Below are 57,671 nucleotides of genomic sequence, written 5' to 3' on the forward strand. Positions count from 1 at the left end.
TTCAACGCCATCGGCACGGCGTTGGCCGGGGCCCCGGCGGTGTAGACGCGGAACGACAGCGGCGCGTCCGGGTCGGCGGGCGCGTCGGGCAGCGGCATCGGCGGCATGCCGGGGAACATCGGCAGTTCCGCGGCGCCGCCGGCGCGCAGCCGTTCCACCCGCTCCACGTCCGGTACGTCGGCCAGCGCGGCCTGCACCGCCTCGACCGGCGCGCCCGGCGCGACCACCAGGGTCAGGGTGCTGCTGCCGGGCAGGGTCCGGGTCAGCGCGGCCGGGGTGTCCAGGGTGAGCAGCTTGCCGTGGTCGACGATGCCGACCCGGTCGCAGAGCTTCTCCGCCTCCTCCATGTCGTGCGTGGTCACCACGACGGTGACACCGGAGCGCTTCAGCTCGGCGATCCGCTCGTGCACGAACAGCCGCGACTGCGGGTCGAGGCCGGCGGAGGGCTCGTCGAGGAAGAGCACCCGGGGGGCGTGCATCAACGCCCGGGCGATCATGGTGCGTTGGGCCAGGCCGCCGGAGAGGAAGTCGGTGCGGGCGGTGGCGAACGCCGTCAGGCCCATCTGCTCCAGCAGCTCGTCGGCCCGCGCCGACCGGCGGGACCGGGACACCCGGTGGTACGCGGAGTGGAACAGCAGGTTCTGCCGGACGGTCAGTGACCGGTCCAGGTTGACCCGCTGCGGCACCACCGCGAGCAACTGCCGGGCCACGGCGGGCGCGCGGGACACGTCCGCGCCGCAGACCAGGGCGCGGCCCGAGGTGGCGCGCACCCGGGTCGTCAGCACCCCGATCGTCGTGGTCTTGCCGGCGCCGTTCGGCCCGAGCAGACCGAAGACCTCGCCGGCGGCGACGGAGAAACTCAGTCCGTCCACCGCCGGCGGCATGTCGGGCCGGTATCTCTTGACCAGCCCGTCGACCACCACTGCCTCGTCCACGTCGTCATGCTCCCGTCCTGGTTCCTGGTAAGACAGTTGTCGGCCCCCGCGATAGGGGGCGTTAGGGGCAGCCCAAGGGGCGGTGTCACAGACCCCGTTCCGCGAGCCAGCCGTCCACGGTCACGGCGAGTTCCGGGCCGCGTTCGCCGACCATGGTGAAGTGGTCGCCGGCCGCGTCCCGCGTCTCGTGCGGGTACGGCCACACCGACCGCCATCCGTCCGGTTCCCCGGTCCACTCCCCCAGCGGCTCGCTGGCCCGCACCAGCAATGTGGCGGCGGACATCGGCGCGGGCCGCCAGTCGAGGAACAGCGGCAGGTAGCCGGCCCAGGCGGTGGCCCGGTGGTCGTCCATCGGGGTGTACGCGCTGTCCCGCTCGACCATCCCGTCGAGCAGCTGCGACGTCCAGCCGCCGAGCACCTCGCTGCCGGGCGGGTAGGTGTCCATCAGCACCACCGCGGCCGGGGCGCGGCCCTGCCGGTCCAGCTCGGCGGCGAGCAGGTTGGCCACCATCGCGCCGCCGGAGTGCCCGGCGAGGACGAACGCGCCGGGGCCGACGGCGCGCAGCACGGTGTCCGCGTGCACCCGCAGCAGCGCGTCGAGGTCGGCGGGCAGTTCCTCGCCGACCCCGAAGCCGGGGTTGGGCAACGCCCACACGTTGCGCCGGCCGCGCATGCCGGCGGCCAGGCGGGCGTACTCGTGCGCCCCGGACAGCAGCGACATCGTGCAGCAGCAGACGACGGGGGTGGCGGGACCCTCGGCGAGACGCAGGATCCCGGCCGGGCGGGTCAGCTCGGCCGGGGAGGTGAAGCTGGGCCGGAACTGGGCCAGCTTGACCAGCAGTTCGGCGTAGCCGGCGGCGTCGGCGCGCGCCTTGGGCTGGCGGAACAGCCCGCCGAGCAGGCCACCGGCCCCCTCCGGGGTGGCGGCGTCGGCGGGCGCGGCGCCGGCCCCGTCGCCGAGGATCAGGCCGAGCAAGTGCCCGGCCAGCGCGTCCGGGGTGGGGTGGTCGAAGAGCAGCGTGGCGGACAGCTCCACGCCGGTCTCCTGGCGCAGCGCGTCGCGCAGCTCGAGCGCGGTCAGCGAGTCGAAGCCCAGTTCCAGGAAGTCGCGGTCCGGCTCGACCGCGCCCGGCCCGGCGTGCCCGAGCACGGTGGCCGCCTGCGCCCGGACCAGGTCCAGCAGGATCGGCAGCCGGTCGCCGGCGGGCACGGCGGCCAACCGGTCCCGCAACGCCCGCGCCGGGTCGGACGGTCCGGCGGCGGGCGCGGCCGCGTCCGTCCCGGCGACGGCGTCGGACACGCCACGCAGCAGCGGGGCCGGCCGCACCGCGGTGAACGCGGGCACGAACGCGGGCCAGTCGATGTCGGCGACGGCGATCTCGTCCCGCCCGCCGTCGGTGCCGAGGTGGGCGTTCCCGCCGACGGTGAGCAGGTCGCCGCCGCCGTCGGTGTCGGGGTCGCCGTTCCGGCCGGCGGCGACGCGGGCCAGCGCGTCGAGCGCGGTCTCCGGGTCCAGCGGGCGGACACCCCGCCGGCGCAGCTGCTCCGGGTCGGCGGTCTCGCCGCTCCACGGCGCCCAGGCCACCGTCGTGGCCGGCCGCCCCCCGGCGCGGCGGCGGGCGGCCAGCGCGGCGAGCCCGGCGCCGGTGGCCGCGGCCACCGCCGCGCCACCGCCGCCCCAGGTGGCGGCCGTGGAGACGAAGACCAGGAACTCGTCGACCGCGTGGCCGGCGCACGCGGCGTCGAGCCGGGCCACCGCGGCCAGCTGCGCGCCGACCCGGTCGGCCACCCGGTGCGGGTCGGCCGCCGCGACCGGCTCGCCGGCCCCGCCGGCGTCGGCCACGTGCAGCACGGTACGCACCGGCGTGCCGGCCGCGGCCAGCCGCTCCAGCGCGGCGGGCAGCGCCTCGACGCCGTCCACGACGGTCACGTCGACCCCGGTCGGCGCGTCGGTGTCGGGCACCGCCGGGCCGACCAGCAGCAGGTGGGTCGCGCCCGCGTCGGCGAGCCGGGGCAGCAGGTGCGCGCGACGCACCGGGGCGTCGCCGTGCACGAGCACCGCGCCGTCCGGCCGCCAGGGCCGCTCGGGAGCGGCCGGGGCGCGTTCCAGGCGACGGGCGCGCAGCCCGCCGGCTCGCACGGCGAGCTGGTCCTCGGCGCCGTCACCGGCGACCACCCGGGCCAGCAGGGCGAGATCGGAGCCTGGGGTGGCCGGGGCCGGGTCGGCGGCGGTCGCCTCGGCGCCGGCGGGCAGGTCGAGCAGGCCGCCCCAGAGGCGGGGGTGTTCCAGCGCCAGCACCCGGCCGAGGCCCCAGACGGTCGCGGCGGCGGGGTCGGGCGCCGGGTCACCGGCGCCGGTGGCGACCGCGCCCCGGGTGACGCACCACAGCGGAGCGGTGACGCCGGCCTCGGTCAGCGCCCGCACCACGGCGATCGTGCCGGCGAGGGCGTCCGTGCCGGGCGCCGTGGACATGGCGCCGTCGCCGGCGGCGCCGGCCGAGGTGACGCCGTCACCGGCAGCGCCGGCCGAGGTGACGCCGTCGCCAGCAACGCCGGCCGAGGCGGCGCCGTCACCGGCAGCGCCGGTCGGAGTGGCCAGGAGGACCACCCGGGTCGGTGTGACCTCGACGAGCCGGTCGCGCAGCGCGGCACCCGGGTCGGCGCCGGCCGGCACCGGCACCGGGTCGAGGCCCTCGGCGCGTACCGCCTCGGTCACCGCCGTCAGCAGGTCGCCGGGTGGGCCGACGACCAGGCACGGCCCGCCCGGGGGGACGCCGGTCGGCGGGTCGGCCGGGGTCCAGCCGATCCGGTAACGCAGTCCGTCGAGGGTGGCCGCGCGACGGCGGCGGTCGCGGTAGCCGGACAGGGCGGGCAGCAGCTCCTCGAGCGCACCGGCGGCGTCGTCGTCGAGCCCGAGCAGGGCGGCCAGCGCGGCCGGGTCACCCCGGTCGGCGGCGGCCCAGAACTCGCCGTCGGCCGGGTCGGCGGGGCGCGGCGCCAGGTCGAACCGGATCGGGTCGGGCCAGAACCGCTCGTGCTGGAACGCGTACGTGGGCAGGTCGACCCGGGTGGCGTCGGTGTCGGCGAACAGCGCCGGCCAGCGTACGCCGGCGCCGCGCAGGTCCACGGCGGCGACCGCGGCGAGCAGGGCGGCCGGCTCGGACATCTCGCGGCGGGCCGCCGGCACGAACGCGGCCGGCTCGACGTCGGGCAGGCACTCGCGGGCCAGGGCGGTGAGCGCCGCGTCCGGGCCGAGGTCCAGGTAGGTGCCGGTCCCGGCGGCGGCCAGGGTGGCCACGGCGGGTTGGAACCGTACGGTGTCCCGGACGTGCTCCACCCAGTAGCAGGGGTCGGTGGCCTGCGCGGCGGTGAGCGGTTCGCCGGTGCGGTCGGAGACGATCGGCACGGTCGGCGGGTGCCAGGTGAGCTTCTCCGCGACCACCCGGAACTCGGCCAGCACGTCGTCCATCCGGGCGGAGTGGAAGGCGTGGCCGACCCGCAACCGGCGGGTCCGCCGGCCGCGCGCGGCGAGCTGTTCGCCGGCGGCGAGTACGGCGTCCTCGTCGCCGGAGAGCACCACCGACTCGGGACCGTTCACCGCGGCCAGGGCCACCCGGTGGTCGAGCAGCGGCGCCACCTCGGCGGCGGACGCGCGGACCGCGAGCATCGCCCCGCCGGCCGGCAGCGCCTGCATGAGCCGGGCCCGGGCGGCGACCAGGGTGGCCGCGTCCGGCAGCGACAGCACGCCGGCGACGTGCGCGGCGGCCAGCTCACCGACCGAGTGGCCGAGCAGGTGGGCCGGGCGTACGCCCCACGCGGTGACCAGCCGGTACGCGGCGACCTGGTAGGCGAAGAGCGCGGGTTGGGTGAACTCGGTGCGGTCGAGCAGCGTCGCCTCGGCGGTGTCCGGGCCGGCGAAGACCACCTCGCGCAGCGGGCGGCTCAGGTGCCGGTCGAGTTCGGCGGCCACCTCGTCGAACGCGGCGGCGAAGGCCGGGAACCGGCGGTGCAGGTCGGCGCCCATCCCGGGTCGCTGGGCGCCCTGGCCGGGGAAGAGGACGGCGAGCTTGCCGGCGGGCCGGGCCACGCCGCGCACCACGCCGGGGGCGGGCCGGTCCTCGGCGACCGCGCGCAGGCCGGCGCGCAGCGCCGCCGCGTCGTCGCCGGTGACCGCGGCCCGGTGTGGCAGCGCCGCCCGGGTGGTGAGCAGCGAGTACGCCACGTCGGCCGGGCGCAGGTCGGGGTGGGCGGCGAGGTGGTCCAGCAGTCGCCGGGCCTGTCCGGCGAGGGCCGGCGCGGAGCGGGCGGACACCAGCCATGGTGCGGGCGGCGCGGTGTGGGCGCCGTCGGGGCGGACCTGGCCGGCGTGGGTGGCGGAGCCTCCCGGTCCGGCGTCGGCCGGTGCCGCCGGCGCGTCCGGGGGCGCCTGTTCCAGGACCGCGTGGGCGTTGGTGCCGCTGACGCCGAACGCGGAGACGCCGGCCCGGCGGGGCCGGTCGGTCGCCGGCCACGGGCGGGCGTCGGTCAGCAGCTCCACCGCGCCGGCGGACCAGTCGACGTGCGGGGTGGGCCGGTCGACGTGCAGGGTGGCCGGGAGCCGGCCGTGCCGCATGGCGAGGACCATCTTGATGATGCCGGCGACGCCGGCGGCGGCCTGGGTGTGGCCGATGTTCGACTTGACCGAGCCGAGCAGCAGCGGCGTGTCCCGGTCCTGCCCGTACGTGGCCAGCAGCGCCTGGGCCTCGATCGGGTCGCCGAGCGTGGTGCCGGTGCCGTGCGCCTCCACCACGTCCACCTCGGCGGCGGTGAGCCCGGCGTTGGCCAGCGCGGCCCGGATGACCCGGCGTTGGGCGGGCCCGTTGGGCGCGGTGAGTCCGCTGCTGGCGCCGTCCTGGTTGACCGCGGTGCCGCGCACCACGGCGAGCACGGGGTGGCCGTGGCGGCGGGCGTCGGAGAGCCGTTCGACCAGCAGCATGCCGACGCCCTCGGACCAGCCGGTGCCGTCGGCGGCGGCGGCGAACGACTTGCACCGCCCGTCGGTGGACAGGCCACGCTGGCGGGAGAACTCGACGAACACGGTCGGGGTGGCCATCACGGACACCCCGCCGGCCAGCGCGAGGGTGCACTCCCCCAGCCGCAGCGCCTGGCAGGCCAGGTGCAGCGCGACCAGGGACGACGAGCAGGCGGTGTCCACGGTGACCGCCGGCCCTTCCAGGCCCAGCGCGTACGCGATCCGGCCGCTGGCCACGGCGGCGGCGCTGCCGGTGCCGAGGTAGCCCTCGACGCCGCCGCCGACGCCGGTGAGCAGCGCGGCGTAGTCGCCCTGGCTGCTGGTGGCCGCGTAGACGCCGGTGGGCGCGCCACGCAGCCCGGTCGGGTCGACGCCGGCGGACTCGAACGCCTCCCACGCGGTCTCCAGCAGCAGCCGCTGCTGCGGGTCCATGGCGAGGGCCTCGCGCGGGCTGATGCCGAAGAACGCCGGGTCGAAGTGGCCGGCATCGGGCAGGAAGCCGCCGTCGCGGACGTAGGAGGTGCCGCGGCTGGTCGGGTCGGTGTCGTAGAGCGCGTCGAGGTCCCAGCCCCGGTCGGCGGGGAACGGGGCCATCGCGTCGCGGCCGGCGTCGACCAGCTCCCAGAGCTGGTCGGGCGAGCGCACGCCGCCGGGGAACCGGCAGCTCATCCCGATGATCGCCACCGGTTCGGTGAGGCGGTCGGTGAGGTGCTGGTTCTGCTGCCGGAGTTTCTGGTTGTCCAGCAGGGACGCGCGCAACGCGCCCACCACCTCGTCCAGCGAGACGCTCATCGGGGCCTCCCTGCCGCCGGCCGGGTCACGAGTCGGATCCTTCGAGGGCCATCCGCACCAGTCCGGCGACGTCGAGGTCGCGGATCTCGGCGGCGGGGGCGTCCGGCGTGGCGTCCGGGGCCGGCGCGGCGGTGTCCTGGCCGAGGCGCAGCAGCGGGTCGAGCAGCCCCGCCTGCCGCAGCCGGTCCAGCGGGATCGCCGCGAGCACCCGGCGCACGGTCTCCTCGTCGGCCGGGTCGCCGGCGGCCGGGTCGCCGCCGTCGGGGAACAGCTCGGCGTCCAGGTGGTCGGCGAGGCCGGCCGGGGTCGGGTAGTCGAAGACCACTGTGGTGGGCAGCTCCCGGCCGGTCGCGGCGGTGAGCAGGTTGCGCAGCTCCACCGCGGTGAGCGAGTCGAAGCCGAGGTCGAGGAAGCCCCGCTCCGGGTCGACCGCGTCGACCGAGGGGTGGCCGAGGACCTTCGCCGCGTCGGTGCGGACCAGGTCCAGCAGCGCGTCGCGCCGGTCGGCGGCGGGCAGCGCGCGCAGCTCGGCGAGCCGGTCCGCGCCCTCCGGGCCGGCGTTCGCGGCCGGTTCCGGTGCGGCGGCGAGCGCCCGCACGGCCGGCAGGTCGGCCAGCAGCGGACTGGGTCGCAGCGCGGTGAACAGCGGGTGGAACGTGGCCCAGTCGACGTCGGCGACCGTGACGCAGGTGTCGCCGGCGGCGAGCGCGTGCCGCAGCCCGGCCATCGCCGGCCCGGGCGGCAGCACCCGCAGGCCGCGTCGGCGCAGCTGTTCCGGCGCGTCGTCGTCGAACATCCCGGACTCGGTCCACGGCCCCCAGGCCACCGAGGTGGCGGGCAGGCCGCGCGCCCGGCGCCGCTGCGCGAGGGCGTCCAGGTGGGCGTTGCCGGCCGCGTACGCGCCCTGGCCGCCGCTGCCCCAGGTGGCGGCGATGGAGGAGAAGAGCACGAACGCGTCCAGCTCGACGCCGTCGAGCAGCTCGTCGAGCAGTTCCGCGCCGGCCAGCTTCGGGCCGATCACGTACGCCAGGTCCTCCAGCGTGGTCTCGGCCAGCGGGACCACCTCGCTGACCCCGGCGGCGTGCACCACCGCGCGCAGCGGCGGCCCGTCCCGGCGCAGCTCGGCCACGAGGTCGGTCATGGCGCTGCGGTCGGCGGCGTCGCACCGGGCGACCCGGCACTCGACGCCGGTCTCGGCCAGCTCGGCCAGGAGCGCGTCGGCGCCGGGGGTGTCCGCGCCGCGCCGGCTGGTCAGCACGATCCGCTCGGCGCCCGCGCCGGCGGCCCAGCGGGCCACGTGCCCGCCGAGCGCGCCGGTGCCGCCGGTGATCAGGACGGTGCCGCGCGGCTGCCACGGCGTGGGCTCGCCGTCGGTCACGGCGGTGTCGAGCCGCCGGGCGTACGCCCCGTCGGCGCGCACCGCCACCTGGTCCTCGGTGGTGGTGGCGAGCAGGGCGGCGGTCCGTCGGGCGGTGTCGTCGTCGACGGTGGCGGGCAGGTCGACCAGGCCGGCCCAGCGGGCGGGCTGTTCCAGCGCGGCGACCCGGCCGAGGCCCCACAGCGCCGCCTGCCGGGGCCGGTCCGGGGTGTCGCCGTCCCCGACGCCGACCGCGCCCCGGGTGGCGCACCAGAGCCGGGCCGGCGCGTCGAGGTCGGTCAGCGCCTGGAGCAGGTGGACGGTGGCGGCCAGCCCGCGCGGTAGCGCCGGGTGGTCGGTGTGCGACGTCTCGTCCAGGCCGAGCAGGGACAGCACGTGCGACGGGCCGTCGCCGGTCGCGGCGGCGACCAGGTCGGCCAGCCGGGTGGCCAGCTCGTCGGGCGCGGCGGCGGTGTCGACCGTCGCGGTGGTGGCCGCCGGGCCGAGCGCGCCGGCCAGGGCGGTCAGGTCCGGGTCGGTGGCCCGGTCGGCGGGCAGCAGCACCAGCCAGCGGCCGGCGGGCGGGGTGCCGGCGCCGACGTCGACCGGTTCCCACCGGACCCGGTAGCGGCTGCCGTCCACCAGGGACCGTTCCCGGCCGCGGCGCCGCCACGCCGAGAGCGCCGGCAGTACGGCGTCGAACGGCTGTTCCGGGGCGACGTCCAGCTCGGTGAGCAGACCGTCCAGGTCCTCGGCGTCGACCGCCGCCCAGAACCGGCGTTCCACGGCGGTGTCGGCGTCGGCCGGCGCGGTCAGCCAGGCCGGCGGCTGCGGCCAGTAGCGCTGCCTGTCGAACACGTGGGTGGGCAGGTCGGCCGGCTGCGGGTCGGCCCCGGCGTAGAGCGCCGGCCAGTCCGGGGCGACGCCGTGCACGTGCAGCGCGGCCACGGCGCGCAGCAGGGTGAGCGGTTCCGGCCGGTCGCGGCGCAGCGTGGGCAGGACCGGCGGGACCGGCCCGGCGTCGGCCAGCACGCTCTGGGCCGCCGGGGTGAGCACCCCGTCCGGGCCCACCTCCAGGTAGGCGGTGCAGCCGTGCGCGCGCAGCGCGGTGACCGCGTCGGCGAAGCGGACCGTGTCGCGGGCGTGCCGGGCCCAGTAGCCGGGCGCGCCGACCGCCGCCACGTCGACCGGCGTGCCGGTGACGGTGGAGACCAGCGGCACGGTCGGCGCGTGGTGCGGCAGCCGGGCGGCGAGCGCGGCCAGCTCGTCGAGCACCGGCTCCATCAGCGGGCTGTGGAAGGCGTGGCTGACGGCGAGCTTGCGGGTGCGTACCCCTCGGGCGGTCCACTCGGCGGCGACCCGGTCGACGGCGTCGGTCTCGCCGGCGACGACCACGGCGGCGGGGCCGTTGACGGCGGCGAGCGCGACCCCGGCGCCGAGCGTGGGGCGGACGGCGTCCTCGCCGGCGGCGACGGCGAGCATGGCCCCGCCGTCGGGCAGCGCCTGCATCAGCCGGCCCCGGGTGGCGACCAGCTCGGCGGCGTCGGCGAGGGTGAGCACCCCGGCGGCGTACGCGGCGGCGAACTCGCCGATGGAGTGCCCGGCGACCGCGTCGGGGCGCAGCCCCCAGGCGGTGAGCAGCCGGAACAGCGCCACCTCCACGGCGAACAGGGCCGGCTGGGTGAACTCGGTGCGGTCCAGCAGCGCCGCCTCGGGGGTGCCGGGTTCGGCGTCGAGCAGCGGGCGCAGCGGCCGGGACAGGTGCGGGTCGAGCGCGGCGCACACCTCGGTCAGCGCGTCCGCGTAGGCCGGGTACGCGGCGGCCAGCTCGCGACCCATGCCGGGCCGCTGCGCGCCCTGCCCGGAGAACAGGTACGCGACCCGGGGCCGGGCGGTCACCGCGCCGGTCACCAGCGCCGGTGAGTCGTCGCCCCGGCGCAGGGCGCGCAGCCCGGCGCGCAGCGTGCGCCGGTCGGTGGCGAGCACCACCGCGCGGTGCTCCAGCGCGGCCCGGGACACCGCGGAGGTCCAGCCGACGTCGACCAGCGGTGGGGCCTGCGGACCGGTGAGCCGGTCGGCCCACGGCTGCGCCTGGGCGGCCAGCGACCCGGCGGTGCGGGCGGAGAGCAGGACCGGCACCACCGGCGGGTACGCCGGTTCGCCGGCCGGGACGGGCGGCTCGGGGGCCTGTTCGAGGATGGTGTGGGCGTTGGTGCCGCTGATGCCGAACGAGGAGACGGCGGCGCGGCGCGGGCGGCCGGTCAGCGGCCACGGCCGGCCCTCGGTGAGCAGGTCGACCGCGCCCGTGCTCCAGTCCACCTGGTCGCTGGGCGCGTCCACGTGCAGCGTCGGCGGCAGGTAGCCGTGGCGCAGCGCGAGGATCATCTTGATCACGCCGGCGACACCGGCGGCGGCCTGGGTGTGGCCGATGTTCGACTTGATCGAGCCGAGCAGCAGCGGCCGGTCCTCGGGGCGGCCCTGCCCGTACGTGGCGAGCAGCGCCTGCGCCTCGATCGGGTCGCCGAGCCGGGTGCCGGTGCCGTGCGCCTCCACCGCGTCGACGTCACCGGCGTCGAGGCGGGCGTTGGCCAGCGCGGCCCGGATGACCCGCTGCTGGGCCGGCCCGTTGGGGGCGGTGAGGCCGTTGGAGGCGCCGTCCTGGTTGACCGCGCTGCCCCGGATCACCGCGAGCACCGGGTGGCCGTTGCGGCGGGCGTCGCTGAGCCGTTCGACCAGCAGCACGCCGACGCCCTCGCCCCAGCTGGTGCCGTCGGCGCCGGCGGCGAACGCCTTGACCCGGCTGTCCGGGGCGAGGCCGCGCTGGCGGCTGAACCCGACGAACACTCCGGGGGTGGCCATCACGGTGACGCCGGCGACGAGCGCCAGGGAGCACTCGGCGGCGCGCAGCGCCTGCCCGGCCCAGTGCAGCGCGACCAGCGACGACGAGCAGGCGGTGTCCACCGACACGGCCGGCCCCTCCAGCCCGAGCGTGTACGACACCCGGCCGGACAGGACGCTGCCGGCGTTGCCGGTCATCAGGTGTCCCTCGGCGCCCTCGGCGGTGAGCATGAGGTTGCGGTAGTCCTGGTAGTTGGTGCCGACGAAGACGCCGGTGGGGCTGCCGCGCAGCGCCTGCGGGTCGATGCCGGCCCGCTCGATCGCCTCCCACGAGGTCTCCAGCAGCAGCCGCTGCTGCGGGTCCATGGCGAGCGCCTCGCGGGGGCTGATGCCGAAGAAGCCGGGGTCGAAGTCGGCCACGTCGGGCAGGAAGCCGCCCTGCCGGGCGTAGCTGGTGCCCTCGACGGCGGGGTCGGCGTCGAAGAGCCGGTCGAGGTCCCAGCCCCGGTCGGTGGGAAAGTCGCCGATGGCGTCGCCGCCGGCGGCGAGCAGTTGCCACAGCCGCTCCGGGTCGTCCGCGCCGCCGGGGAAGCGGCAGCTCATCGCGACGACGGCGAGCGGCTCGTCGGGGGTGGCCACGGCTGCCGGGCCGGTCACCGCCGCGCCGGCGCCGGTGAGCAGTTCGTCGAGGTGCCCGGCGAGCACGGCCGGGTTCGGGTAGTCGAACGCGAGCGTGGCGGGCAGCCGCAGGTCGGTGGCGGTGGCGAGGAGGTTGCGCAGGTCGACGGCGGTCAGCGAGTCCAGGCCGAGGTCGCGGAAGGGCCGGTTGACTCCGACGTCGTCGGCGGAGCCGTAGCCGAGCGCGCCGGCGGCGCACTGGCGGACCAGGTCGCGCAGCGTCTCGGTCCGTTCGGCGGCGGAGCGGCCGGCGAGCTGCCGGGCCAGCGCCGAGCCGGGTTCGTCGGCCGGCTCGGTGGCGGCCGGCGTCTGCGGGGGTCGCAGCGCCTCGTGGACCTCCGGCAGGTCGCCGAGCAGCGGGCTGGGGCGGACGAGCGTGAACGCGGGGGCGAAGCGGGTCCAGTCGACGTCGGCGACCATCGTGGCGGCGTCGTCGCCGCCCAGCGCCCGGGTCAGTGCCGCGACGGCGAGCTCGGGGTCCATGGCCACCATGCCGCCGCGCCGCAGCCGCTGCTGGGCGCGCTCGTTGTCGGCGGGCAGGCCGGCGCCGTCCCAGGCGCCCCAGGCGACGGCGAGCGCCGGGAGGCCGTCGGCCCGCCGCCGGTGGGCGAGCGCGTCGAGGTGGGCGTTGGCCGCGCCGTACGCGCCCTGGCCGGCGTTGCCGGTGGTGCCGGCGACGGAGGAGAAGAGCACGAACGCGTCCAGCTCGTGGTCGCGGGTGAGCGCGTCGAGGTGGTCGGCGGCGGCGCTCTTGGGCGCGGCGACGGTGTGCAGGCGGGCCGGGGTGACGGTGTCCACGATGCCGTCGTCGAGGACGGCGGCGGTGTGCAGCACGGCGCGCAGCGGGGCGTCGTCGGGCAGGTCGGCGAGCAGCGCGGCGAGCTGGTCGCGGTCGGTGACGTCGCAGCGGGCGACGGTGACGCGTACCCCGAGGTCGGTCAGCTCGGCGGTGAGGTCGCCGGCGCCGGGGGCGTCGGGGCCGCGGCGGCTGGCCAGCAGCACGTGCGCGGCGCCGGCGCGGGCGGCCCAGCGGGCCAGGTGCCCGCCGAGGCCGCCGGTGCCGCCGGTGATCAGCACGGTGTCGCGCAGGCGGAGGTCGTGGTCGGCCGGGTGGGTGAGCCGGGTGAGCCGGCGGACGTGCACGCCGGTGTCGCGGACGGCGATCTGGTCCTCGCCGTCGTCGGCGCCGAGCACCGCGCCGAGGAGGGCGGCGGCGCGCGCGTCGAGCCGGTCGGGCAGGTCGACCAGGCCGCGCCAGCGGGCGGGGTGTTCCAGGGCGACGGCCCGGCCGAGGCCCCAGACGGCGGCGGCGGCCGGCTCCGGGGCGGGGTCGGTGTCGCCGGTGGTGACGGCGCGGCGGGTGGCGCACCACAGCGGCGCCTCGACGCCGAGCGCGCCGAGCGCCTGGACCAGGTGGGCGGTGCCGGTGACACCGAGCGTGGTGGCCGGGTGGTCGGGGTGGGGACGTCCGTCGAGGCCGAGCAGGGAGAGCACGGCGGCGGGCCCGCTGTCGGGCAGCGCGGCGCGCAGCCGCTCGGCGAGCGCGGCCGGGTCGTCCGCCGGGTCGACGGGCACGGGTACGGCGTCGGCGCCGACGTTGCCGAGCGCGGCGAGCACGTCGGTGACGAGCGGGGCGTCGGTCAGGTCGGCGGGTACGGGCAGCAGCCAGCTCCCGCCGAGGCGGGTGAGCGGCAGGTCGGGCCGGGGTGTCCAGGTGATCCGGTAGTGCCAGCGGTCGGGGTCGGGTTCGCCGTCGCGGTCGGTGACGAAGCGCGGCGGTGCGGGCCAGTACCGCTGGTGGTCGAAGGCGTAGGTGGGCAGGTCGACGGTGGCCGTCTCGGGCAGGACGCGGGTGAGGTCGACGGGCAGGCCGACGGCGTGGGCGGTGGCCAGGTTGGTCAGCAGCCGGGTCGGGTCGTCGTCACCTCGACGCAGCGTGGACAGCACGTGGCCGGTGGTGGCGGTGTCGTCGAGGATCGCGGTGACCGGCATCGCCAGCACGGGATGCGGACTGATCTCCACGAACGCCGTGTGCCCGGCGCCGATCGCGGTCCGCACCGCCGTGTCGAACCGGACGGTCTGCCGCAGGTTGTCGTACCAGTAGTGGGCGTCCATGGAGACCGGGTCGGCCCAGTCGCCGGTCAGGGTGGACACCATACGGGTATGGCCGGGCTGCGGCGTGATGTCGGCCAGGTCCGCGCGAAGCTGCTGGGCGACGTCCTCGACGGCCGCCGAGTGCGACGCGTAGTCGACCGGGATCAACCGGGCCCGGATCTCGTCGGCCTGACAGGCGTCCACGAAGTCGGCCACGGCCTGCGGCGGGCCGGACACCACCACCGTGGACGGGCCGTTGACCGCCGCGATCCCGACGCCGGCGAACCCGTTGAGACGGGTTGTCACCTCGTCGGCGGGCAGGTCGACCGACGCCATCGTGCCCGTGCCGCGCAGCACCGACAGGGCCCGCGACCGCAACGCCACCGTCTTCGCCGCGTCCTCCAGGGACAGGATCCCCGCCACGCACGCCGCGCCGATCTCCCCCTGCGAGTGCCCGATCACCACCTGCGGGGTGACCCCGACGTGCCGCCACACCGCCGCGAGCGCGACCCCGACGGCCCACAGCACCGGCTGCACCACCTCGACCCGCTCAAGCCACGACTCGTCGTCCCCGGTCAGCACCGACGGCAGGTCGACGTCCAGGAACGGCGCCAACGCCGCCTGACAGTCGGCGAGCGCGGCGTCGAACACCGGCGTCCGACCCACCAGACCGGCCGCCATCCGCGCCGACTGCGCACCCTGACCCGGAAACACGAACACCGCACCGGCCGTCCGGGACGCCATACCCGTCACCACCGTCGGCGACGGCGTGCCGGCGGCCAGCGCGTCCAACCCGGACAGCAGATCCTCGGCGGACGCGCCGACCACTGTGGCCCGCTGCTCGAACGCGGTCCGGGTGGTCGCCAGGGACCAGGCGACCGCCGCCGGGTCGGCCGGGGCGGCGCGCAGGTGCGCGGCCAGCCGGGCGGCCTGCCCGCCGAGTGCGGCGCGGGTGCGGGCGGCGAGCGGCCAGGCGGTGACGTCGGCGGCCACCAGCCCCGAGGTCGGCGGGTCGGCGGCGGGGGCGGGCTCGTCCGGGGCCTGCTCGACGATGACGTGGGCGTTGGTGCCGGAGATGCCGAACGAGGAGACGGCGGCGCGGCGCGGGCGGTCCCGGTCCGGCCAGGGGCGGGCCTCGGTGACCAGTTCCAGCGCGCCGGCGGACCAGTCGATGTGCGGGGACGGCTCGTCCACGTGCAGTGTCGCCGGCACCAGGCCGTGCCGGATGGCGAGCACCATCTTGATCACCCCGGCGACCCCCGCGGCGGCCTGGGCGTGCCCGATGTTGGACTTCACCGAGCCGAGCAGCGCCGGCCCGGCGTCGCCGCGGTCCTGCCCGTACGTGGCCAGCAGCGCCTGCGCCTCGATCGGGTCGCCCAGGTTGGTGCCGGTGCCGTGCGCCTCGATGACGTCGACGTCGGCGGTGGCGAGCCGGGCGGCGGTGAGCGCCTGACTGATGACGCGCTGCTGGGACGGGCCGTTGGGGGCGGTGAGCCCGTTGGACGCGCCGTCCTGGTTGACCGCGCTGCCGCGCAGCACCGCGAGCACCGGGTGGCCGTTGCGGCGGGCGTCGGAGAGCCGTTCCACCAGCAGCCAGCCGACGCCCTCGGAGAACCCGGCCCCGTCGGCGGAGGCGGCGAAGGAGCGGCACCGCCCGTCCGGGGACAGGGCCCGTTGCCGGCTCGATCCGATGTAGAGGCCGGGCGTGGCCATCACGGTGACGCCACCCGCGAGCGCCAGCTCGCACTCCCCCGCCCGCAGCGCCTGCGCGGCGAGGTGCAGCGCGACCAGCGAGGATGAGCAGGCGGTGTCGATGGAGACGGCCGGCCCCTCCAGGCCGAGCGTGTACGACACCCGGCCGGAGGCGACGGCCGCCGCCCCGCCGGTCATCGAGTGCCCCTCGTCGGCGTCCGGGGACATCATCAGCAGCGTGCCGTAGTCCTGTCCGTTGGTGCCGACGAACACCCCGGTGCGGCTGCCCCGCAGCGTGGCGGGGTCGACGCCGGCGGACTCGACGGCCTCCCACGCGGTCTCCAGCAGCAGCCGTTGCTGCGGGTCCATGGTGAGCGCCTCGCGGGGGCTGATGCCGAAGAACGCCGCGTCGAAGTCTCCGGCGCCGTCGAGGAAGCCGCCCTCCCGGGCGTACGAGGTGCCGGGGTGGTCGGGGTCGGGGTGGTAGAGCCGGTCGAGGTCCCACCCCCGGTCGTCGGGGAACGGCGCGACCGCGTCCCGCCCGTCGCGCAGCAGCTCCCACAGGTCCCGCGGGTCGCGGACGCCACCGGGCAACCGGCAGCTCATCGCGACGATCGCCACCGGCTCCAGTTCCTGGGACTGGGCCTCGCTGAGCCGGCGGCGGGTGTCGTGCAGGTCCGCCATGACCCGCTTGAGGTAGTCGCGGAGCTTGTCTTCATTGGCCATCGGGTGCCGCTTCCTCGCAGGGGACGGGGAGTGAGCCGGTGCGGTCAGGACAGACCGAGGTCGCGGTCCACCATGGCGAACAGCTCGTCGTCGGTGGCGTCGCCGAGGTGCCGGCCGAGGTCGTCGCCGCCGCCGCCCTGCCCGAGACGGGTGAGCATGGCCTGGAGGCGGACGGTGGCGCGGACCCGGGCGGCCTCGTCCCGGGCCACCACGTCGAGCCCGTCGGCGATCCGGTCGAGGTCGTCGAGCAGCGCGGTGGGGGTGGCCACGTCGTCCTGGGCGACCTCGGCGTAGAGGTACTCGGCGAGCGTGGTCGGCGTCGGGTAGTCGAAGACCAGGGTGACCGGCAGCGCCACCCCGGTGGCCAGGCCGAGCCGGTTGCGCAGCTCGACCGCGGTGACCGAGTCGAAGCCCAGTTCGCGGAACGCCCGGTGCTCGTCCACCGACTCCCCGGACGGGTAGTTGAGCACGGCCGCGACCTGTCCCCGGACGAGGGCCAGCAGCACGGCCATCCGGTCGGCGGCGGGCAGCCCGGCGAGTCGGTCGTGCAGCGACTCCGGGCCGTCGGGGGTCTCGCCGCCGGTGGCGCGTTCGGCGGCGCGCAACCGGCGGACGTCGGGCAGGTCGTTGATCAGCGGTCCGGGCCGGGTGGCGGTGAACGCGACGGAGAACCGCTCCCAGGCGATGTCGGCGACGGTGAGGAACGCCTCGCCGTGGTCCACGGCCTGGTGCAGCGCGGCGATCGCGGCCTCCGGCGGCATCTCGGGTACGCCGTGCCGGTGCAGCAGCTCGCCGAACGGCCCTTCGGCCATGCCGCCGCCGGCCCAGGCGCCCCAGGCGATGGAGGTGCCGGGGAGGCCGAGGCCGCGCCGGTGCTGGGCGAGCGCGTCGAGGAACGCGTTGCTGGGGGCGTAGTTGCCGACGCCGGAGCTGCCCACCGAGCCGGCGAAGGAGGAGAACATGACGAACGCGGCGAGGTCGAGGTCGAGGGTCAGCTCGTGCAGGTGGTAGGCGACGTCGACCTTGGCGGCGAGGACGCGTTCGATCTGGTCGACGCGGAGCTCGTTGATGAGCGCGTCGTCCAGCACCGCGCTGGCGTGCACCACCACCCGCAGCGGACGGTCGGCGGGGATGTCGTCGATCAGCGCGGCCAGGGCGTCCCGGTCGGCGGCGTCGCAGGCGACCACGCTGGCGGTGGCGCCGAGCGCGGTCAGCTCCTCGACGAGCTGCGCGGCGCCGGGTGCGGCCGGGCCGCGCCGGCTGGCCACGACGATGTTCTCCACGCCGCTGCGGGCCAGCCAGCGGGCGGCGTGTCCGCCGAGGGCGCCGGTGCCGCCGGTGACCAGGGCGGTGCCGGAGGGCTGCCACGGGTGCGCGGGTCGGCTGTCGCCGAGCGGGACCCGGGTGAGTCGGCGGCCGAGCAGGCCGGCGGGGCGTACCGCGATCTGGTCCTCCTCGCCGGCGGCGGTGAGCGCCGCGACCAGCAGGCCGGCGCTGCGCTCGTCGATCGCCTCGGGCAGGTCGACCAGGCCGCCCCAGCGCTGCGGGTGTTCCAGTGCGGCGACCCGGCCGAAGCCCCAGACCATGGCCTGACCGGGCGAGCGGAGCAGGTCGGCCCGGCCGACCGAGACGGCGCCGGAGGTGACCGCCCACATGGGGGCGGCGAGGCCGATGTCGCCGAGCGCCTGGACCAGCGCGACGGTGGCGGCGAAGCCACCGGGTACGGACGGGTGCATCGGGTGGACCAGCTCGTCGAACGCGAGCAGCGACACCACTCCGGTCACCTCGGCCGGTGTGGCGTCGGCGCCGGTGGTGATCGCCTCGCGCAGCAGTTTGGCGAACAGGTCGCGGTCGGCGTCGGTGGTGCTGACCGGCACCGGGACGACGGTGGCGCCGGCGGCGGCGATCGCCTCCACGCTCGCGTCCTGCCACGGTTCGACGATGTCGCCGGTGGGCAGCACGACCAGCCAGGTGCCGGCCATGCCGCGGTTGGTGATGCCGGTGAGCGGCTTCCACGTGTCCTGGTAGCGCCAGCTGTCGATGTCGGACTGGCGGCGTCGCTGCCGGCGCCAGCGGTGCAGCAGGGGCAGCGCCGGGGCGAGCGCGTCGAGCGCCGTCCCGGCGGGGGTGTCCTCGCCGGCGACCACCTCGGCGAGGGCGGGCAGGTCGTCGCGTTCCACGGCCGCCCAGAAGCCGCTGTCGTCCGGCCCGGTGCTCTGGTCGGGCGGCAGGGCCGCGAGGTCGGGTCCACCGCTGCCGTCGAACCAGAACCGCTGGTGGTCGAAGGCGTAGCTGGGCAGGTCGACGGTGGTCGTCTCGGGCAGCACGCGGGTGAGGTCGACGGGCAGGCCGACGGTGTGCGCGGTGGCCAGGTTGGTCAGCAGCCGGGTCGGGTCGTCGTCGCCTCGACGCAGCGTGGACAGCACGTGGCCGGTGGTGGCGGTGTCGTCGAGGATCGCGGTGACCGGCATCGCCAGCACCGGATGCGGGGAGATCTCCACGAACGTGCTGTGCCCCGCGCCGATCGCGGTCCGCACGGCGGTGTCGAAGCGGACGGTGCGGCGCAGGTTGTCGTACCAGTAGTCGGCCGTCATGGTGGCCGGGTCCACCCAGTCCCCGGTCAACGTCGACACCAGACGGGTGTGGCCTTGCTGCGGGGCGACGTCGGCCAGGTCGGCGCGCAACCGCTGGGCGACGTCCTCCACGGCGGCGGAGTGCGAGGCGTAGTCCACCGGGATCAACCGCGCCCGCACCTCGTCGGCCTGACAGGCCGCCACGAAGTCGGCCACGGCCTGCGGCGGACCGGACACCACCACCGTCGACGGGCCGTTCACCGCCGCGACCCCGACCCCGGCGAACCCGGGCAGACGGGCGGTCACCTCGTCGGCCGGCAGATCCACCGACGCCATCGTCCCGGTCCCCCGCAGCGCGGCGAGCGCCCGGGACCGCAGGGCCACCGCGCGGGCCGCGTCGTCGAGGGAGAGGATGCCGGCGACGCAGGCGGCGGCGATCTCGCCCTGGGAGTGACCGATGACGGCGTCGGGCAGCACACCGGCCGCGCGCCACACGGCGGCGAGGGCGACCCCGACGGCCCACAGCACCGGCTGCACCACCTCGACCCGGTCCAGCCAGGACTCGTCGTCGCCGGTCAGCACCGACACGAGGTCGACGTCCAGGTGGGGGGCCAGCGCCGCCTGGCACTCGGCCAGCGTCGCGTCGAGGACCGGGCACCGGCCGACCAGACCGGCGGCCATCCGGGCGGACTGGGCGCCCTGACCGGGGAAGACGAACACCGGGCCGGCGCCGGCGGCGGTCGCCGTGCCGGTGACGAGGTTGCCCGCCGGCAGGCCGGCGGCGAGGGCGTCCAGGCCGGCCAGCAGCTCGGCCGGCGCCGCGCCGACGACGGCGGCGCGCTGGTCGAGCGTGGCGCGGGTGGTCGCGAGGGACCAGGCCACCGCCGCCGGGTCGACGTCCGCCCGGCCACGCAGGTGCGCGGCGAGCCGCGCGGCCTGGCCGGCGAGCGCGGCGCGGGTGCGACCGGAGACCGGCCAGACGGTGGGCGCGGCGGCGAGCAACCCGGGCCGGCGCGGCGCGGGCTCGGCGCTGTCGTCGGCGGCCGGCTCGGCGGGGGCCGGGCGGTACTCCTCGACGATGACGTGGGCATTGGTGCCGCTGACGCCGAACGAGGAGACGCCGCCCCGGCGGGGGCGGCCCAGCTCCGGCCACTGGCGGTTTTCGGTGATCAGCTCCACCGCGCCGGCGGACCAGTCCACGTGCGGCGACGGCTCGTCCACGTGCAGCGTCGCCGGCAGCGTGCCGTGCCGCAGCGCCATCACCATCTTGACCAGCCCGGCGACGCCGGCGGCGCTCTGGGTGTGGCCGATGTTCGACTTCACCGAGCCCAGCAGCAGCGGCCGGTCGGCGGGACGGTCCTGCCCGTACGTGGCGATGAGCGCCTGCGCCTCGATCGGGTCGCCGAGCGTGGTGCCGGTGCCGTGCGCCTCGACCAGGTCGACGTCGGCCGCGCCGAGCCGCGCGTTGGCCAGCGCGGCCCGGATCACCCGCTGCTGGGAGGGCCCGTTGGGGGCGGTGAGACCGTTGGAGGCGCCGTCCTGGTTCAGGGCGCTGCCCCGGATCACGGCGAGGATCGGGTGGCCGAGGCGTTCGGCGTCGGCGAGTCGTTCCACCACGACCACGCCGCCGCCCTCGCCCCAGCCGGTGCCGTCGGCGCCGGCCGCGAACGCCCGGCACCGCCCGTCGACGGACATGCCGCGCTGGCGGGAGAAGACCACGAAGACGCCGGGGGTGGCCATCACGGTGACGCCGCCGGCGACGGCCAGGTCGCACTCGCCGCGGCGCAGCGCCTGCCCGGCCAGGTGCAGTGCGACCAGGGAGGACGAGCAGGCGGTGTCGACGGTGACGGCGGGCCCGTTGAGGCCGAGGGTGAACGAGATCCGGCCGGAGGCGACGCTCGTGGTGTTGCCGGTGCCGAGGTACATGTCGACGCCGTCGGGCACGTGCGGCAGGCCCATGCCGTAGTTGGACGTGCTGAGGCCGACGAAGACGCCGGTCTGGCTGCCGCGCAGCGACAGCGGGTCGATGCCGGCGCGCTCGATCGCCTCCCACGAGGTCTCCAGCAGCAGCCGCTGCTGCGGGTCCATGGCGAGGGCCTCGCGGGGCGAGATGCCGAACAGGGCCGGGTCGAAGTCACCGGCGGCGTCGAGGAACCCGCCGACCCGGGTGTAGCTCTTGCCCGGCTTGTCCGGGTCGGGGTCGTAGAGCGCGTCGAGGTCCCAACCCCGGTCGTCGGGGAACTCGGTGAGCGCGTCCCGGCCGTCGGCGACCAGCTCCCACAGGTCCTCCGGGGACCGGACGCCGCCGGGGAACCGGCAGCTCATCGACACGATGGCGAGCGGTTCGGTGTCCCGCGCCTCGACGGTCTGCAGCTTGCGCTTCGTGTCGTGCAGGTCGGCGGTCACCCGCTTGAGGAAGTACCGCAGCTTGTCGTCGTCGCTCATCGCGTCCCTGCCTCGATCCGCGGTTCGGTCATGTCAGGAGATTCCAAACTCTTTGCTGATGAAGTCGAAGATCTCGTCGTCGCTGGCCGCGTCGAGGTCGGGCCGGTCCGGTTCGGCGGCCGGGCCGGCGAGGTCGGTGGCCTTGGCGAGCAGGTCCCGCATCCGGGTGGTGAACCGGTCCCGGGTCTCCGGGTCGAGGGCGAGCGTGGTGAGCAGCGACTCCACCGCGTCGATGCCCTGGAACAGCGGCTGGGTGGAGGGGGCGGCGTCGGCGGCGATCTCGCCGGCCAGTTTCCCGGCCAGCGCCTGCGGCGTCGGGTAGTCGAAGACCAGCGTGGCGGGCAGCCGCAGCCCGGACAGGGTGTTGAGCCGGTTGCGCAGGTCGACCGCGGTGAGCGAGTCGAAGCCCAGGTCGGTGAAGAGCCGGCCCGGGTCGACGGCCTCCGGTCCGGTGTGACCGAGCACGGCGGCGACGTTGGCCCGGACCACGTCGAGGAGCACCCGGCGCCGCTCGTCGTCGGACAGGCCGGCGAGCCGCTGGGCGAGCGGCACGCCGCCGGTCGCGGCGGCGCCGGCGTCGACCGAGCGGCGCAGCGGCACCCGGACCAGGCCGCGCAGCAGCGGGGCGAGCGCGCCGGACTCGGCCTGCGCGCGCAGCGCCGCCACATCCAGGCGCATGGGTACGACGGCCGCCGCGTCCAGCCGCCAGGCCGCGTCGAACAGGTGCAGCGCCTGGTCGGTGGGGAGCCCGCCGGCGCCCTGCTCGGCCATCCGGCGCACGTCGGCGTCGGCGAGGTGACCGGTCATGCCGCTGGCCTGCTCCCACAGTCCCCAGGCGAGCGAGATGCCGGGCAGGCCCTGGGCCCGCCGGTGCGCGGCGAGCGCGTCGAGGAACGCGTTCGCGGCGCCGTAGTTGGCCTGACCGGCGCTGCCCAGCGTGCCGGCGGCCGAGGAGAAGAGCACGAACGCGCCGAGGTCCCGGCCGGCGGCGAGCCGGTGCAGGTGCCACGCCGCGTCGATCTTGGGTACGGCGACCGCGTCGACCCGGTCCGGGGTGAGCGACTCCAGCACGCCGTCGTCGAGCACGCCGGCGGCGTGCACCACGGCGGTGAGCGGATGCGCGGCGGGGATGCCGTCGAGCAGCGCGGCGAGCGCGTCGGGGTCGGCGGCGTCGCAGGCGGCGACCGTGACCTCGGTGCCGGCCTCGGCCAGCTCGGCGACCAGCTCGGCGACGCCGTCGGCGGTCGCGCCGCGCCGGCCGGCGAGCAGCAGGTGTCGCATCCCGTGGGTGGTGGCCAGGTGGCGGGCCAGCAGCCGGCCCAGCACGCCGGTGCCGCCGGTGACGAGCACCGTGCCGTCCGGGTCGACGCCGCCGGGCAGCGGTTCCAGTCCGGCCGGTACGCGGGCCAGGCGCGGCGCGCGTACCTGACCGGTGTGCACGGCGAGCTGCGGCTCTCCGGTGCCGATCGCGGCGGCGAGCAGCGCGGCGCTGGCCGGGTCGGCGTCCAGGTCGAGCAGGTGCAGGCGGCCGGGGTGTTCGACCTGGGCGGTGCGGATCAGCCCCCAGACGGGGGCCTGCCGCAGGTTGACCTCGGCCTGCTCCCCGGTGGCCACCGCGTCGCGGGTGACCAGGACGAGTCGGGTGTCGCCGAACCGGTCGTCGGCGAGCCATGCCCGCACCAGGTCCAGCACGCGGTGGGTGGTGGCGCGGGCCTGTGCGGCCAGCTCGGCGCCGGTGCCGTCGCCGAGCGCGGCGACCGGCACGACGACCACCTCGGGGACGGCCTCGCCGCCGGTGAGCAGGTCGGCGAAGGACTCGGGGGCGAGGTCGGTGCGGGTCCGGGCGCCGGCCGCCTCCCCGGCGGCGCTGAGCGCGAGGTCGTCGCCGAGGACCACCCAGCGGCCGGCGGCGGGCGCCGGCCCGGCGGGCACGGCCAGCGCCGGCCAGTCCAGCCGGAACAGCGACTCGTGCCGGCCGGAGCGGGCGGCGCCGAGCGCATCCCCGGTGACCCGGCGCATGATCAGCGATTCGGCGTGCAGGACCGGCGCGCCGGTGGCGTCGGCGACCTGGAAGGTGACGCCGACGTCGCCGGCGGCGGCGACGCGGACCCGTAGCGCGGTGGCGCCGGCGGCGAGCAGCGTGACGCCGGTCCAGGCGAACGGCAGGCGGGGGACGGTGGCGTCGGCGCCGTCGCCCATCCGGCCGAGGAAGCCGCCGATGGACATGGCCTGGAGCGCGCCGTCGAGCAGCGCCGGGTGGATGCCGAACCGGCCGGCCTCGGCGTGGTGGTCGGCGGGGAGCGCCACCTCGGCGAACACCTCGTCGCCGCGGGTCCAGGCGGCGCGCAGGCCCCGGAAGGCCGGCCCGTAGCCGAACACTGTCGACTCGATGCCGGCGTAGAACGCGTCGGAGTCGACCTCGGTGGCGCCGGGCGGTGGCCACACGCCGAGGTCGAACGCGGGCGCGACGGCGGCGCTCGGGGCGAGCTGGCCGGTGGCGTGGCAGGTCCAGGCCACGTCGGCGAGGATCTCGTCGGACCCGTCCCGGTAGGGGCGGGAGTGCAGTTGCACCGGTCGGCGGCCGGCGTCGTCGCGGTCGCCGACGGTGAGCTGGATCTGCAGCGAGCCCAGTTCGGGCAGCACGAGCGGGGCGAGCAGGGTGAGTTCCTCGACCACCGGCGCGCCGGCCTGCTCGCCGGCGTGGGCGGCCAGTTCGACGAAGGCGGTTCCGGGCAGCAGGATCGCGTCCATCACCCGGTGCTCACCGAGCCACGGGTGGGTACGCACGGACAGCCGGCCGGTGAAGACCATCCGCTCGCTGTCGGGGAACGTGACGGCGGCGCTGAGCAGCGGGTGTCCGGCGTCCTGGAGGCCGGCGGAGGCGACGTCCTGCGCCCGGTGCGCGGGCGGGTCGAGCCAGAACCGGTGCTGCTCGAAGGCGTAGGTGGGCAGGTCGACGGTGGTCGTCTCGGGCAGGACGCGGGTGAGGTCGACGGGCAGGCCGACGGTGTGCGCGGTGGCCAGGTTGGTCAGCAGCCGGGTCGGGTCGTCGTCACCCCGACGCAGCGTCGACAACACGTGCCCGGTGGTGGCGGTGTCGTCGAGGATCGCGGTGACCGGCATCGCCAGCACCGGATGCGGACTGATCTCCACGAACGTGCTGTGCCCCGCGCCGACCGCGGTCCGCACCGCCGCGTCGAACCGGACGGTCCGCCGCAGGTTGTCGTACCAGTAGTCCGCCGTCATGCTCGCCGGATCCACCCAGTCCCCGGTCAACGTCGACACCAGACGCGTGTGACCGGCCTGCGGGGCGACGTCGGCCAGGTCGCCGCGCAGTTGCTGGGCGACCTCCTCCACGGCGGCGGAGTGCGAGGCGTAGTCCACCGGAATCAACCGCGCCCGCACCTCCTCGGCCTGACAGGCTTCGACGAAGTCGGTCACGGCCTGCGGCGGACCGGACACCACCACCGTCGACGGACCGTTCACCGCCGCGATCCCGACACCCGCGAAGCGGTTGTCGGCGGCACCGGAGCCGGCGGAGTCGGCCGTGGACCCGTCGACGCCGCCGGCCGTCCCGGCGGCGACACCGAGGCGGGCGGTCACCTCGTCGGCGGGCAGGTCGACCGACGCCATCGTCCCGGTCCCCCGCAGCGCGACGAGCGCCCGCGACCGCAACGCCACCGTCTTCGCCGCGTCCTCCAGGGACAGAATCCCGGCCACACACGCCGCGCCGATCTCCCCCTGCGAGTGACCGATCACCGCCTGCGGGCTCACACCGACGTGCCGCCACACCGCCGCGAGGGCGACGCCGACGGCCCACAGCACCGGCTGCACCACCTCGACCCGGTCCAACCACGACTCGTCGTCCCCGGTCAACACCGACACCAGATCCACGTCCAGATACGGCGCCAACGCCGCCTGACACTCGGACAGCGCCGCGTCGAACACCGGTGTCCGACCCACCAGACCCGCCGCCATCCGCGCCGACTGGGCACCCTGCCCCGGGAACACGAACACCGGACCGGTGGTGGCGGACGCGGTGCCGGTGACCAGGTGCGGTGACGGCGACCCGTCGGCCAGCGCGTCCAGGCCGGACAGCAGGTCCTCGACCGAGGACCCGACCACCGCGCCCCGGTGGTCGAACGCCGACCGGGTGGCCACCAGGGACCACGCCACGGCGGCCGGGTCCAGCTCGCCGCGCGACCGGACGAATCCGGCCAGGCGGGCGGCCTGCCCGGCCAGCGCGGCACGCGAACGCGCGGACACCGGCCACACCGTCGCGGCGGCGTCCAGCAGGCCGGCGGCGGTCGGGGCCGCGGCGGCGGGCTCGTCGCCCTGTTCGACGATGACGTGGGCGTTGGTGCCGGAGATGCCGAACGACGACACGGCGGCCCGACGCGGGCGCGACGCCGACGGCCACGGGCGCGCCTCGGTGACCAGCTCGACCGCCCCGGCGTCCCAGTCGATGTGCGGGGACGGTGCGTCCACGTGCAGCGTGCGCGGGACGGTGCCGTGCCGCATGGCCTGCACCATCTTGATCACGCCGGCGACGCCGGCGGCGGCCTGGGCGTGCCCGATGTTCGACTTGATCGAGCCGAGCAGCAGCGGCCGGTCCGCCGGCCGGTCCTGCCCGTACGTGGCGAGCAGCGCCTGCGCCTCGATCGGGTCGCCCAGCGTGGTGCCGGTGCCGTGCGCCTCCACCACGTCCACGTCGGCCGGGCCGAGCCGCGCGGCGGCCAGTGCCGCCCGGATGACCCGCTGCTGCGACGGACCGTTGGGGGCGGTGAGCCCGTTGGACGCGCCGTCGGAGTTGACCGCGCTGCCGCGGACCACGGCGAGCACGTGGCGGCCCTGCCGGCGGGCGTCGGACAGGCGCTGCACGAGCAGCAGGCCGACGCCCTCGGACCAGCCGGTGCCGTCGGCGGCGGCGGCGAACGACTTGCACCGGCCGTCGGCGGCCAGGCCGCGCTGCCGGGAGAACTCGACGAACGCGGTGGGGGTGGCCATCACGATGACGCCGCCCGCGAGAGCCAGGTCGCACTCGCCCCGGCGCAGCGCCTGCCCGGCCCAGTGCAGCGCGACGAGGGAGGAGGAGCAGGCCGTGTCGAGCGACACCGCCGGGCCTTCCAGACCGTACGTGTAGGCGACCCGGCCGGAGATGACGCTGCTGGTCATGCCGGTGAGCGCGTATCCGGAGGTTTCCTCCGGGGCGAAGGCGAGCAGCGAGCCGTAGTCCTGACCGCTGGTGCCGACGAACACGCCGGTGCTGCTGCCGCGTACCCCCGTCGGGTCGATGCCGGCGGACTCGAACGTCTCCCAGGTGGTTTCCAGCAGCAGCCGCTGCTGCGGGTCCATGGCGAGCGCCTCGCGCGGGCTGATGCCGAAGAAGCCGGGGTCGAAGCGGTCGACGTCGGCGAGGAAGCCGCCGCCCCGGGCGTAGAACGTGCCGGTGGCGTCCGGGTCGGGGCTGTACAGCGTGTCCAGGTCCCAGCCCCGGTCGCCGGGCAGGTCGGTGACGGCGTCGACCCCGTCGGCGACCAGCCGCCACAGGTCGTCGGGGTTGGCCACACCGCCGGGCAGCCGGCAGGCCATCCCGATGATGGCCAGCGGTTCGTCGTCGGCGACGGCGACCGGCGCGGCGGCCGGCCGGGCCGGGACGGGGGTGCCGGCGATCTCGGTGTCCAGGTGCGCGGCGAGGTCGTGCGGGCTCGGGTGGTCGAAGACGAGCGTGGCGGGCAGCCGCAGTCCGAACGCGTTGCCGAGCCGGTTGCGCATCTCGACGGCGGTGAGCGAGTCGAAGCCGAGGTCGCTGAACGCCCGGCGCGGGTCGACGGCGGCCGGGTCGGGGTAGCCGAGCACGGCGGCGGCCTGCCCCCGGACGATCTCCACCAGCGCGGTGCGGCGGTCGGTGTCGCCGAGCGCGGCGAGCTGGTGCACCAGGGACGCGCCGGTGGCCGGCGCGGCGGCGCCCCGGGTGACCCGGATCAGCGCCCGGTACAGCGGCGGGACGGCGCCGGCGAACTGGGCCCGCATGGCGGCCAGGTCGAGGCGGGCCGGCACCAACGCGGCGGCCGGGACGCGGCAGGCGGCGTCGAAGAGCGCGAGGCCCTCCTCCGCCTCCATCGCGGCCACGCCGGAGCGGGAGATCCGGTTGAGGTGGACGTCGTCCAGCTCGGTGGTCATGCCGCTGCGGTCGGCCCAGAGGCCCCAGGCCAGGGTGAGCGCGGCCAGTCCCCGGGCGCGGCGGTGGTGGGCGAGCCCGTCGAGGAACGCGTTCGCGGCGGCGTAGTTGCCCTGGCCCGGGCCGCCGGCGGTGGCGGCGAGCGAGGAGTACGACACGAACGCGGTGAGGTCGAGGTCGGCGGTCAGCTCGTGCAGGTGCCAGGCGGCGTCGACCTTCGGGCGCAGCACCCCGTCGACGCGGTCCGGGGTGAGCGAGGAGATGACGCCGTCGTCGCGTACCCCGGCGGCGTGGACCACGGCGGTGAGCGGGTGGTCGGCGGGGAGGTCGGCGAGCAGGGCGGCGACCGCGTCCCGGTCGGCGACGTCGCAGGCGGCGACCGTGACGGTGGCGCCGAGCGCGGTCAGCTCGGCGCACAGCTCACCGATGCCGGCGGCGTCCCGGCCGCGCCGGCTGGTGAGCAGCAGGTGCCGCACGCCGTGGCGGGTCACCAGGTGCCGGCTCATCAGCTGGCCGAGCGTGCCGGTGGCGCCGGTGACCAGCACCGTCCCGTCGGCGTCGAACGGCGTGCCGGTCGGGTCGACGGGCGCGGGCACCCGGGCCAGCCGGGCGCCGGAGGCGACGCCGGCCCGGACGACGACCTGCGGTTCGTCGGTGTCCAGCGCCGGCACGAGCGCGGCGGCCGCGCCGGCCGGGTCGTCGGTGTCGACGAGCACGAAGCGGCCGGGGTTCTCCGACTGGGCGGAGCGCAGCAGGCCGATGACGGCGGCGCCGGCCAGGTCGGTGAGGTCGGCGTCGGCGTCGGTGGCGACCGCGCCGCGGGTGAGCACGACCAGGCGGGTCGCGTCGTAGCGGTCGTCGGCGAGGAACCGTTGCAGCAGGTCGAGCGCCTGGTGGGTCACCTCGGCGACCCACCGGGGCACGTCGCGCCCGCCGGGCGGGTCGAGGAAGGGCGCGACCAGCACGCCGGGCGCGTCGGCGCCCTCGTCCAGCGCGGTGGTCAGGGCCGCGAGACCGGGGTACGCGGTGACGGCGGTCCCGGTGGCGGCGACCGCGTCGGCGAGCGCGCTGTCGGTGTCGAGGACCGCCCAGGCGGCGGTCGACGGCGCGGCGGGCAGGGCGAGCGGCGTCCAGTCCACCCGGTACAGCGACTCGGGCCCGCCGCCGCCGGCGCTGCGGAGCTGGTCGGCGGTGACCGGGCGCAGCACGAGCGAGCCCACCGAGGCGATCGGGGCGCCGGTGACGTCGGCGAGGAGCAGGGAGACGCTGTCGGCGCCGGTGTGCCGCACCCGCACCCGGGCGGCGGCGGCCCCGGCGGCGTGCAGCGCGATGTCGTTCCAGGAGAACGGCAGCCGGCCGTGGCCGGGGGGCAGGCCGGGACCGGTGGGGTCGCCGGCGGCGCTGGTGAGGCCGAGCGTGTGCAGGGCGGCGTCGAGCAGTGCCGGGTGCACGCCGTACCCGCCGGCCTCGCCGGCCGGCGTCTCGGGCAGCGCCAGGTCGGCGAAGAGGTCGTCGCCGCGCCGCCAGGCGGTACGCAGCGCGATGAAGGACGGGCCGTAGTCGTAGCCCTGGGCGGCGAGGTGCGGGTAGAGCTGGTCGGTGGGCACCTCGGTGGCGTCCGGCGGCGGCCAGGCGGCCAGGTCGGACCAGCCGGGCACGCCCGGTCTGGCCGGGCGGTCGGCGAGGACGCCGCTGGCGTTGCGGGTCCAGGCCCGGTGGTCGCCATCGGCGGGGTCCCGGTCGGCGTGCTCGTCGTCGACGGTCGAATGCAGGGAGACGGACCGGCAGCCGGTCTCGTCGGCCGGGCCGATCCAGAGCTGGATGTCCACGCCGCCGGTCTCGGGCAGGATCAGCGGCGCCTCGAGGGTCAGCTCGCGGACGTGGTCGGCGCCGACGTGCGCGCCGGCCTGGAGGGCGAGTTCGACGAAGCCGGTGCCGGGCAGCAGCACGGTGTCGAAGACGACGTGGTCGGCGATCCACGGGTGGGTGCGCCTCGACAGCCGGCCGGTGAACAGGAAACCCTCGGCGTGGGCGACGCCGACGGCGGCGCCGAGCAGGGGGTGGCGGGCGGGCCGCAGACCGACGGCGGTGACGTCGCCGGTCCAGCCGCCGCCGGCCTCCGGCCAGTAGCGCTGGTGCTGGAACGCGTAGGTGGGCAGGTCGACCCGGGTGGCGCCGGTGCCGGTGAACCACGGCGACCAGTCGACGGGGACGCCGTGCGCGTGCAGCTCGGCCAGGCCGGCCAGCAGCGCGGCGGTCTCGTCCCGGTCGCGGCGTTGGACGGCCACGGCGAGCACGGCGTCGTCAGCGGGCAGGATCTCGGCGGTGAGCGCGGTGAGCACGCTCTGCGGGCCGATCTCCAGGAACGTGTCCACCCCGGCGTCGCGCAGGGCGGTGATCCCGTCGGCGTACCGGACCGCCTCGCGGACGTGCCGCACCCAGTAGTCGACGGTGGTCAGTTCCGCCGGGTCCGCGACCGCACCGGTCACGTTGGACACGACCGGGAGGGTCGGCGCGGCGAACGTCAACCCGTCCAGGACGGTGCGGAAGTCGGCGAGCATCGGTTCCATCAGCGGGCTGTGGAACGCGTGCGACACGGTGAGCCGGCGGACCCGGACGCCCCGGTCGCGCCAGGTGTGCTCCAGCGCGGTCAGCGCGTCGACCGGGCCGGAGACCACGACCGACGCCGGGCCGTTGACCGCCGCGATCCCCACGTCCGTCCGGTCCGCGATCGACGCGGCCACCTCGGGCTCCGGCGCGGCGACCGCGAGCATCCCGCCGCCGTCGGGAAGCGCCTGCATCAGCCGGCCTCGGGCCGCGACCAGCGCGGCGGCGTCCGGCAGCGACAGTACCCCGGCGACGTGCGCGGCGGTGATCTCACCGATCGAGTGCCCGGCCACGAGGTCCGGGGTCACCCCGAACGACTCGACCAGGCGGAACAGGGCCACCTCGACCGCGAACAGGCCGGCCTGGGTGAACTCGGTGCGGTCCAGCAGGTCGTCGTCGCCGAACAGCACCGGCTTCAGCGGTCGCGGCAGCATCGGGTCGAGGTGACCGCACACCTCGTCGAGCGCGGCGGCGAACACCGGGAACGCCGCGTACAGGTCCCGGCCCATGCCGGGGCGTTGCGCGCCCTGACCGGAGAAGAGCACGGCGACGCCCTGCCGGTCGGTGGCATGCCCGGTCACGGTGCCGGCCTGCGGCGTGCCGGCGGCGAGTGCGCGCAGCGCGGCCAGCAGGTCGTCCCGGCCGGTCGCGGGGAGCACGGCCCGCCGGTCGAGCGCGGCCCGGGCGGTGACCGACGAGAAGGCCACGTCGGGCGCGGTGAGGTCGGGGTCGGCGGCGATCCGGTCGGCCCACCGCCCGGCCTGGGCGGCCAGCGCGGCGTCGTCGCGGGCGGAGACCACCACCGGTACGACCGGTCGGATGGCTGCCGGCGCGGCGTCGGCCGGGGCGGGTTCGTCCGGCGGGGCCTGTTCGAGGATGGTGTGGGCGTTGGTGCCGGAGACGCCGAACGAGGAGATCGCCGAGCGGCGCGGCCGGTCCACCGCCGGCCATGCGGTGGCCTCGGTGACCAGCGTGACCGCGCCGGCGTCCCAGTCGACCTGCGAGGTCGGCGCGTCCACGTGCAGCGTGGGCGGCACCACGCCGTGCGCCATCGCCTGCACCATCTTGATCACGCCGGCGACGCCGGCGGCGGCCTGGGTGTGCCCGAGGTTCGACTTGACCGAGCCGAGCAGCAGCGGCGCCGCGTCGCCCCGGTCCTGCCCGTACGTGGCCAGCAGCGCCTGCGCCTCGATCGGGTCGCCGAGCCGGGTGCCGGTGCCGTGCGCCTCCACCACGTCCACGCCGCCGGCGGCGAGGCCGGCGTTCGACAGTGCCTGCTGGATCACCCGCTGCTGGGCCGGCCCGTTCGGGGCGCTGAGCCCGTTCGACGCGCCGTCCTGATTGACCGCGCTGCCGCGCAGCACGGCGAGGATCCGGCGGCCGTTGCGGCGGGCGTCGCTCAGGCGTTCCAGCAGCAGCACGCCGACGCCCTCGGACCAGCCGGTGCCGTCGGCGGCCTCGGCGAACGCCTTGCACCGCCCGTCGGCGGCCAGGCCGCCCTGCCGGGAGAACTCGACGAACGCGCCGGGGGTGCACATGGCGGTGACGCCGGCGACGACGGCGAGCGTGCACTCCCGCTGCCGCAGCGCCTGCCCGGCCAGGTGCATCGCGACCAGCGACGAGGAGCAGGCGGTGTCGACGGTGACCGCCGGCCCTTCCAGGCCGAACGTGTAGGCGAGCCGGCCGGACACCACGCTGCCGGCGTTGCCGGTCATCAGGTGCCCCTCGAGGCCCTGCGCGGCGGCGCTCATCAGCACGGTGCCGTAGTCCTGCCCGGTGCTGCCGGCGAAGACGCCGGTGCGGCTGCCGCGCAGCGTGTGCGGGTCGATGCCGGCCCGCTCGAAGACCTCCCAGGTGGTCTCCAGCAGCCACCGCTGCTGCGGGTCCATCGCCAGCGCCTCGCGGGGCGAGATGGCGAAGAACCCCGGGTCGAACTCGGCGAGGCCGGTGACGAAGCCGCCCCGGCGCGCGTACGAGGTGCCGTTCTGCTCCGGGTCGCCGTCGTGCAGCGCGCCGAGGTCCCAGCCCCGGTCGGTGGGGAACTCGGTGAGCACGTCCCGGCCGGCGGCGACCACCTCCCACAGCCGCTCCGGGGTGTCGATCCCACCGGGGAAGCGGCAGCTCATGCCGACGATGGCGACCGGTTCCTGCTCACCGGCCTCCACCTCGCGCAGCCGCTGCCGCACCTGGTGCAGGTCGGCGGTGACCCGCTTCAGGTAGTCGAGAAGCTTCGCCTCGTCAGCCATGGTCCGCCCATCCCCTGTGTCGACCCGAACCGGCACCGGTCACGTCAGGACACCCCCAGCTCGCGGTCGATGAAGTCGAAGACCTCGTCCGGGGTGGCGTCCTGGAGCTTGCCGGCGACACCGTCGCCGTCGGCCGGGGCGTCCACCTCGTTGAGCGAGGCCAGCAGCGTGCGCAGTCGTTCGGTGATCCGCAGCCGGGCGCCCCGGTCGGGCGCGGCGCCGGCCAGCGCGGCCTCCAGCCGTTCCAGCTCGCCGAAGACCGGCGTCGCGGCGGCCACTCCCCCGTCGACGACGGCGGCGCGGACGTACTCGGCGAGCAGCGCGGCGGTCGGGTAGTCGAACACGACGGTGGCGGGCAACCGTACTCCGGTGGCGGCGGTGAGCCGGTTGCGCAGCTCCACCGCGGTCAGCGAGTCGAAGCCGAGGTCCCGGAACGCCCGGTCCGGTTCGACGGCGGCGTCGGAGGCGTGTCCGAGCACCGCCGCGGCCTGCCCGCGGACCAGGTCCAGCACCGTCCGGCGCCGCTCGGCGTCGGTCTGCCCGGCGAGCAGCGCGGCGAGCGAGTCGGCGGTCGGGCCGCCCTCCTCGGCGCGCTCGGCGGCGGCGCGGCGCGCCTCGGGGATCCCGGTGAGCAGCGGGCTGGGCCGGACCGCGGTGAAGCCGGGCACGTAGCGGGCCCAGTCGACGCCGGCGATCAGGGTGACCGGCTCGCGGCCGGTGAGGCAGCCGGCGAGCGCGGTGAGGGCGAGGTCGGCGTCGAGCCGGGTGACGCCGCTGCGCCGGCGACGCTCGGCCACGGCGGGGTCGGCGTCGGCCATGCCGCCGGTGGCCCAGGGCCCCCAGGCGACGGAGGTGGCCGGCAGGCCCTGCCGGTGCCGCTGCTCGGCCAGCGCGTCCAGGTAGGCGTTGGCGGCGGCGTAGCTGCCCTGGCCGGCGGCGCCGAGCTGCCCGGGCAGCGCGGAGAAGAGCACGAACGCCCGCAGGTCCTTCTCGGCGGTCAGCTCGTGCAGGTGCAGCGCGCCGAGCGCCTTGGGCCGCAGCACGTCGGCGATCCGGTCGGCGGTGAGGCCGTCGAGCACCCCGTCGTCGAGGACGCCGGCGGCGTGCACCACAGTGGTCAGCGGCGCGTCGGCCGGCACGTCGTCGAGGAGCTTGGCCAGCGCGGCCCGGTCGGCCACGTCGCAGGCGGCGACGGTGACCCGGGCGCCCCGGTCGGTGAGGTCGCGGACCAGGTCGGCCGCGCCCGGCGCGTCGGCGCCGCGCCGGCTGACCAGCAGCAGGTGCGCCGCGCCCCGGTCGGCGAACCAGCGCGCGACCTGCCCGCCGAGCGCGCCGGTGCCGCCGGTGACGAGCGTGGTGCCGGGATGCCCGTCCGCCGGGTCGGCGCCACCGCCGGGCGCCCGGACGAGGCGGCGGACCAGCAGGGTGACGCCGTCGACGGCGAGTTGGTCCTCACCGTCCGGGCCGGACAGCGCGGCGCAGAGCAGGTCCCAGCCGTGGTCGTCGAGGGTGGCCGGCACATCGACCAGGCCGCCCCACCGCTGCGGGTGTTCCAGGGCGGCGACCCGGCCGAGGCCCCAGAGCAGCGCCTGCTCGGGCCGGCCGACGCCGCCGTCGCGGGTGGTGCCGGCGGCGCCCCGGGTGACGCACCACAGCGGCGCGGGCACGTCCAGGTCGCCGAGCGCCTGGAGCAGGGCCAGCGACCGGGCCAGGAACGGCGGCACCGGGGCGTCGGCCGGCGTGTCGGCGAGGGCGAGCAGGGACAGCACCCCGTCGACCGGGCCGGCGCCGGCGGCGGTGAGCCGGGCGGCGACGGCGGCGCGGTCGGTGGCGTCCTCGGGCAGCAGGACCAGCCGGGCGTCCGCGCCGCGCCTGGTCAGTTCGGCCACGGCCGTCTCCGCCTCGGCGATGCCGTCCGGGTCCGCCACGACCCACCAGGCGCCGGTGAGGAACGCGACCGGAACCCCGGCGTACGGCTGCCAGACGGCCCGGTAGCGCAGGTCGTCGAGGGTGGACCGGTCGCGTTGGCGGCGTCGCCAGTCGGCGAGCAGCGGCAGCGCGGCCCCGAGGCGGTCGAGGGACTCGGTGGCGTCCTGCGCGGTGAGGTCGGCCAGGGCGGCGAGGTCCTCGTTGTCGACGGCGGCCCAGAACGCGGCGTCGGCCCCGGTCGGGGCGTCGGCGGTGTCGACGGTGCGGGTGCGGGGCCAGTAGCGCTCCCGGTCGAACGCGTAGGTGGGCAGGTCGACGGTGGTCGTCTCGGGCAGCACGCGGGTGAGGTCGACGGGCAGGCCGACGGCGTGGGCGGTGGCCAGGTTGGTCAGCAGCCGGGTCGGGTCGTCGTCGCCTCGACGCAGCGTGGACAGCACGTGCCCGGTGGTGGCGGTGTCGTCGAGGATCGCGGTGACCGGCATCGCCAGCACCGGATGCGGACTGATCTCCACGAACGTGCTGTGCCCCGCGCCGACCGCGGTCCGCACCGCCGTGTCGAAACGGACGGTGCGGCGCAGGTTGTCGTACCAGTAGTCCGCCGTCATGCTCGCCGGGTCCACCCAGTCCCCGGTCAACGTCGACACCAGACGGATGTGACCGGGCTGCGGGGCGACGTCGGCCAGATCGGTGCGCAACCGCTGGGCGACCTCCTCCACGGCCGCCGAGTGCGAGGCGTAGTCCACCGGAATCAACCGCGCCCGCACCTCATCGGCCTGACAGGCCGCCACGAAATCGGCGACCGCCTGCGGCGGACCGGACACCACCACCGTCGACGGACCGTTCACCGCCGCGATTCCCACGCCGGAGAACCGTCCAGCGCCGTCGGTGTCACCCGGTGCCACCGCGTCGGGTCCGACAGCACCGTCTGTCGCGCGGTCGGCTTCCAGCCGCGCCGTCACCTCGTCGGCGGGCAGGTCGACCGACGCCATCGTGCCCGTGCCCCGTAGCGCGGCCAGCGCCCGGGACCGCAGCGCCACCGTCCGCGCCGCGTCCTCCAGAGACAGAATCCCGGCTACGCACGCCGCGCCGATCTCGCCCTGCGAGTGGCCGATCACCGCCTGCGGGCTCACACCGACGTGCCGCCAGACCGCGGCGAGGGCGACACCGACGGCCCAGAGCACGGGCTGCACCACCTCGACCCGGTCCAACCACGACTCGTCGTCCCCGGTCAGCACCGACGGCAGGTCGACGTCCAGGAACGGCGACAACGCCGCCTGGCAGTCCGCCAGCGTCGCGTCGAACACGGGCGTGCGGCCGACCAGACCGGCCGCCATCCGCGCCGACTGCGCACCCTGACCCGGGAACACGAACACCGGGCCGGCGCCGCGCCCCGCCACCGTGCCCGTCACCACGGCCGGCGACGGCGTGCCGGCGGCCAGCGCGTCCAACCCGGACAACAGGTCCTTGGCCGAGGACCCGACCACCGCGGCGCGGTGGTCGAACGCCGACCGGGTGGTCGCGAGGGACCAGGCGATCACCGCCGGGTCTGCCGAGGTGCCACGCAGGTGCCGGGCCAGCCGCCCGGCCTGCCGGGCCACCCCGTCGCGGGTCCGCGCCGACACCGGCCAGGCGAGCGCGCCGTCGAGCAGCCCGGACCGGGCGGTGTCCGCGCCGGCGGGCGGCCCCGGCCGGGCGGCATCGGCGGGCGTCTCGTCGGGGAGTTCGAGAATGACGTGCGCGTTGGTGCCGGAGATGCCGAACGACGAGACGGCGGCCCGGCGTGGTCCGGCGGCGGGCCAGGCCCGGTTCTCGGTGACCAGCTCGACCGCGCCGGCCGACCAGTCGATGTGCGGCGACGGCGCGTCCACGTGCAGGGTCGGCGGGACCACGCCGGCCCGCATGGCGAGGACCATCTTGATCACCCCAGCGACGCCGGCGGCGGCCTGGGTGTGGCCGATGTTCGACTTCACCGAACCGAGCAGCAGGGGTTCGACGTCGGCGCGGCCCTGCCCGTACGTGGCGATGAGCGCCTGCGCCTCGATCGGGTCGCCGAGGGTGGTGCCGGTGCCGTGCGCCTCCACCACGTCCACGTCGGCCGGGGACAGTCGCGCGGCGGCGAGGGCCGCCCGGATCACGCGTTGCTGCGACGGCCCGTTCGGTGCGGTGAGCCCGTTGGACGCGCCGTCCTGGTTGACCGCGCTGCCGCGCAGCACGGCGAGGATCGGGTGGCCGTTGCGCCGGGCGTCGGAGAGGCGCTCGACCAGCAGCATCCCGGCTCCCTCCCCCCAACCGGTGCCGTCGGCGGCGGCGGCGAACGCCTTGCACCGGCCGTCGGGGGCGAGGCCGCGCTGGCGGGAGAACTCGACGAACAGCCCGGGGGTGGCCATCACGGTCACGCCACCGGCCAGGGCCAGGTCGCACTCGCCGCGTTGCAGCGCCGCCGCCGCGAGGTGCAGCGCGACCAGGGACGACGAACACGCCGTGTCCACCGAGACCGCCGGTCCTTCCAACCCCAACACGTACGCCACCCGCCCCGAGACCACGCTCGCCGCGTTCCCGGTGCTCGCGAACCCTTCGACCTCGTCCGCGGACACCATCAACAGGGCCCCATAGTCCTGGCCGTTGGTGCCGACGAACACCCCTGTTCGTGAACCCCGCAAGCCACCCGGATCAACCCCTGCCCGCTCGATCGCCTCCCACGAGGTCTCCAGCAACAGGCGCTGCTGCGGGTCCATGGCGACGGCCTCGCGGGGTGAGATGCCGAAGAAACCGGCGTCGAAGTCGGCCACGTCGTAGAGGAACGCGCCGGTGCGGACGTAGGAGGTGCCGGCGGAGTAGGGGTCGGGGTCGTAGAGTCCGTCGAGGTCCCAGCCGCGGTCGCCGGGCAGGTCCGAGACCGCGTCGCGGCCGGCGTGCAGCAGCTGCCAGAACCGCTCCGGGTCGGTGACGCCGCCGGGGAACCGGCAGGACATGGCGACGATCGCGACCGGCTCGTCGTCGGCGAGCGGGGTCGGTCCGGCGGCCGGGCCGGTCTCGGCGACGCCGCCGAGTTCGGTGTGCAGGTGCCGGGCCAGCACGGTGGCGGTCGGGTAGTCGAAGACCAGCGTGACGGGCAGCCGCAGGCCGGTGGCGGTGGCGAGCCGGTTGCGCAGCTCGACCGCGGTGACCGAGTCGAAGCCGAGGTCGCGGAACGCGTGGTGCGGGTCGACGGCCTCGCCGCCGGCGTACTTGAGGACGGTGGCCGCCTGGTCGCGGACCAGGTCGAGCAGCGCCTCCCGGCGCTCGTCGGACGCCATCCGGGCGAACGCGCCGGCCGGCGCGGCCTCGGCCGTCTCGTCCGGCTCCCGGTCGGCGGCGAGCTGCCGCGCCTCGGGGATCTCGGCGATCAGCGGGGCCGGGCGGGTGGCGGTGAGCGCGACCCGGAACCGGTCCCAGGCGATGTTGGACACGGTCAGGTACGTCTCGTCGTGCGCGAGCGCCTGGTGCAGCGCGGCGATCGCGAGGCGGGGGTGCATCTCGGGCGCGCCGTGGCGGTGCAGCATCCGGCCGAACTCCCCGTCGGCCATTCCGCCGCCGCCCCAGGCGCCCCAGGCGATCGAGGTGGCCGGCAGGCCGAGGCCGCGCCGGTGCTCGGCGAGCGCGTTGAGGTAGGCGTTGCCGGGGGCGTAGTTGCCGACGCCGGAGCTGCCGACGGTGCCGGCCATCGCGGAGAACAGCACGAACGCGTCGAGGTCGTGGTCGCGGGTCAGCTCGTGCAGGTTGACCGCGGCGGTGACCTTGGCGCCGAGCGCGTGGTCGATCCGGTCGAGGGTGAGCGCGCCGATGACCGCGTCGTCGAGCACGGCGGCGGTGTGCACGACGGTGGTGAGCGGGTGTTCGGCGGGCAGTCCGGCGAGTACGGCGGCGAGCGCGTCCCGGTCGGCGGCGTCGCAGGCGGCCACGGTGACCCGGGCGCCCAGTGCGGTCAGCTCGGCCTCCAGCTCGTCGACGCCGTCGCCGTCGCGGCCGCGCCGGCTGAGCAGAACCAGGTGGTCGGCGCCGTGGGCGGCGAGCCAGCGGGCCACGTGCCCGCCCAGCGCGCCGGTGCCGCCGGTGACCAGCGCGGTGCCGGTGGGCCGCCAGTCGCGCGGGGCGGGGGTGTCGCCGAGCGGCGCGCGCAGCAGCCGTCGGCCGTACGCGCCGGTGGGGCGCAGCGCGACCTGGTCCTCCCCGTCGGCGCCGGCGAGGACCCGGGCCAGCCGGGTGGCGGTGCGGTCGTCGACGGTGTCGGGCAGGTCGACCAGGCCGCCCCAGCGGTCGGGGTGTTCCAGCGCGGCGATCCGGCCGAACCCCCAGGCGAGCTGCTGGGTGGGGTGCGGCAGCGGGTCGGTGGGTCCGGTGGAGACCGCGCCCCGGGTGAGCGTCCACAGCGGCGCGCGGATCCCGGCGTCGCCGAGGGCCTGGGTGAGGGTGACGGTGCCGGCGTAGCCGGCCGGCACGTGCCGGTGGGCGGGCAGCGGTGTCTCGTCCAGCGCGAGCAGGGAGACCACGGCGGCGGGTGGGGCGTCGGCGTGCCGGTCGCGCAGCCGGGCGGTGAGCGCGTCCCGGTCGGTGCGCTCGCCGGTCAGGGCGAGCGGGACGACGGTGGCGCCGTGCCGGCGCAACGCGTCCGCGACGACGTCCGCCGCGTCGACGCCGAGGTCGCCGGGGCCGGTGACCAGCCACCAGTCGCCGTCGAGTGTCGGCCGGTCGGCGGCGTCGGGGGCGACCGGCAGCCAGCCGTCGCGGTAGCGCCAGGAGTCGACGGTGGCCTGGTCGCGGTGGCGGCGTCGCCACGCGGCCAGCGCCGGCAGCAGCGCGGCGAGCGCGTCGGCGGGCACGTCGGCGGTGTCGGCCAGCTCGGCGCCGACCGCGGCCGGGTCCTCGGCCTCGACGGCGGCCCAGAACCGGGCGTCGACCTCGTCCGGCTCGACCGGGGCGGCGGCCACGGGGACGGCGGCCGGGCGCGGCCAGTAGGGCTGCCGCTGGAACGGGTAGGTGGGCAGGTCGAGGCGGCGGGCGGCGAGGCCGGCGAAGGCGGGCCGCCAGTCGACCGCGACCCCACCGGCGTACGCCTCGGCGAGCGCCCGGTGGAACCGGGCGAGGTCACCCTCGTCGCGGCGCAGCGTGCCGGTGACGGTGACCGCGGTCGGGTCGGCGGCGGCCGCCTCGACGCTCTCCTGCATCGCCATGGTGAGCACCGGGTGGGCGCTGACCTCGACGAAGGTCTGGTGGCCGGTGGCGGCCAGGTCGCGGATCGCCGCGTCGAAGCCGACAGTCTGTCGCAGGTTGCGGTACCAGTAGTCGGCGTCGAGGCCGGCGGTGTCCGTCCAGTCACCGGTCACGGTGGACCGGAACCGGATGTCGCCGGTGCGCGGGCGCAGGCCGGCGAGGAGGTCGCGTAGCCGCTCGCGCAGCGGTTCGACGTGCGCGGAGTGGGAGGCGTAGTCCACCGGCACGCGGCGTACCCGCACGTCGCGGCCCTGGTAGTGGGCGATCAGCTCGTCGAGGGCGGCGGCGTCGCCGGAGACCACCACCGAGGTCGGCCCGTTCACCGCGGCGAGCGCGACCCGCCCGTCCCACCGGCCGATCGTCTCGGTGGCCTCGTCGGCGGTGGTCGCGACCGACACCATGCCGCCGTCACCGGCGATCTCGGCGATGACCCGGCTGCGCAGCGCCACCACGGCGGCGGCGTCGTCCAGGCTGAGCCCGCCGGCCACGTACGCGGCGGCGATCTCGCCCTGCGAGTGACCGACCACCGCCGACGGGTGCACGCCGTAGGACCGCCACAGCGCGGCGAGGGACACGCCGACCGCGAACAGCGTCGGCTGCACCACGTCGACCCGCTCCAGCGACGGCGCGTCCGGCGCGCCCCGGATCACGTCGACCGGGGACCAGTCGAGGTGGGGGCGCAGCGCCTGCGCGCAGGCGGTGAACGTCTCGGCGAACACCGGGGCGGTGGCGAGCAGGTCGGCGGCCATGCCGGTCCACTGCGAACCCTGGCCGGGGAAGACGAAGACCACGTCGCCGCCCGTACCCGGGGGGCGGGTGACGGTGTGCGGCGCGGGACGGCCGGCGGCGAGCGCGTCCAGCGCGGCGGCCAGGTCGTCGCGGCCGGCGGCGAGCACGACCGCGCGGTGTTCGTGGGCGGTCCGGGTGGTCGCGAGCGACCAGGCCAGGTCGGGCAGCGCGGCGTCGGGCACGGCATCCAGGTGGGCACGCAGGTCGCGGGCCCGGGCGGCGAGCGCGGCGGTCCCGCGTCCGGACAGCGTCCAGGGCAGTTCCCCAGCGGGTACGGCGTCGCGCGGCGCGGGCTCCTCCGGCGGCGCCTGTTCCAGGACGGTGTGCACGTTGGTGCCGCTGATGCCGAACGAGGAGACGGCGGCGCGCCGGGGCCGGTCGCCGGCCGGCCAGGGCCGGGCCTCGGTGAGCAGCGCGACCGTGCCGGCGGACCAGTCGACGTGCGGGGTGGGCTCGTCCACGTGCAGGGTGGGCGGCAGCACGCCGGCCCGCATGGCGAGGACCATCTTGATCACGCCGGCGACGCCGGCGGCGGCCTGGGTGTGGCCGAGGTTCGACTTGACCGAGCCGAGCCACAGTGGCCGGTCGGTGTCGCGGTCCCGGCCGTAGGTGGCGATCAGCGCCTGCGCCTCGATCGGGTCGCCGAGCGTGGTGCCGGTGCCGTGCGCCTCGACCGCGTCGACCTGGTCGGGGGCGAGTCCGGCGTTGGCCAGGGCCTGCCGGATGACCCGCTGCTGGGCCGGCCCGTTGGGCGCGGTCAGCCCGTTGGACGCGCCGTCGGAGTTGACCGCGCTGCCCCGCACCACGGCGAGGACCGGGTTGCCGTCGCGGCGGGCGTCGGAGAGCCGTTGCAGCACCAGCAGGCCGACGCCCTCGCCCCAGCCGGTGCCGTCGGCGGCGCCGGCGAACGGCTTGCACCGGCCGTCGGCGGCCAGGCCGCGCTGCCGGGAGAAGCCGACGAAGATGCCGGGAGTGGCCATCACGGTGGCGCCGCCCGCGAGGGCCAGGTCGCACTCCCCCGCCTGCAACGCCTGGGCGGCCAGGTGCAACGCGACGAGCGACGCGGAGCAGGCGGTGTCGACGGTGACGGCCGGGCCGTGCAACCCGAAGGTGTACGCGAGCCGCCCGGAGATGACGCTGGCGGAGACGCCGGTGGCGAGGTAGTTCTCGTCGCCGTCGCCGGCGGCCAGCAGCAGCGAGCCGTAGTCCTGCCCGTTGGTGCCGACGTAGACGCCGGTGCGGCTGCCACGCAGCCCGGCCGGGTCGAGGCGGGCGCGTTCGAACGCCTCCCAGGCGGTCTCCAGCAGCAGCCGCTGCTGCGGGTCCATGGCCACCGCCTCGCGCGGGCTGATGCCGAAGAACGCCGGGTCGAACTCCCCGGCCCCGGTCAGGAAGCCGCCCTCGCACACGTAGCTGGTGCCGAGGTGCTCCGGGTCCGGGTGGTACAGCTCGGCGACGTTCCAGCCGCGCTCCTGCGGCATCGTCGACAGCGCGTCGGTGCCGCCGGCCACCAGCTCCCACAGCTGTTCGGGGGTGGCGACGCCGCCGGGGAAGCGGCAGCTCATCGCCACGATGGCCACCGGCTCGCGGTGCCGGTCGACGTCGGCGGCGACGACCGCGCCGCCGGTCGGGTCGGCGGTGAGGCCGTGCAGGTGGGCGGCGAGTTCGGCGACCGTGGGGTGGTCGAAGACGAGCGTGGCGGGCAGCGTCGCGCCGGTCTCGGCGGCGAGCCGGTTGCGCAGCTCGACCGCGGTGAGCGAGTCGAAGCCGAGGTCGCGGAACGTGCGGTCGGGCAGCGGCCGGCCGGCCGGGTGGCCGAGCACCAGCGCGACCTGGGCGCGGACCAGTTCGGTGAGCTGCGGCAGGGACCGGCCGACCACCACGGCCGGGGTCACCACGGCGGGTCCGGCCGGCACGCCGGGCAGCCCGGTGAGCAGCGGCGCGGGCCGGCCGCGGGTGGCGGCGAGGCGTCCCCAGTCGACGTCGGCGACGGTGAGCGCCGGTCCGGCGCCGACGACGCGGCCGAGCGCGGCGGCGGCCTGCTCGGCCGGGAGCGGGTGCACGCCGCCCCGGACCAGCCGGGCGGTGAGGTCGGCGCTGGCGGCGGCCATGCCCTCGGCGGCCCAGGCGCCCCAGGCGACCGCGGTGGCGGGCAGCCCGAGGTCGTGGCGCCAGGTGGCGAACGCGTCCACGAACGCGTTGGCCGCCGCGTAGTTGCCCTGCCCGGCGCTGCCGATCACGCCGGCGAGCGAGGAGAAGAGCACGAACGCGTCGAGGTCGCGGCCGGCGGTGGCGTCGTGCAGCGCCCGGGCGGCGCGGACCTTGGCGTCCAGCACCGCCTGTGTGCGGGGCAGGTCGAGGCCCTCGAGGATGCCGTCGTCGACGGCGCCGGCGGCGTGCACCACGGCGGTCAGCGCGGGCAGGTCGGCGACCAGCGCGGCGACCGCGGCGGAGTCGGTGACGTCGCAGCGGACCGCCCGCGCGCCGGGCAGCTCGGCGACCAGGTCGGCGACGCCGGGCGCGTCCGGGCCGCGCCGGGAGGCGAGCACGACGTCGGTCGCGCCGGCGTCGAGCAGCCAGCGACAGACCTGCCGCCCGAGCGCGCCGGTGCCGCCGGTGACCAGCACCGTGCCGGTGGGCCGCCAGCCGGGTCCGGCGGGCGGGGCGGCGGGCACGAGCCGCCGGCCGAAGGTGCCGTGCGCCCGGACGGCGACCTCGTCGTGGCCGCCGTCGGCGAGCACCGTGAGCAGCGCGTCGGCACTGGCCCGGTCCGGGGTGTCGCCGGCCGGCAGGTCGACCAGTCCGCCCCAGCGGTCGGGCTGTTCCAGCGCGACGACCCGGCCGAGTCCCCAGGCGGTGGCCGCGTACGGGTCGGTGAGCGGTTCCCCGCCGCCGACCGTGACCGCGCCCCGGGTCAGGCACCACAGCCGGCCCGACCGGCCGGTGTCGGCGAGCGCCTGGGTGAGCGTGAGCAGCAGCGCCGTCCCGGCCGGTACGGCGGGCGCGTCGGGTCGCGGCGCGTCCGGGGCGGGCAGGACGCAGAGCACCCCGCGCCAGCCCGGCTCGGGGTGGTCGCGCAGCAGGTCGGCCAGGGCGGCCCGGTCGGCGTCGGCGGGCACGGTGAGCAGGTCGACGTCGGCGCCGGCCCGGGCGAGCGGGGCGGCCCACGGTGCGGGGTCGTCGAGCGCGACGACCAGCCACCGGCCGGTCAGCGCCGGCGCCGGGGAGGGGTGGACCGGCTCCCAGACGACCCGGTAGGACCAGCCGTCCAGCGTGGCGTCGCGGTGCCGGGCCCGCCGCCAGGAGGAGAGCACCGGTACGGCCGGGGCGAGCGCGGCCACCGCCTCCGGGTCGTCCTGCACGGCCAGGTGGGACGCCACGGCGGGCAGGTCGCCGCGCTCCACGGCGGCCCAGAAGTCACCGTCGACGCCCTCGGTGGCCGTCGCGGGCGGGACGCCGCCGTCGCCGGCCCAGTAGCGGTGGCGGTGAAAGGCGTACGTGGGCAGGTCGGTGCGGCGGGCGCCGGCCCCGGTGAACCAGGTGGGCCAGGCGACCGGGTGGCCGTGGACGTGCAGGTCGGCCAGGGCGGCCAGCAGCGCCTCGGGTTCGGCGCGGTCGCCGCGTTGGACAGCGACGGCACGGACCGGTTCGTCGGGCAGGATGTCGGCGGTCAGCGGGGTGAGCACCGCGCGCGGCCCGATCTCCAGGAACGTGTCGACGCCGGCGGCGCGCAGCGCGCGGACCCCGTCGGCGTGGCGGACCGCCTCGCGGACGTGCCGCACCCAGTGCTCGGGGGTGCGGATCTCGTCCGGGTCGGCCAGGTCGCCGGTCAGGTTCGACACGACCGGCAGCGTCGGGGCGGCGAACGTCAGCCGGTCCAGGACGGCGCGGAAGCGGTCGAGCACCGGCGCCATGAGCGGGCTGTGGAAGGCGTGGCTGACGGTGAGCCGCCGGGTGCGCACGCCACGGTCCCGCCAGCGCCGTTCCGCAAGGTCGATCTCGTCGGCGGCGCCGGAGAGGACGACGGCGGCGGGGCCGTTGACGGCGGCGACGTCGATCGGCGCGTCCGGGTCGGTCAGGGTGGCGCGGACGTCGGCCTCGGTGGCGGCGACCGCGAGCATCGCGCCGCCGGCCGGCAGCGCCTGCATGAGCCGGCCGCGCGCGGCGACCAGCGCGGCGGCGTGTTCCAGCGACAGCACCCCGGCGACGTGGGCGGCGGTGACCTCGCCGATGGAGTGGCCGCCGACCAGGTCGGGGGTGACGCCGAACGACTCGACCAGCCGGAACAGCGCCACCTCGACCGCGAACAACCCGGCCTGGGTGAACGCGGTGCGGTCCAGCAGCGCGGCGTCGTCGGTGCCGTCGGCGGCGAACAGCACCTCCCTCAGCGGGCGCGGCAGCGCCCGGTCCAGGTGCCCGCACACCTCGTCCAGCGCGGCGGCGAACACCGGGAACGCCGCGTACAGCTCCCGACCCATGCCGGCGCGCTGCGCGCCCTGCCCGGAGAAGAGCACGGCGAGCTGGCCGCGCGGCGTACCGGTGCCGGTGACGACGGTGCCGGCCGGCTCGCCGGCGGCGAGCGCGCGCAGCCCGGCCACCAGGTCGTCGCGGCCGGCGGCGGCGAGCACGGCCCGGTGGTCGAGCACCGACCGGGACACCACCGAGGAGTACGCGACGTCGAGCGGCCGGACGTCGGGGTCGGCGTCGAGCCAGGCGGCCCAGCGCCCGGCCTGGGCGGCGAGGGCCTCCGGGGAGCGGGCGGAGAGCAGCACCGGGACGACCGGCCGGTCGACCGGCGCCGGCTCGTCCTCGGCGGGTTCCGGCTCCGGGGCCTGCTCCAGGATGGTGTGCGCGTTGGTGCCGGACACCCCGAACGAGGACACCGCCGCGCGGCGCGGACGGTCGACGGCCGGCCACGGCGTGGCCTCGGTGGCGAGCGCGACCGCCCCGGCGTCCCAGTCGATGTGCGGCGACGGCCGGTCCACGTGCAGCGTCGGCGGGACGACGCCGTGCCGCAGCGCCAGCACCATCTTGATCACGCCGGCGACGCCGGCGGCGGCCTGGGTGTGCCCGAGGTTCGACTTGACCGAGCCGAGCAGCACCGGCGGCGCGTCGCCCCGGTCCTGCCCGTACGTGGCCAGCAGTGCCTGCGCCTCGATCGGGTCGCCGAGCGTGGTGCCGGTGCCGTGCGCCTCCACCACGTCGACCTGTTCGGGGGTGAGCCGGGCGTTGGCGAGCGCCTGCCGGATCACCCGTACCTGGGAGGGGCCGTGCGGCGCGCTCAGCCCGTTGGACGCCCCGTCCTGGTTGACCGCGCTGCCCCGGATCACCGCGAGCACCGGATAGCCGTGCCGCTGGGCGTCGGAGAGGCGGGCCAGCAGCAGCATGCCGACGCCCTCGGACCAGCCGGTGCCGTCGGCGGCGGCGGCGAACGGCTTGCACCGGCCGTCGGCGGCGAGCCCGCGCTGGCGGCTGAACCCGACGAACACGGCCGGGGTGGGCATCACGGTGACGCCGCCGGCCAGGGCCAGTTCGCAGTCGGCGTTGCGTAGCGCCTGCACGGCCAGGTGGATCGCCACCGAGGAGGAGGAGCAGGCGGTGTCGATGGTGACCGCCGGCCCCTCCAGTCCCAGCGTGTAGGCGATCCGGCCGGAGACGATGCTGGTCGAGTTGCCGGTGAGCGAGTGCCCCTCGCCGTCCTGCCCGGCCTGGGCGAGGATCGCGTCGTAGCCGTGCGCGGCGGCGCCGACGAAGACGCCGGTGCGGCTGCCCCGCACGGCCGGCAGCGGCAGCCCGGCCCGTTCGAACGCCTCCCAGGTGGCCTCCAGCAGCAGCCGCTGCTGCGGGTCCATGGCGACGGCCTCGCGCGGGCTGATGCCGAACAGGTCGGCGTCGAAGTCGCCGGCGTCGTAGACGAAGCCGCCCTCGCGCACGTAGCTGGTGCCCGGGTGGTCGGGGTCGGGGTGGAAGAGCCGGTCGAGGTCCCAGCCCCGGTCGGCGGGGAACGGGCCGATCCCGTCGCCGCCGTCGCGGACGAGGTCCCACAGCTGCTCCGGCGACCCGACACCGCCGGGGTAGCGGCAGGTCATCGCCACGATGGCCACCGGCTCGGTGTCGCGCGCCTCCAGCGCCCGCAGCCGCCGCCGGGTGCGGCGCAGTTCCGAGGTCGTACGCTTCAGGTACTCGACGTACTTCTCGTCCTCGCTGTTCACCGTGGACCTACCTCACTCGGCGTGCCGATGTCGTCGCGGCCGTCGCTCAAGACGTCTCCAGCTCGCGGTCGATCAGGTCGAAGATGTTCTCGGTGGTGGCCGACTCCAGGTCGTCGTCGTCCGCGTCGGCCTGCCGGGCGGTCAGCCGGTCCAGCAGGCCGTGCAGCCGCTCGGTGATCCCGCGGTAGGCCTCGTCGTCCGGGTCCAGCCCGGCCAGCGCCGCCTCCAGCCGGTCCAGGTCCGGCCCGAGACCCGCCGACCGGTCGGCCGGGCCGTCGGGTACGGCGATCCGGGTGGCCAGGTGCGCGGCGAGCGCGGCCGGCGTCGGGTTGTCGAACACCAGCGTCGCCGGCAGTCGCAGCCCGGTGGCGGCGCCGAGCCGGTTGCGCAGTTCGACGGCGGTGAGGGAGTCGAAACCGAGTTCCCGGAACGCGCGGTCGGGTTCCACCGCGTCCGGGTCGCCGGCGCCGAGCACCACCGCGACGTGGGTCAGCACCAGCTCGCGCAGCGCGCGATCGCGCTTGTCGGTGGAGAGGCCGCGCAGCGTGTCGGCGAACGCCGGGCCGCCGGCCGCCTCGGTGACGGCGCCGCGTCGGGCGCCGGCCCGGACCAGGGCGGTGAGCAGCGGGTGGACCGGGCCGCCGGTGGGGCGGGTGCTGATCCGCGCGGGCATCAGGGTGGGTCGTTCCGAGCGCCAGGTGGCGTCGAACAGGGCCAGCGCCTCGTCGTCGGTGAGCGCCACCAGGCCGCTGCGTTCCAGCCGGCGCCGGTCGACCGCGCCGAGGTGGCCGGTGATGCCGCTGGCCGTGGCCCACAGGCCCCAGACCAGGGAGACCCCGGGCAGACCGAGGGAGCGCCGGTGGTCGGCGAGCGCGTCGAGGAACGCGTTGCCGGCGGCGTAGTTGCCCTGGCCCGGGCCGCCCATCAGGCCGGCGGCGGCGGAGTAGAGCACGAACGCGGTCAGCTCGTGGTCCCGGGTGGCGCGGTGCAGGTTCCAGGCCGCGTCGACCTTGGGACGCAGCACCGCGGCGAGCCGGTCCGGGGTGAGCGACTCGACGGTGGCGTCGTCGACGACACCGGCGGTGTGCACCACGGCGCGCAGCGGGTGCCGGGCGTCCACCAGGGACAGCACGTCGGCGACGGCGTCCGGGTCGGCCAGGTCGGCGGCGACCAGTTGCACCTCCGCGCCGCCGGCCTTGAGGTCGGCGAGCAGCTCGTCGGCGCCCTCGGCGTCCGGGCCGCGCCGGCTGACCAGCAGCAGGTGCCGGGCGCCGTGGGTGGCGACCAGGTGGCGGCAGAGCAGCGCGCCGAGCGTGCCGGTGGCGCCGGTGACCAGGACGGTGCCGTCGAGCCGGGGCGTGGGCGGGATGCTCAGCGTCAGCTTGCCCACGTGCCGGGCCTGGCTGAGGAAGCGGAACGCCTCGGGGGCGCGCCGGACGTCCCAGGTGCGCCGCGGCAGCGGTCGCAGCGCGCCGTCGGCGAACAGCGCCATCAACCGCTCCAGCATCCGGCCGACGACGGCCGGGCCGGCCGCCATCAGGTCGAAGCCCTGGTAGCTGACGCCGGGGTGGTCGGCGGCGACGCGGGCCGGGTCGCGCGGGTCGGTCTTGCCCATCTCGACGAACCGGCCGCCCCGGTCGAGCAGCCGCAGCGACGTGTCGACGTACGCGCCGGCGAGCGAGTTGAGCACGACGTCGACGCCGCGGCCGGCGCGGCGGGCGCGGAACTCGTCGGCGAAGTCGAGGGAGCGGGAGGAGGCGATGTGGTCGTCGTCGAGGCCGGTGGCCCGCAGCACCGGCCACTTGGCGGGGCTGGCCGTGCCGTAGACCTCGGCGCCGAGATGGCGGGCGATCTGCACGGCGGCCATGCCGACACCGCCGGTGGCGGCGTGCACCAGCACCGACTCCCCGGCGGTCAGCCGGGCCAGCTCGACCAGGCCGTACCAGGCGGTCAGGAAGACCACCGGGACGCCGGCCGCCTCGGCGTACGACCAGTCGTCGGGGATCCGGGTGACCATGCGGTGGTCGGTGACGGCGACGGTGGCGAACGAGCCGGCGAAGATGCCCATCACCCGGTCGCCGGGGGCCAGCCCGGTGACACCGGGGCCGACCTCGCGCACCACGCCGGCGCCCTCGCTGCCCAGCACCTGCTGGTCGGGGACCATGCCGAGGGCGAGCACGACGTCGCGGAAGTTCAGCCCGGAGGCACGCATCTCGACCGCGACGTGTCCGGCCGGCACCGCGCCCTCCCCGACCGGGACGGGCAGCAGCGCCAGGTTCTCCAGCGTGCCCGTCTCGGTCACGTCGAGCCGCCACGGCTGTCCGCCGGCGGGGGGTGCCAGCACGCCGGTGTCGCGGGCCCGGACCAGCCGGGGCGCGAGGGCGGCGCCGTCGCGCAGCGCGAGCTGCGGCTCGCCGGACGCCACCGCGGCGGGCACCGCGGCCCGCGAGGCGGCGGTGTCGTCGAGGTCGAGCAGCGTGAACCGTCCGGGGTGCTCGGACTGGGCGGAGCGGACCAGTCCCCACACCGCGGCGTGGGCCAGGTCGCGCGGCGCCTCGCCGGGCGCGGCGGCGACCGCGCCCCGGGTGGCCACGACCAGGCGGGCCGCCTCCAGGCGCGGCTCGGCCAGCCACTGGTGGATCCGGGCGAGGGTGTCGCGGGTGGCGTCGTGGGCGTCCGCGTCGGCCCGCTCCGGGTCCGGCGTCGCCGGACCGCCACGCAGGTCGACCACGACCTGGGGTACGTCGTCGCCCCGGTCCACCGCAGCGAGGAGCGCGGCCAGGTCGGGGTGGGTGCTCACCCGGTGGCCGGCGTCGGCCAGCTCGGCGGCATCGGGACTGCTGCCGAGCAGCGCCCAGTGGGCCGGGGCCGGGGCGTCGGTGGACGGCAGCGGGGTCCAGTCCAGGTGGAACACGGAGGTGCGGCGCAGCGCGGCCGCGTCGTCGTGGCCGGCGCCGACCGGCCGGAACGTCAGCGACCCGACGGTGGCGACCGGGCGGCCGGCCGGGTCGGCGAGGGTGACGGCGACGGTGTCCGGGCCGAGCGAGCGGATGGTGACCCGCAGCCGGGTGGCGCCGTGGGCGTGCAGCGTGACCGCGCGGAACGTGAACGGCAGCCACCCGCTGCCGGCGTCGGCGGGGGCGCCGAGCAGCGCGGTGGGGCCGGTGGCGTGCAGGGCGGCGTCGAACAGCGCCGGGTGCAGGCCGAACCGGGACGCCTCGGCGGCCTGCGTCTCGGGCAGCGTCACCTCGGCGTACACCTCGTCGCCGTGTCGCCAGACGCGGTGCAGGCAGCGGAACGCGGGGCCGTAGGTGAGGCCGGCGCCGGCGGTGCGGGCGTACCAGTCGTCCAGGTCGGCGTCGACCTCGACGGCGCCGGCCGGCGGCCACTCCCCGGGTGCGGGCGTCGGCTCGGTGGCCTGCGGGGTCAGCAGGCCCTCGGCGTGCCGGGTCCATTCGGCGGCGGGGTCGTCGGCGGGGCGGGAGTGCAGCGTGACGGCGCGTTCGCCGGTGTCGCCGGGCGCGCCGACGCGGACCTGCACCTGGACGGCGCCGGTGGGCGGGAGCACGAGCGGGCTGATCAGGGTGAGGTCGGCGACCTGGCCGGCGTCGACCTCGTCGCCGGCGCGGATCACCATGTCGGCGACGGCGGTGCCGGGGACGACCACGGTGCGGCCGACGACGTGGTCGGCCAGCCACGGGTGGGTACGCGTGGACAGCCGGCCGGTGAGGACCACGGTCTGGTCGTCGGCGACCGGCAGCGCGGCGCTGAGCAGGGGGTGCGCGGTGTCCTGGAGGCCGGCGGAGGCGACGTCGTGCGCGGGCTGGACGGTGGTGGTGGTGAGCCAGTAGCGCTTCCGGTCGAACGCGTAGGTGGGCAGGTCGACGGTGGGCGCGGGGGCCAGGACCCGGCCGAGGTCGACGGGTAGGCCGATGGTGTGGGCGGTGGCGAGACTGGTCAACAGCCGCCTCGCGTCGTCGTCACCGCGGCGCAACGTGGACAGGGCGTGGCCGGTGGTGTCGGTGTCGTCGAGGATCGCCGTCACCGGCAGCGTGAGCACCGGATGCGCGGACACCTCCACGAACGTGGCGTGCCCCGCCCCGATCGCCGTGCGCACCGCGGCATCGAAGCGGACGGGTTGACGCAGGTTGGTGTACCAGTAGCCGCCGTCCATGCCCTGCGGGTCGGCCCACTCCCCCGTCACCGACGACACCATCCGCACACCGCCCGGCTGCGGCGACAGGCCCGCCAGGTCGGTGAGCATCCGCTCGCGGATCCGCTCCACGGCCGGGTTGTGCGAGGCGTAGTCGAACGGCACCGGCTTCGCCCGCACCCCCTCGGCCACCCACGACTCCCGCAGATCGGCCAGAGTGTCCGGCGGGCCGGACACCACCACGTGAGCAGGCCCGTTCACCACCGCCACGACCGTGCCCGCCAGCCCTTCGATCCGCGCGGCCACCTCCGCCCCGGGCAGATCGACCGCGAGCATCCCGCCCGAACCGGCCAGGGTGGACAACGCGCGCGCCCGCAGGATCACCGCCCGCGCCGCGTCGTCGAGCGACAGCACCCCGGCCACGCAGGCGGCGGCCATCTCCCCCTGCGAATGCCCGATCACCACACCCGGCTGCACACCGGCCGCCCGCCACACCTGCGCCAGCGACACACCCACGGCGAACAACACCGGCTGCAGGATCTCCACCCGCTCCAACCAGGCATCGTCCGCACCGGTGAGCACCGACACCAGATCCACATCGAGATACGGCGCGAACGCCCGCTGACACTCGGCAAGACGCGCGTCGAACGGTGCGCACCGGCCCACCAGACCCGCCGCCATCCGCACCGACTGACCACCCTGACCCGGAAACACGAACACCGGGCCTGGCCCGTGCTCGGCCACCGAGCCCGTCACGACGGTCCCGGCCGGCGTGCCCGAGGCCAGGGCGTCCAGGCCGGCCAGCAGCTCCGGGCCGGTCGTGCCGAGCACGGCGGCGCGGTGGTCGAACGCCGAACGCGTCGTCGCCAGGGACCAGGCCACCGCCTCCGGATCGACGTCGTCCCCGGCGCGCAGGTGCGCGGCCAGCCGGGCAGCCTGCGCGGCCACGCCGGTACGGGTCCGCGCCGACAGCGGCCAGGCCGTGACCTCGGTGTCCACCAGGCCCGGCGCAGTGGGAACGGATCGGGTGTCCGGCTCGTCGGCCTGCTCGACGACCACGTGGGCGTTGGTGCCGGAGATGCCGAACGACGACACCGCCGCCCGACGCGGCCGCTGCACCACCGGCCACGGACGGGCCTCGGTCACCAACTCCACCGACCCCGCCGACCAGTCGATGTGCGGCGACGGCGCGTCCACGTGCAGCGTGGCCGGGACGACGCCGTGGCGCATGGCGAGGACCATCTTGATGATGCCGGCCACGCCGGCGGCGGCCTGGGTGTGGCCGATGTTCGACTTGACCGAGCCGAGCAGCAGCGGCGTGTCCCGGTCCTGCCCGTACGTGGCGAGGACCGCCTGCGCCTCGATCGGGTCACCCAAGGTGGTGCCGGTGCCGTGCGCCTCCACCACGTCCACGTCCGAGGTGGACAGCCCCGCGTCCGCCAACGCCGCCCGGATCACCCGCTGCTGCGACGGCCCGTTCGGCGCGGTCAGGCCGTTGGACGCGCCGTCGGAGTTGACCGCCGAGCCGCGCACCACCGCGAGCACCGGGTGGCCGTGGCGGCGGGCCTCGGAGAGCCGCTCCAGGAGCAGCACGCCGACGCCCTCGCCCCAGCCGGTGCCGTCGGCGGCGGCGGCGAACGCCTTGACCCGCCCGTCGGCCGCCAGGCCGCGCTGGCGGGAGAACTCGACGAACAGCCCCGGCGTGGCCATCACGGTCACGCCGCCGGCCAGGGCCAGGTCGCACTCGCCCCGGCGCAGCGCCTGCACGGCCAGGTGGAACGCGACCAGCGACGACGAGCAGCCGGTGTCCACCGACACGGACGGCCCCTCCAGGCCCAGCGCGTACGACACCCGGCCGGAGACCACGCTGGCCGCGTTGTCGGTGCCGCCGAAGCCGGCCGCCTCGTCGGCGGCGACGAGCAGCAGCGCCCGGTAGTCCTGGCCGTTGGTGCCGGCGAACACGCCGGTGCGGGAGCCGCGCAGCGACTCCGGCACCACGCCGGCCCGCTCGATCGCCTCCCAGGACGCCTCCAGCAGCAGCCGCTGCTGCGGGTCCATGGCGGCGGCCTCCCGCGGCGAGATGCCGAAGAAGGCCGGGTCGAAGTCGCCCGCGTCGTGCACGAACGCGCCCTGGTCGGTGTACGTGGTGCCGGCCGCCGCCGGGTCGACGTCGACGAGCGTGTCCGGGTCCCAGCCCCGGTCGGTGGGAAAGTCCCCGACCGTGTCCACGCCGTCGGCGACGATCCGCCACAGCCCTTCCGGGTCGCTGACCCCGCCGGGGAAGCGGCAGGCCATGGCCACCACGGCCACCGCCTCCTCGCCCGCGACGGTGGTCACCGGGTCGGTCGACGCGGGCGCCGGCTCGCCGCCGAGCAGCGTGGTCAGCAGCATCCGGGCCAGCGCCACCGGGCTGGGATGGTCGAAGACCAGCGTGGTGGGCAGCGGCTGGCCGGTCGCGGCGACCAGCCGGTTGCGCAGCTCCACCGCGGTCAGTGAGTCGAAGCCGAGGTCCCGGAACGCGGTGCCGGGCGGGATCGCGGCGGCATCGGCGTGTCCGAGCACGTCGGCGGCGAGGTCCCGGACCAGGTCGGTGAGCGTCTCCTCGCGCCGGGCCGCGCCCAGCCCGGCGAGCCGGGCCCGCAGGGCGGCGGCCGGACCGTCGTCGGCGTCGTCGGCCGGAGCGCCGCCGTCGAGCGCGGCCCTGGCCTCCGGTACGCCCTCCAGCAGCGGCCGGCGCCGGGCGGAGGCGTACGCCGGGGCGAACCGGGACCAGTCCACGTCGGCGACGGTGAGCGTCACGTCGTCGTGGTCGAGGGCCTGTCGCAGGGCGCTCATCGCCACGTCGGCGTCCATCGGCGGCACGCCGCGGCGGCGCAGCGCGCGGTCGGAGTCGGCGACGTGCATGCCGCCCTCGCCCCAGGAGCCCCAGGCGATCGCGGTGCCGGCGAGCCCGTCGCCGTGCCGCCGCTGCGCCAGCGTGTCCAGGTAGGCGTTGCCGGCCGCGTACGCCGCCTGTCCGGCGCTGCCCCAGGTGGCGGCGATAGACGAGTAGAGGACGAACGCGTCCAGGTCGTCGCCGGCGAGCAGTTCGTGCAGGTGCGCCGCGCCGGCGACCTTGCCGGCGGTCACCTCGGCCAGTTCGGCGGGCGTGACGTCGGCGAGCGGGGTGGTCTGGGGAAGCCCGGCGGTGTGCAGCACGGCGCGGATCGGCGGGCCGGCGGCGCGGAGCCGGTCGAGCAACGCGGCGACCGCGTCCCGGTCGGCGAGGTCGCACGCGGCGACGGTCACCCGGGCGCCGCGGTCGCGCAGCTCGGCGGCGAGGTCGGCCGCGCCGGGCGCGTCCGGGCCGCGCCGGCTGACCAGCACCACGTGTTCGGCACCGGCCTCGGCGAGCCAGCGGGCGGCGCGCGCGCCGAGGCCGCCGGTGCCGCCGGTGACCAGGACGGTTCCGGTGGGCGTGAACCGGCGTACCGGGGCTCGGTCGCCGATCGGCGCGCGGACCAGGCGGCGGACCAGGACGCCGGGGCCGCGTACCGCGATCTGGTCCTCGCCGGGCGGCGCGGCCAGCAGCGCGGTGAGCCGGCCGGCGGCGCGGGCGTCGGGCGCGGCGGGCAGGTCGACCAGGCCGCCCCAGCGGTGCGGGGCCTCCACGCCGACCACCCGGCCGAGTCCCCACAGCGCACCCTGGCCGGGGTCGGTGCCCCGGTCGTACGCGGTGGCGGCGACGCCGTTGCGGGTGACCAGCCACAGGGGCGCGTCGAGGCCGGCGTCGCCGAGGGCCTGGGTCAGGGTGAGCGTGGCGGCCAGGCCGGGCAGGAGCGCACCGTCCGCCGGCTCCCACGCGAGCAGCGAGACCACGCCGGCGACGGCGCCGCCGGCGGACCCGGCGGGATCGGCGTCGGCCGCCTCGGTGTCGGCGACGCGAGCCCGGTCGGACGCGGCGGGGGCGGCGGATGCGGCGGGCGTGGGACGTTCGGTGAGCGCGGCGACGAGCGCGGTCCGGTCGCCGTCGGGCGCCACGGTCAGCGGACGCACGTCGGCGCCGGCGGCGGCGAGCGCGTCGCGCACGGCGGTGACGGCCGGGTCGTCCTGGTGGCCGGCGGGCAGCGCCAGCAGCCACGTCCCGTCCAGCGGGGCGGCGGCGGGCTCACCGGCGGCCTGCCACTCGACGCGGTAGCGCCAGCCGTCGAGCCGGCCGTGCTCCTGCTGCCGCCGCCGCCAACCGGCGAGGACGGGCAGCAGCGTCCGCAGCGACTCGTCCGCGTCGGCGTCGTCGTCGACCGCCAGGGTGTCGCGCAACGCGTCCAGGTCGGCGCGGTCGACGGCGTCCCAGAAGCGGTGGTCGAGCAGGCCGGCGGCGACGGCCGGGGCGGCCGGTTCGCCGGCGGGTACCCAGTAGTGCTGCCGTTGGAACGGGTAGGTGGGCAGGTCGACGAGGCGGCCGGGGTGGCCGGCGAAGGCGGGCCGCCAGTCCACCGCCGTCCCGGCGGTGTGCAGGGCGGCGAGGGACCGGTGGAACCGGTCGAGGCCGCCCTCGTCGCGGCGCAGGCTGCCGGTGACCGTGACCGCGCCCGGCCCGGTGACGGCCTCGGCGCTGTCCTGCACCGCCATGGTCAGCACCGGGTGCGCGCTGACCTCGACGAACGTGCGGTACCCGGCGGCGGCGAGGTCACGGACCGCGTCGTCGAAGCGGACCGTCTCGCGCAGGTTGCGGTACCAGTAGTCGGCGTCGAGGCCGGCGGTGTCCGTCCAGTCACCGGTCACAGTGGAGCGGAACCGCACGGTGCCGGTGCGGGGTTCGATGGCGGCGAGCCGGGCCAGGAGGTGCTCGCGCAGCGGTTCGACGTGCGCGGAGTGGGAGGCGTAGTCCACCGGCACCCGCCGTACCCGCACCCCACCGGACTCGTAGTGCGCCACCAGCTCGTCCAGGGCGGCGGCGTCGCCGGAGACCACCACCGAGGTCGGCCCGTTCACCGCGGCGAGCGCGACCCGCCCGTCCCACCGACCGATCGTCTCGGTGGCCTCGTCGGCGGTGGTCGCCACCGACACCATGCCACCGTCACCGGCCAGCTCCGCGATGACCCGGCTGCGCAACGCCACCACCGCGGCGGCGTCGTCCAGGCTGAGCCCGCCGGCCACGTACGCGGCGGCGATCTCACCCTGCGAGTGACCGACCACCGCCGACGGGTGCACACCGTAGGACCGCCACAACGCGGCGAGGGACACCCCGACCGCGAACAGCGTCGGCTGCACCACGTCCACCCGCGCCAGCGACGGCGCGTCCGGTACGCCGCGCACCACGTCGAGCAGCGACCAGTCCACGTACGGGCGCAGCGCCTGCGCGCACGCGGTCAGCTCCGCCGCGAACACCGGGGCGGTGGCGAGCAGGTCGGCGGCCATGCCGGTCCACTGCGAACCCTGGCCGGGAAAGACGAACGCCACCTCGCCCGCCTCCCGGGCGGCCCCGGTGACGAGCTGCGGGGCGGGCCGGTCGTCGGCGAGCGCGTCCAGCGCGGCGGCCAGCTCGTCCCGGTCGGCGGCGAGCACCACGGCGCGGTGCTCCAGCGGCGAGCGGGACACCACCGACGTCCAGGCGACGTCGGCCGGCGCGAGCGCCGGGTCGGCGGCCAGGCGCGCGGACCAGCGCGCGGCCTGCTGGCGCAGCGCGGTGCGGGTCCGGCCGGTGACCAGCACCGGCGCGGTCCGGTCGGCCGGGGTGGCCGGCGCGGTGGCCTCCTCGGTGGGCTGTTCCAGGATCAGGTGGGTGTTGGTGCCGCTCATCCCGAACGAGGAGACGGCGGCGCGGCGGGGGCGGTCGACAGCCGGCCACGGCGTCGGCTCGGTGACCAGGCGGACCGCGCCGGCGGTCCAGTCGACGTGCGGCGTGGGTTCGTCGACGTGCAGCGTGGCCGGCACGATCCCGTGCCGCATGGCGTGGACCATCTTGATGATCCCGGCGATGCCGGCGGCGGCCTGGGAGTGGCCGAGGTTCGACTTGACCGACCCGAGCAGCAGCGGCGTGGACCGGTCCTGCCCGTACGTGGCCAGCAGCGCCTGCGCCTCGATCGGGTCGCCGAGCACGGTGCCGGTGCCGTGGGCCTCCACCACGTCCACCAGGTCGGGGGTGAGCTTCGCGCCGGCCAACGCCGCCCGGATGACCCGCTGCTGGGAGGGGCCGTTCGGGGCGGTCAGTCCGTTGGACGCGCCGTCGGAGTTCACCGCCGAGCTGCGGATCACCGCGAGCACCGGGTGGCCGTTGCGGCGGGCGTCGCTGAGCCGTTCCAGCAGCAGCATGCCGACGCCCTCGGACCAGCCGGTGCCGTCGGCGGCGGCGGCGAACGACTTGCACCGCCCGTCGGCGGCCAGGCCGCGCTGGCGGGAGAACTCGACGAACGGGCCGGGGGTGGCCATCACCGTCGCGCCGCCGGCCAGCGCCAGCCCGCACTCACGTTCCCGCAGCGCCTGGCAGGCCAGGTGCACCGCGACCGACGACGACGAGCAGGCGGTGTCCACAGTGATCGACGGTCCCTCCAGGCCGAACGTGTAGGCGAGCCGGCCGGAGACCACGCTGGCGGCGGTGCCGGTGAGCACATACCCCTCGGCGTTCGGCGCGCGGTGCAGCACGGCGGCGTAGTCCTGCCCGGACGTGCCGACGAAGACACCGGTGCGGCTGCCGCGCAGCGACAGCGGCGCCACGCCGGCCCGTTCGAACAGCTCCCAGGTGACCTCCAGCAGCAGCCGCTGCTGCGGGTCCATGGCGACCGCCTCGCGGGGGGACACGCCGAACAGCGCGGCGTCGAACTGCCCGGCGTCGGTCAGGAACCCGCCGGAGGCGGTGTACGAGGTGCCGGCGTTCTCCGGGTCGGGGTGGTGCAGCAGGTCGAGGTCCCAGCCCCGGTCGGCGGGGAAGTCGCCGATCGCGTCGCCACCGTCGGCGACGAACCGCCACAGCTGTTCCGGGGTGGTGATCCCGCCGGGGTAGCGGCAGCTCATCGCCACCACGGCGACCGGCTCGGACTCCTGGGCGGTGACCTCGCGCAACCGCTGGCGGGTCTGGTGCAGCTCGGTGACGACCCGGGTCAGGTACTCCCGGAGTCGCTGCTCGTCCCCCGCCGGTCCGGTGCTGCCCACTGCCGTGTCCGCCATGGTCGATCTCGCTCCCT

7 protein-coding genes (2 of these 7 running past the window's edge) are annotated in these 57,671 nt (G+C 76.9%); all 7 read right to left on the bottom strand.

The genetic code is table 11. From position 1 onward, the window contains the following. Window positions 1-935, bottom strand: the 5' portion of a protein-coding gene (locus GA0070622_RS19215; RefSeq protein ID WP_091574836.1) for an ABC transporter ATP-binding protein. It extends 100 nt beyond the left edge of the window; the window shows 935 of its 1,035 coding nt (coding positions 1-935); the start codon lies at window positions 933-935; its stop codon lies beyond the left edge, outside the window. An 85-nt stretch (window positions 936-1,020) separates the two neighbouring features. Next, window positions 1,021-6,738 (bottom strand): type I polyketide synthase, encoded by a 5,718-nt coding sequence (locus GA0070622_RS33485; RefSeq protein ID WP_091574839.1) that lies wholly within the window; start codon window positions 6,736-6,738, stop codon window positions 1,021-1,023. A 25-nt stretch (window positions 6,739-6,763) separates the two neighbouring features. Then, window positions 6,764-16,123 carry a type I polyketide synthase gene (locus tag GA0070622_RS33490; RefSeq protein ID WP_091574842.1) on the bottom strand — a complete coding sequence of 3,120 codons (9,360 nt, stop codon included), beginning with the start codon at window positions 16,121-16,123 and terminating at the stop codon, window positions 6,764-6,766. Window positions 16,124-16,167: 44 nt separating this feature from the next. Next, on the bottom strand, window positions 16,168-21,141 hold the full coding sequence (locus tag GA0070622_RS19230; RefSeq protein ID WP_091574845.1) for a type I polyketide synthase: 4,974 nt from the start codon (window positions 21,139-21,141) through the stop codon (window positions 16,168-16,170). A 33-nt stretch (window positions 21,142-21,174) separates the two neighbouring features. Next, window positions 21,175-32,175 carry a type I polyketide synthase gene (locus GA0070622_RS19235; protein WP_091574849.1) on the bottom strand — a complete coding sequence of 3,667 codons (11,001 nt, stop codon included), beginning with the start codon at window positions 32,173-32,175 and terminating at the stop codon, window positions 21,175-21,177. Between the two features lie 44 nt (window positions 32,176-32,219). Then, a complete protein-coding gene (locus GA0070622_RS19240; protein WP_091574853.1) occupies window positions 32,220-46,355 on the bottom strand; it encodes a type I polyketide synthase in 14,136 nt (4,711 codons plus the stop codon). A gap of 46 nt (window positions 46,356-46,401) precedes the next feature. Beyond that, window positions 46,402-57,671, bottom strand: the 3' portion of a protein-coding gene (locus tag GA0070622_RS19245) for a type I polyketide synthase (RefSeq protein WP_425412771.1). Its footprint extends 10 nt past the window's final position; only the last 11,270 of its 11,280 coding nucleotides appear in the window; its start codon lies beyond the right edge, outside the window — the gene reads right to left on this strand; its stop codon occupies window positions 46,402-46,404.

The sequence above is a fragment of the Micromonospora sediminicola genome (genome assembly GCF_900089585.1).
GTDB lineage: Bacteria > Actinomycetota > Actinomycetes > Mycobacteriales > Micromonosporaceae > Micromonospora > Micromonospora sediminicola.

What these genes read in the sequence shown, in the direction of transcription:
- GA0070622_RS33485 (WP_091574839.1), bottom strand. Translation starts at nt 6,738, where the DNA reads ATGAGCGTCTCGCTGGACGAGGTGGTGGGCGCGTTGCGCGCGTCCCTG.
- GA0070622_RS33490 (WP_091574842.1), bottom strand. Translation starts at nt 16,123, where the DNA reads ATGGCCAATGAAGACAAGCTCCGCGACTACCTCAAGCGGGTCATGGCG.
- GA0070622_RS19230 (WP_091574845.1), bottom strand. Translation starts at nt 21,141, where the DNA reads ATGAGCGACGACGACAAGCTGCGGTACTTCCTCAAGCGGGTGACCGCC.
- GA0070622_RS19235 (WP_091574849.1), bottom strand. Translation starts at nt 32,175, where the DNA reads ATGGCTGACGAGGCGAAGCTTCTCGACTACCTGAAGCGGGTCACCGCC.